General features: G+C 58.6%; 62 protein-coding genes, 1 tRNA gene and 2 pseudogenes (2 of these 65 cut by a window edge). 29 read left to right on the top strand and 36 right to left on the bottom strand.

What is annotated here, in order from left to right:
* The 4 genes in view from PSH69_RS06665 to PSH69_RS06650 are tightly spaced (at most 58 nt apart) and all read left to right on the top strand, a layout consistent with a single transcriptional unit that may run on beyond the window.
* A protein-coding gene (locus PSH69_RS06665; RefSeq protein ID WP_018926791.1) for a tripartite tricarboxylate transporter substrate binding protein crosses the window boundary here: on the top strand, positions 1 to 567 show its 3' portion. It extends 411 nt beyond the left edge of the window; the window shows 567 of its 978 coding nt (coding positions 412-978); its start codon lies off the left edge, out of view; its stop codon occupies positions 565 to 567.
* Positions 568 to 625: 58 nt separating this feature from the next.
* Complete coding sequence (locus tag PSH69_RS06660; RefSeq protein ID WP_305411450.1) at positions 626 to 1084, top strand: tripartite tricarboxylate transporter TctB family protein; 459 nt, start codon at positions 626 to 628, stop codon at positions 1082 to 1084.
* 1 nt (position 1085) lies between these two features.
* On the top strand, positions 1086 to 2600 hold the full coding sequence (locus PSH69_RS06655; protein WP_019580849.1) for a tripartite tricarboxylate transporter permease: 1515 nt from the start codon (positions 1086 to 1088) through the stop codon (positions 2598 to 2600).
* Positions 2593 to 3633, top strand: a complete 1041-nt coding sequence (locus tag PSH69_RS06650; RefSeq protein WP_305411449.1) for an AbrB family transcriptional regulator — start codon at positions 2593 to 2595, stop codon at positions 3631 to 3633. Before PSH69_RS06655 ends, PSH69_RS06650 begins: the two co-directional genes overlap by 8 nt.
* A gap of 72 nt (positions 3634 to 3705) precedes the next feature.
* Here PSH69_RS06650 and PSH69_RS06645 read toward each other — a convergent pair whose 3' ends face one another.
* On the bottom strand, positions 3706 to 4143 hold the full coding sequence (locus PSH69_RS06645) for a hypothetical protein (protein ID WP_305411448.1): 438 nt from the start codon (positions 4141 to 4143) through the stop codon (positions 3706 to 3708).
* 136 nt (positions 4144 to 4279) lie between these two features.
* Between PSH69_RS06645 and PSH69_RS06640 the strand changes: the two are divergent.
* Positions 4280 to 4574: pseudogene (locus tag PSH69_RS06640) on the top strand (AbrB family transcriptional regulator); the annotation flags it as partial.
* 145 nt (positions 4575 to 4719) lie between these two features.
* Here PSH69_RS06640 and ung read toward each other — a convergent pair.
* Positions 4720 to 5412 carry a uracil-DNA glycosylase gene (gene ung, locus PSH69_RS06635; protein ID WP_007941426.1) on the bottom strand — a complete coding sequence of 231 codons (693 nt, stop codon included), beginning with the start codon at positions 5410 to 5412 and terminating at the stop codon, positions 4720 to 4722.
* Between the two features lie 132 nt (positions 5413 to 5544).
* Between ung and PSH69_RS06630 the strand changes: the two genes are divergently transcribed.
* Positions 5545 to 6657 (top strand): enoyl-CoA hydratase/isomerase family protein, encoded by a 1113-nt coding sequence (locus PSH69_RS06630; protein ID WP_086944827.1) that lies wholly within the window; start codon positions 5545 to 5547, stop codon positions 6655 to 6657.
* 50 nt (positions 6658 to 6707) lie between these two features.
* Here PSH69_RS06630 and PSH69_RS06625 read toward each other — a convergent pair whose 3' ends face one another.
* Both PSH69_RS06625 and PSH69_RS06620 read right to left on the bottom strand, forming a co-directional pair.
* Positions 6708 to 7151 (bottom strand): hypothetical protein, encoded by a 444-nt coding sequence (locus PSH69_RS06625; protein ID WP_305411447.1) that lies wholly within the window; start codon positions 7149 to 7151, stop codon positions 6708 to 6710.
* A 212-nt stretch (positions 7152 to 7363) separates the two neighbouring features.
* Positions 7364 to 7600, bottom strand: coding sequence for a hypothetical protein (locus PSH69_RS06620; protein ID WP_305411446.1), 237 nt, complete (start codon positions 7598 to 7600; stop codon positions 7364 to 7366).
* 191 nt (positions 7601 to 7791) lie between these two features.
* On the opposite strand from PSH69_RS06620, the gene PSH69_RS06615 reads away from it, so the two are divergent.
* The 5 genes from PSH69_RS06615 to PSH69_RS06595 all read left to right on the top strand — a co-directional run bounded on the left by PSH69_RS06615 (position 7792) and on the right by PSH69_RS06595 (position 11012).
* Complete coding sequence (locus PSH69_RS06615; RefSeq protein WP_019580865.1) at positions 7792 to 8010, top strand: cysteine-rich CWC family protein; 219 nt, start codon at positions 7792 to 7794, stop codon at positions 8008 to 8010.
* A gap of 33 nt (positions 8011 to 8043) precedes the next feature.
* Positions 8044 to 8736, top strand: a complete 693-nt coding sequence (locus PSH69_RS06610; protein ID WP_305411445.1) for a pseudouridine synthase — start codon at positions 8044 to 8046, stop codon at positions 8734 to 8736.
* A 316-nt stretch (positions 8737 to 9052) separates the two neighbouring features.
* The gene (locus tag PSH69_RS06605) at positions 9053 to 9937 is read left to right on the top strand and encodes an alpha/beta fold hydrolase (RefSeq protein WP_305411444.1); all 885 of its coding nucleotides are present in this window, start codon (positions 9053 to 9055) and stop codon (positions 9935 to 9937) included.
* Positions 9938 to 10119: 182 nt separating this feature from the next.
* Positions 10120 to 10193: transfer RNA gene (locus PSH69_RS06600), tRNA-Gly, on the top strand.
* A 264-nt stretch (positions 10194 to 10457) separates the two neighbouring features.
* Positions 10458 to 11012, top strand: a complete 555-nt coding sequence (locus PSH69_RS06595; protein WP_018926809.1) for a hypothetical protein — start codon at positions 10458 to 10460, stop codon at positions 11010 to 11012.
* A 51-nt stretch (positions 11013 to 11063) separates the two neighbouring features.
* On the opposite strand, the gene PSH69_RS06590 is transcribed toward PSH69_RS06595, so the two are convergent.
* From PSH69_RS06590 to PSH69_RS06570, 5 genes are read right to left on the bottom strand one after another with little or no spacing between them, the layout of a single operon-like run.
* Positions 11064 to 11381: a cytochrome C oxidase subunit IV family protein gene (locus PSH69_RS06590; protein ID WP_007935708.1), complete on the bottom strand. Its 318-nt coding sequence runs from the start codon at positions 11379 to 11381 to the stop codon at positions 11064 to 11066.
* 13 nt (positions 11382 to 11394) lie between these two features.
* On the bottom strand, positions 11395 to 12108 hold the full coding sequence (locus PSH69_RS06585) for a heme-copper oxidase subunit III family protein (protein ID WP_305411443.1): 714 nt from the start codon (positions 12106 to 12108) through the stop codon (positions 11395 to 11397).
* Positions 12109 to 12114: 6 nt separating this feature from the next.
* A complete protein-coding gene (locus PSH69_RS06580) occupies positions 12115 to 12801 on the bottom strand; it encodes a cytochrome c oxidase subunit 3 (protein ID WP_305411442.1) in 687 nt (228 codons plus the stop codon).
* The gene (ctaD, locus tag PSH69_RS06575) at positions 12798 to 14573 is read right to left on the bottom strand and encodes a cytochrome c oxidase subunit I (RefSeq protein WP_305412797.1); all 1776 of its coding nucleotides are present in this window, start codon (positions 14571 to 14573) and stop codon (positions 12798 to 12800) included. The genes PSH69_RS06580 and ctaD overlap by 4 nt, the downstream gene beginning before the upstream one ends.
* A gap of 48 nt (positions 14574 to 14621) precedes the next feature.
* Positions 14622 to 16094 (bottom strand): cytochrome c oxidase subunit II, encoded by a 1473-nt coding sequence (locus PSH69_RS06570; protein WP_305412795.1) that lies wholly within the window; start codon positions 16092 to 16094, stop codon positions 14622 to 14624.
* 321 nt (positions 16095 to 16415) lie between these two features.
* On the opposite strand from PSH69_RS06570, the gene PSH69_RS06565 reads away from it, so the two are divergent.
* The 3 genes from PSH69_RS06565 to PSH69_RS06555 all read left to right on the top strand — a co-directional run bounded on the left by PSH69_RS06565 (position 16416) and on the right by PSH69_RS06555 (position 17653).
* Positions 16416 to 16763 carry a hypothetical protein gene (locus PSH69_RS06565; RefSeq protein WP_111454828.1) on the top strand — a complete coding sequence of 116 codons (348 nt, stop codon included), beginning with the start codon at positions 16416 to 16418 and terminating at the stop codon, positions 16761 to 16763.
* A gap of 266 nt (positions 16764 to 17029) precedes the next feature.
* Complete coding sequence (locus tag PSH69_RS06560) at positions 17030 to 17209, top strand: type II toxin-antitoxin system HicA family toxin (RefSeq protein WP_007984690.1); 180 nt, start codon at positions 17030 to 17032, stop codon at positions 17207 to 17209.
* Between the two features lie 36 nt (positions 17210 to 17245).
* Positions 17246 to 17653 (top strand): type II toxin-antitoxin system HicB family antitoxin, encoded by a 408-nt coding sequence (locus PSH69_RS06555; protein WP_008036180.1) that lies wholly within the window; start codon positions 17246 to 17248, stop codon positions 17651 to 17653.
* A gap of 51 nt (positions 17654 to 17704) precedes the next feature.
* Here the strand turns inward: PSH69_RS06555 and tam are convergent, their stop codons facing one another.
* Together tam and PSH69_RS06545 are read right to left on the bottom strand one after the other, a co-directional pair.
* Complete coding sequence (tam, locus tag PSH69_RS06550) at positions 17705 to 18475, bottom strand: trans-aconitate 2-methyltransferase (RefSeq protein ID WP_305411440.1); 771 nt, start codon at positions 18473 to 18475, stop codon at positions 17705 to 17707.
* Positions 18476 to 18546: 71 nt separating this feature from the next.
* The gene (locus PSH69_RS06545) at positions 18547 to 18876 is read right to left on the bottom strand and encodes a YXWGXW repeat-containing protein (protein WP_305411439.1); all 330 of its coding nucleotides are present in this window, start codon (positions 18874 to 18876) and stop codon (positions 18547 to 18549) included.
* 440 nt (positions 18877 to 19316) lie between these two features.
* On the opposite strand from PSH69_RS06545, the gene PSH69_RS06540 reads away from it, so the two are divergent.
* Together PSH69_RS06540 and PSH69_RS06535 are read left to right on the top strand one after the other, a co-directional pair.
* Positions 19317 to 19820 carry an inclusion body family protein gene (locus tag PSH69_RS06540; protein ID WP_138866201.1) on the top strand — a complete coding sequence of 168 codons (504 nt, stop codon included), beginning with the start codon at positions 19317 to 19319 and terminating at the stop codon, positions 19818 to 19820.
* A gap of 125 nt (positions 19821 to 19945) precedes the next feature.
* Positions 19946 to 20485, top strand: coding sequence for an AidA/PixA family protein (locus tag PSH69_RS06535; RefSeq protein WP_305411438.1), 540 nt, complete (start codon positions 19946 to 19948; stop codon positions 20483 to 20485).
* Between the two features lie 84 nt (positions 20486 to 20569).
* On the opposite strand, the gene PSH69_RS06530 is transcribed toward PSH69_RS06535, so the two are convergent.
* Positions 20570 to 21028: an Lrp/AsnC family transcriptional regulator gene (locus PSH69_RS06530; protein WP_111454825.1), complete on the bottom strand. Its 459-nt coding sequence runs from the start codon at positions 21026 to 21028 to the stop codon at positions 20570 to 20572.
* 268 nt (positions 21029 to 21296) lie between these two features.
* Here PSH69_RS06530 and PSH69_RS06525 point away from each other — a divergent pair, with 268 nt between their 5' ends.
* Positions 21297 to 22685: an amino acid permease gene (locus PSH69_RS06525; RefSeq protein WP_086944819.1), complete on the top strand. Its 1389-nt coding sequence runs from the start codon at positions 21297 to 21299 to the stop codon at positions 22683 to 22685.
* A gap of 202 nt (positions 22686 to 22887) precedes the next feature.
* Here the strand turns inward: PSH69_RS06525 and PSH69_RS06520 are convergent, their stop codons facing one another.
* A complete protein-coding gene (locus tag PSH69_RS06520) occupies positions 22888 to 23442 on the bottom strand; it encodes a TetR/AcrR family transcriptional regulator (RefSeq protein ID WP_305411437.1) in 555 nt (184 codons plus the stop codon).
* Between the two features lie 126 nt (positions 23443 to 23568).
* Here PSH69_RS06520 and PSH69_RS06515 point away from each other — a divergent pair, with 126 nt between their 5' ends.
* The 3 genes from PSH69_RS06515 (at position 23569) to PSH69_RS06505 (ending at position 25407) form a co-directional block, all read left to right on the top strand.
* Positions 23569 to 24237: a DJ-1/PfpI family protein gene (locus PSH69_RS06515; protein ID WP_305411436.1), complete on the top strand. Its 669-nt coding sequence runs from the start codon at positions 23569 to 23571 to the stop codon at positions 24235 to 24237.
* 23 nt (positions 24238 to 24260) lie between these two features.
* Positions 24261 to 24791 (top strand): DUF2867 domain-containing protein, encoded by a 531-nt coding sequence (locus PSH69_RS06510; protein WP_370695230.1) that lies wholly within the window; start codon positions 24261 to 24263, stop codon positions 24789 to 24791.
* Between the two features lie 208 nt (positions 24792 to 24999).
* Positions 25000 to 25407 carry a low affinity iron permease family protein gene (locus PSH69_RS06505; RefSeq protein ID WP_086944816.1) on the top strand — a complete coding sequence of 136 codons (408 nt, stop codon included), beginning with the start codon at positions 25000 to 25002 and terminating at the stop codon, positions 25405 to 25407.
* 42 nt (positions 25408 to 25449) lie between these two features.
* Here PSH69_RS06505 and PSH69_RS06500 read toward each other — a convergent pair whose 3' ends face one another.
* The 5 genes and pseudogenes from PSH69_RS06500 to fos all read right to left on the bottom strand — a co-directional run bounded on the left by PSH69_RS06500 (position 25450) and on the right by fos (position 28444).
* Positions 25450 to 25953, bottom strand: coding sequence for a DUF4142 domain-containing protein (locus PSH69_RS06500; protein WP_305411435.1), 504 nt, complete (start codon positions 25951 to 25953; stop codon positions 25450 to 25452).
* Between the two features lie 74 nt (positions 25954 to 26027).
* Positions 26028 to 26183 (bottom strand): stress protein, encoded by a 156-nt coding sequence (locus PSH69_RS06495; RefSeq protein ID WP_086944868.1) that lies wholly within the window; start codon positions 26181 to 26183, stop codon positions 26028 to 26030.
* Between the two features lie 116 nt (positions 26184 to 26299).
* Positions 26300 to 27649: a diguanylate cyclase domain-containing protein gene (locus PSH69_RS06490; protein ID WP_305411434.1), complete on the bottom strand. Its 1350-nt coding sequence runs from the start codon at positions 27647 to 27649 to the stop codon at positions 26300 to 26302.
* 103 nt (positions 27650 to 27752) lie between these two features.
* Positions 27753 to 27991, bottom strand: a pseudogene (locus PSH69_RS06485) (LysE family translocator); the annotation flags it as partial.
* Positions 27992 to 28027: 36 nt separating this feature from the next.
* Positions 28028 to 28444: a fosfomycin resistance glutathione transferase gene (gene fos, locus PSH69_RS06480; RefSeq protein ID WP_305411433.1), complete on the bottom strand. Its 417-nt coding sequence runs from the start codon at positions 28442 to 28444 to the stop codon at positions 28028 to 28030.
* Between the two features lie 164 nt (positions 28445 to 28608).
* Between fos and PSH69_RS06475 the strand changes: the two genes are divergently transcribed.
* Complete coding sequence (locus PSH69_RS06475; RefSeq protein WP_019647939.1) at positions 28609 to 28848, top strand: CopG family ribbon-helix-helix protein; 240 nt, start codon at positions 28609 to 28611, stop codon at positions 28846 to 28848.
* Positions 28838 to 29122: a type II toxin-antitoxin system RelE/ParE family toxin gene (locus tag PSH69_RS06470; protein WP_305411432.1), complete on the top strand. Its 285-nt coding sequence runs from the start codon at positions 28838 to 28840 to the stop codon at positions 29120 to 29122. Before PSH69_RS06475 ends, PSH69_RS06470 begins: the two co-directional genes overlap by 11 nt.
* A gap of 97 nt (positions 29123 to 29219) precedes the next feature.
* Here PSH69_RS06470 and PSH69_RS06465 read toward each other — a convergent pair whose 3' ends face one another.
* From PSH69_RS06465 to PSH69_RS06450, 4 genes are all read right to left on the bottom strand, one after another.
* Positions 29220 to 30551: an MFS transporter gene (locus tag PSH69_RS06465; RefSeq protein ID WP_064619812.1), complete on the bottom strand. Its 1332-nt coding sequence runs from the start codon at positions 30549 to 30551 to the stop codon at positions 29220 to 29222.
* Positions 30552 to 30642: 91 nt separating this feature from the next.
* Positions 30643 to 31569 carry a hydroxymethylglutaryl-CoA lyase gene (locus tag PSH69_RS06460; protein WP_305411431.1) on the bottom strand — a complete coding sequence of 309 codons (927 nt, stop codon included), beginning with the start codon at positions 31567 to 31569 and terminating at the stop codon, positions 30643 to 30645.
* Positions 31566 to 32759 (bottom strand): CaiB/BaiF CoA-transferase family protein, encoded by a 1194-nt coding sequence (locus tag PSH69_RS06455; protein ID WP_305411430.1) that lies wholly within the window; start codon positions 32757 to 32759, stop codon positions 31566 to 31568. The genes PSH69_RS06460 and PSH69_RS06455 overlap by 4 nt, the downstream gene beginning before the upstream one ends.
* 165 nt (positions 32760 to 32924) lie before the next feature.
* The gene (locus PSH69_RS06450; RefSeq protein WP_305411429.1) at positions 32925 to 33833 is read right to left on the bottom strand and encodes a LysR substrate-binding domain-containing protein; all 909 of its coding nucleotides are present in this window, start codon (positions 33831 to 33833) and stop codon (positions 32925 to 32927) included.
* A gap of 240 nt (positions 33834 to 34073) precedes the next feature.
* On the opposite strand from PSH69_RS06450, the gene PSH69_RS06445 reads away from it, so the two are divergent.
* Positions 34074 to 35309 (top strand): aminotransferase class I/II-fold pyridoxal phosphate-dependent enzyme, encoded by a 1236-nt coding sequence (locus PSH69_RS06445; protein ID WP_305411428.1) that lies wholly within the window; start codon positions 34074 to 34076, stop codon positions 35307 to 35309.
* 99 nt (positions 35310 to 35408) lie between these two features.
* Here the strand turns inward: PSH69_RS06445 and yiaY are convergent, their stop codons facing one another.
* Positions 35409 to 36557, bottom strand: coding sequence for an L-threonine dehydrogenase (gene yiaY / locus PSH69_RS06440; protein WP_305411427.1), 1149 nt, complete (start codon positions 36555 to 36557; stop codon positions 35409 to 35411).
* A 156-nt stretch (positions 36558 to 36713) separates the two neighbouring features.
* Between yiaY and PSH69_RS06435 the strand changes: the two genes are divergently transcribed.
* A complete protein-coding gene (locus PSH69_RS06435) occupies positions 36714 to 37733 on the top strand; it encodes a DUF4917 family protein (protein ID WP_305411426.1) in 1020 nt (339 codons plus the stop codon).
* 45 nt (positions 37734 to 37778) lie between these two features.
* Here the strand turns inward: PSH69_RS06435 and PSH69_RS06430 are convergent, their stop codons facing one another.
* Complete coding sequence (locus PSH69_RS06430) at positions 37779 to 38321, bottom strand: helix-turn-helix domain-containing protein (protein ID WP_305411425.1); 543 nt, start codon at positions 38319 to 38321, stop codon at positions 37779 to 37781.
* A 108-nt stretch (positions 38322 to 38429) separates the two neighbouring features.
* On the opposite strand from PSH69_RS06430, the gene PSH69_RS06425 reads away from it, so the two are divergent.
* Together PSH69_RS06425 and PSH69_RS06420 are read left to right on the top strand one after the other, a co-directional pair.
* A complete protein-coding gene (locus PSH69_RS06425; RefSeq protein ID WP_305411424.1) occupies positions 38430 to 39212 on the top strand; it encodes an aldolase in 783 nt (260 codons plus the stop codon).
* Between the two features lie 29 nt (positions 39213 to 39241).
* The gene (locus PSH69_RS06420; RefSeq protein ID WP_305411423.1) at positions 39242 to 40129 is read left to right on the top strand and encodes a dihydrodipicolinate synthase family protein; all 888 of its coding nucleotides are present in this window, start codon (positions 39242 to 39244) and stop codon (positions 40127 to 40129) included.
* 72 nt (positions 40130 to 40201) lie between these two features.
* On the opposite strand, the gene PSH69_RS06415 is transcribed toward PSH69_RS06420, so the two are convergent.
* The 3 genes from PSH69_RS06415 to PSH69_RS06405 all read right to left on the bottom strand — a co-directional run bounded on the left by PSH69_RS06415 (position 40202) and on the right by PSH69_RS06405 (position 41540).
* Entirely contained in the window at positions 40202 to 40546 is a 345-nt protein-coding gene (locus PSH69_RS06415; protein WP_064619834.1) for a YegP family protein, read from the bottom strand.
* Between the two features lie 92 nt (positions 40547 to 40638).
* A complete protein-coding gene (locus PSH69_RS06410; protein ID WP_018926841.1) occupies positions 40639 to 40944 on the bottom strand; it encodes a ribbon-helix-helix domain-containing protein in 306 nt (101 codons plus the stop codon).
* A gap of 14 nt (positions 40945 to 40958) precedes the next feature.
* Positions 40959 to 41540: a DJ-1/PfpI family protein gene (locus PSH69_RS06405; protein ID WP_105348322.1), complete on the bottom strand. Its 582-nt coding sequence runs from the start codon at positions 41538 to 41540 to the stop codon at positions 40959 to 40961.
* 224 nt (positions 41541 to 41764) lie between these two features.
* On the opposite strand from PSH69_RS06405, the gene PSH69_RS06400 reads away from it, so the two are divergent.
* Positions 41765 to 42679 (top strand): DMT family transporter, encoded by a 915-nt coding sequence (locus tag PSH69_RS06400; protein ID WP_086944807.1) that lies wholly within the window; start codon positions 41765 to 41767, stop codon positions 42677 to 42679.
* Here the strand turns inward: PSH69_RS06400 and PSH69_RS06395 are convergent.
* The 4 genes from PSH69_RS06395 to PSH69_RS06380 all read right to left on the bottom strand — a co-directional run bounded on the left by PSH69_RS06395 (position 42669) and on the right by PSH69_RS06380 (position 46217).
* On the bottom strand, positions 42669 to 43895 hold the full coding sequence (locus PSH69_RS06395) for an SAM-dependent methyltransferase (RefSeq protein ID WP_305411422.1): 1227 nt from the start codon (positions 43893 to 43895) through the stop codon (positions 42669 to 42671). The two genes, PSH69_RS06400 and PSH69_RS06395, sit on opposite strands and share 11 nt — an antisense overlap.
* Positions 43896 to 44155: 260 nt before the next feature.
* On the bottom strand, positions 44156 to 44773 hold the full coding sequence (locus PSH69_RS06390) for a TPM domain-containing protein (RefSeq protein ID WP_018926845.1): 618 nt from the start codon (positions 44771 to 44773) through the stop codon (positions 44156 to 44158).
* A 48-nt stretch (positions 44774 to 44821) separates the two neighbouring features.
* Positions 44822 to 45562, bottom strand: coding sequence for a YgcG family protein (locus tag PSH69_RS06385; protein WP_305411421.1), 741 nt, complete (start codon positions 45560 to 45562; stop codon positions 44822 to 44824).
* Positions 45563 to 45605: 43 nt separating this feature from the next.
* Positions 45606 to 46217: a LemA family protein gene (locus PSH69_RS06380; protein WP_026286479.1), complete on the bottom strand. Its 612-nt coding sequence runs from the start codon at positions 46215 to 46217 to the stop codon at positions 45606 to 45608.
* Positions 46218 to 46464: 247 nt separating this feature from the next.
* Between PSH69_RS06380 and bglX the strand changes: the two genes are divergently transcribed.
* Complete coding sequence (gene bglX, locus PSH69_RS06375; protein ID WP_305411420.1) at positions 46465 to 48756, top strand: beta-glucosidase BglX; 2292 nt, start codon at positions 46465 to 46467, stop codon at positions 48754 to 48756.
* A gap of 54 nt (positions 48757 to 48810) precedes the next feature.
* On the opposite strand, the gene PSH69_RS06370 is transcribed toward bglX, so the two are convergent.
* The 5 genes from PSH69_RS06370 to PSH69_RS06350 all read right to left on the bottom strand — a co-directional run bounded on the left by PSH69_RS06370 (position 48811) and on the right by PSH69_RS06350 (position 53011).
* On the bottom strand, positions 48811 to 49968 hold the full coding sequence (locus PSH69_RS06370; protein WP_305411419.1) for a phosphatidylserine/phosphatidylglycerophosphate/cardiolipin synthase family protein: 1158 nt from the start codon (positions 49966 to 49968) through the stop codon (positions 48811 to 48813).
* 1 nt (position 49969) lies between these two features.
* Positions 49970 to 50560 (bottom strand): YceI family protein, encoded by a 591-nt coding sequence (locus PSH69_RS06365; protein ID WP_305411418.1) that lies wholly within the window; start codon positions 50558 to 50560, stop codon positions 49970 to 49972.
* A 77-nt stretch (positions 50561 to 50637) separates the two neighbouring features.
* Entirely contained in the window at positions 50638 to 50967 is a 330-nt protein-coding gene (locus tag PSH69_RS06360; RefSeq protein WP_305411417.1) for an amidase, read from the bottom strand.
* Positions 50964 to 52058, bottom strand: coding sequence for a serine hydrolase (locus PSH69_RS06355; protein WP_305411416.1), 1095 nt, complete (start codon positions 52056 to 52058; stop codon positions 50964 to 50966). Before PSH69_RS06355 ends, PSH69_RS06360 begins: the two co-directional genes overlap by 4 nt.
* Before the next feature lie 65 nt (positions 52059 to 52123).
* Positions 52124 to 53011 (bottom strand): acyl-CoA dehydrogenase family protein, encoded by an 888-nt coding sequence (locus PSH69_RS06350; RefSeq protein ID WP_305411415.1) that lies wholly within the window; start codon positions 53009 to 53011, stop codon positions 52124 to 52126.
* 154 nt (positions 53012 to 53165) lie between these two features.
* Here PSH69_RS06350 and olsB point away from each other — a divergent pair, with 154 nt between their 5' ends.
* Positions 53166 to 53209 carry the beginning of an L-ornithine N(alpha)-acyltransferase gene (gene olsB / locus PSH69_RS06345; RefSeq protein ID WP_305411414.1) on the top strand. 712 nt of this gene lie beyond the right edge of the window, so the window shows 44 of its 756 coding nt (coding positions 1-44); its start codon is at positions 53166 to 53168; the stop codon falls past the right edge of the window.

Here is a 53209-nt window from a genome sequence, read left to right as displayed (position 1 = left end):
GACGATCTGGTCAAAGCCCTGAAGAAAGATCCAAGTTCGGTGGTGATCGGTTCCGGCGGTACCGTCGGCAGCCAGGACTGGATGCAAACCGCCCTGATCGCCAAGGCGGCCGGGATCAACCCGCGCGACCTGCGTTACGTCGCCCTCGAAGGCGGCGGTGAAATCGCCACCGCCCTGCTCGGCGGCCACATCCAGGTTGGCAGCACCGACATCTCCGACTCCATGCCACACATCTTGAGCGGTGACATGCGTCTGCTGGCGGTGTTCTCCGAGAAACGCCTGGACGAGCCGGAAATGAAAGACATTCCGACGGCTAAAGAGCAAGGCTACAACATCGTCTGGCCGGTGGTTCGCGGTTTCTACCTCGGGCCAAAAGTCAGCGACGAAGACTACGCCTGGTGGAAAAACGCCTTCGACAAGCTGCTGGCCTCCGAGGATTTCGCCAAGCTGCGCGATCAGCGTGAACTGTTCCCGTTCGCCATGACCGGCCCGGAGCTGGACACCTACGTGAAGAAGCAAGTTGCGGATTACAAAGTGCTGGCCAAAGAGTTCGGCCTGATCCAGTGATCGCCTCTGTCTAGCGGCTGCGCCCCCGGTTCTCGGGGTCGTGGCCCAGGAGTTCCCCATGCTTATACAACGCATTTTCGCTTCGGTGCTGTTGCTGGCCTGTGTCGGCCTGGCACTGATGGCGTGGCCGTATCAAGCGGCTTTTTCCTACGAACCGGTCGGGCCTCGCGCCTTCCCCCTGCTGATGCTCGGCCTGATGGGCCTGGCTTTGCTGTACATGGTGTTTCGGCCGACACCGATCGTGCACAGCGATGACGACCCGAAACTGGACCGCGAAACCCTGATCAAGATCGGCATCTGCGTGGCGCTGTTGCTGGTGTTCGCCGGGGCCTTCGAACCCCTTGGTTTCATCATCGCCAGCATTCTGATCGGGGTCCCGATGGCACGCCTGTATGGCGGTCGCTGGCTGCCCAGCGCGGTGATCATCAGCCTGATGGCCATCGGTCTTTATCTGCTGTTCGACAAGTTGATGGACGTGCCACTGCCGTTGGGCGTGCTCGACGTTCTGGAGAACTGATATGGATACTCTTGGCTATTTGGGTCAGGGCTTCGGCGTTGCGCTGAGCCCGTACAACCTGGTGACCGCACTGTGCGGCACCTTGATCGGCACCGTCGTCGGCCTGCTGCCGGGGCTGGGTCCGATCAACGGCGTGGCGTTGCTGATTCCCATCGCATTCGCTCTCGGCCTGCCACCGGAGTCGGCGTTGATCCTGCTGGCGGCGGTGTACCTGGGTTGCGAATACGGCGGCCGGATCAGCTCCATCCTGCTGAACATTCCGGGCGAAGCCTCCACCGTCATGACCACCCTCGACGGTTACCCGATGGCTCGCAAGGGCCTGGCCGGTGTAGCGCTGTCGCTGTCGGCGTGGAGTTCGTTCATCGGTGCCTTTATCGCGACTTGCGGCATGGTGCTGTTCGCCCCGCTGCTGGCGAAATGGGCGATTGCCTTCGGGCCGGCGGAGTATTTCGTGCTGATGGTGTTTGCGATTGTCTGTCTCGGCGGCATGGCCGGTGATCGACCGCTCAAGACCTTCATTGCAGCGCTGATCGGTCTGTTTCTGTCGAGCGTCGGCATCGATGCCAACAGCGGTGTATACCGTTTCACCGGGGATAACATTCATCTGACAGACGGCATTCAGTTCGTCGTGCTGGTATTGGGCCTGTTCTCCATCAGCGAAATCCTCTTGCTGCTGGAAAAAACCCACCGTGGCCAGGAAGCGGTGAAAGCCACCGGGCGCATGATGTTCAACTTCAAGGAAGCTTCGGCGGTGTTCGTGGTGAACGTCCGTTGCGGTTTGCTGGGCTTCATCATGGGCGTGTTGCCGGGTGCCGGCGCGACGCTGGCCAGCGCTGTGGCCTATATGACCGAGAAACGTATCGCCGGCGCCAAGGGCACGTTCGGCCAAGGCGATATGCGTGGCCTCGCGGCTCCGGAAACCGCCATCGGCGGCGCAGCCTGTGGTGCTTTGGTGCCGATGCTGACCCTCGGTGTTCCGGGCTCGGGTACCACGGCGGTGATGATCGGCGCACTGTCGCTGTACAACATCACCCCGGGCCCACTGTTGTTCCAGCAGCAACCGGACATTGTCTGGGGCCTGATCGCCTCGTTGTTCGTCGCCAACGTGATGCTGGTGATCCTCAACATCCCGATGATCCGCATCTTTACCCGCATCCTCGCCGTGCCGAACTGGGCACTGGTGCCGGTGATCGCGATCATCACCGGGATCGGCGTCTACGCCGTACACGCCACCACCTTCGACCTGTTCCTGATGATCGGCATCGGTATCTTCGGCTACATCCTGCGCAAGCTGGACTTCCCGTTGTCGCCAGTGCTGCTGGGCTTCATTCTCGGTGGTTTGATGGAACAGAACCTGCGTCGCGCCCTGTCGATTTCCAACGGTGCACTAGAAATCCTCTGGTCGAGCCCGATCACGTTCGGTTGCTGGGTGCTGACGGCAATCATGTTGCTGATGCCGCTGCTGCGCATCTGGCGCAAACGTTCGGTCGCCCGGCGCGCTATCGCCGATGTCTGATCGTCCCCCCTTCAAAAGCTGGTGGGGAACACCGCTGGTCGGTCTGCTGGGCGGTTACCTCGCCAGCCAGATCGGCTGGCCTCTGCCATGGATGGTCGGCTCGTTACTGGCGATCATCCTCGTGCGTTGCCTGACTCCCTGGCAATTGGCGGAAATCCCTGGCGGGCGCAAGTGCGGCCAGTGGGTTGTCGGCATCGGCATCGGCCTGCACTTCACCCCGGTGGTGATGGAGCAGGTGCTGAGCCACTTTGGTCTGATCTTCTTCGGTGCGTTAGTCACCAGCCTGTCCGCGGTGGTCGGGGTCTGGTTGATGCGGCGTACCGGCGAAGATCGTGCCACGGCGTTCTTTTCCAGCATGTCCGGTGGCTCCGGGGAGATGGTCAACCTCGGCGCCCGCAACGGCGCGGTGCTCAGCCGTGTCGCGGCGGGGCAAAGTTTGCGGGTGCTGGTGGTGGTGCTGTGTGTGCCGGCGGCGTTCAAATATCTGTTGGGCGACGGTGCGCCGGTCTTGCATGCAGCGACCGTCAGTTGGTGGTGGCTGGCCCTTCTGTTCCCGGCCGGTGCCCTGGCCGCCTGGGTGTGGCAGCGTTTGCGTCAACCCAACCCGTGGCTGTTCGGGCCGTTGCTGGTGAGTGCGGCGGTGAGCATTGGTTGGGACCTGCACATCGGCCTGCCCAACGGTGGCAGTCAGATCGGCCAGTGGCTGATCGGCAGCGGGTTGGGCTGCCACTTCAATCGACAGTTCTTCCGGCGGGCGCCGTCCTTCATGGGCCGGACCTTGATCGGCACGGTGTTGACCATGTTGATCGCCACATTGGCGGCGCTGGGCTTGAGTGCCCTGACCCATCTGGATCTGCGTTCGCTGACGCTGGGCATGATGCCCGGCGGGATTGCCGAGATGAGTTTGACGGCTGAGACCCTGCAATTGTCGGTGCCGCTGGTGACGGCGATGCAGGTGATGCGGCTGTTGTTCGTGTTGTTTTTGGCGGAGCCATTGTTCAGGTATTGGAACCAAGGGCCCAAACGGCCGTGAGAATGTTGTTTCTAGTTAGGAAAGAAGTGCCCCACTCTTCGAAAATTATTGCCTTGGAGCACTTCTTGAATCTCACCGCGAAATTTTGAAGCTCCCCATGTAGACTTCAGCAGTTGTACCGGCACTTCCTACACGGGCTGCAAATCTAAATACCTTGGCCTCGAAATAGCCGTCAGAAACGGAAAGGTCAATTTCTCCACTTATAGCCCTGTAGTATTCCTCATCCTCACCTACGGCAACATAGTATCGAGCATCAATCCCGCCAGCTCCGATTTTATACACTCCACTTTGAATATTCTTCGGAAGTTCAATGATCACTGAAGTGAAATAGTCGTCCTGCTCAACCCGGCCGCCCACATCATAAAAGTCTGAACCGGTGTCGCCAACAAACACATCGGATGTGGCGATAGTACTTCGAGGATCGGTAGCAGGCCAACGCGTTGTTTTCGCAGATAAACTTCCTGTGGCCTTTGGTAAGGCGTTTATTTTTTTGCGTTCCAACTTACTCATAACGAACTCCTGTTCAATTAACAAACCCGATAGAGCTTTAAAAGTGCAAGCCCGTCGGAGATCAATTGAACAGAGAGTGTCCTGCCCCGTCTACTGTCAGAACTAACAGGTACACAGGGATATCTGACGAAAGGTCAATCGGCCGTTCTTCCGGCGGACACCGTCCTTCATGACCCCTGATCGGCACGGTGTTGACCATGCTGATCGCCAAGCTGGCAGCGCTGGGGTTGAGTGCATTGACCCATCTGGATCTGCGTTCGCTGACACTGGGCATGATGCCCGGCGGGATTGCCGAGATGAGTTTGACGGCTGAGACCCTGCAATTGTCGGTGCCGCTGGTGACGGCGATGCAGGTGATGCGGCTGTTGTTTGTGTTGTTTTTGGCGGAGCCGTTGTTCAGGTATTGGAACCGGGAGCCGGATTCTCCCTGACATGAGTCCTGTGGCGAGGGGGCTTGTCGGAACGCCGCATCGCCCCGTTCGGCTGCGAAGCAGTCGTAAAATCTGAGGACTTCGGTGTGGTTGGTTTTGGGGCCGCTGCGCGACCCAACGGGGGCAAGCCCCCTCGCCACAATCTTCACACCGGCGGCAACCGCCACTCGATCGGCGTCTCGCCATTTTGTTCCAGAAACTTGTTCGCCCGACTGAAATGCCCGCAGCCAAGAAAACCGCGATAAGCCGACAGCGGTGACGGGTGAACCGACGTCAATACCAAATGCTTGGTGGCATCGATGAGTTTCTGCTTGCTCTGGGCATGCGCCCCCCACAGCAGGAACACCAGATGTGGCTGGTGCTCGCTGACCACTTCGATAATCCGGTCGGTAAAATACTGCCAGCCCTTGCCTGCATGGGCGTTGGCATTCGCCCGCTCCACGGTCATGGTGGTGTTGAGCATCAACACGCCCTGCTCCGCCCAACTCTGCAGGTAGCCATGGTTGGGGATGTCAATGTTCAGGTCACGTTTCAATTCTTTATAGATGTTCACCAGCGACGGCGGCGCCGGTACGCCCGGTTGCACCGAGAAGCACAACCCATGGGCCTGGCCGGGGCCGTGGTATGGGTCCTGCCCGAGGATGACCACCTTGACCTTGTCCAGCGGCGTGGAATTGAGCGCGTTGAAAATCAACGGTCCCGGCGGATAGATCTCCTTGCCCGCCGCGCGCTCCTGTTGCAGGAATGTGCGCAACTCTGCCATGTAAGGCTGGTCGAATTCGGCACGCAGGGCCTCCTTCCAGCTCGGTTCGAGTTTGATACGGTCGTCAGCAGTCATGGTTACATCCGGCAAAAACAATGGGGCGAACCCTAGGAAAGCCCATCACGCTTGTCAATTGATCTGACGCAGATCCGGCATTTTCCTATAGAGCGATCATACTGAACGCTCAAATTCCCGATCGAGGTCATGATGAATCTGCACTTCGAAGAACTCACCGGCACCGACGGCGCACGCATCGGCATCGCCAGCCTGGATGCCGAAAAGTCCCTCAACGCCCTCTCCTTGCCGATGATCAACGCCTTGCGCGATCAACTGGACGCCTGGGCCAAGGAACCACAGATCGTTTGTGTACTGCTGCGCGGCAATGGCGACAAGGCCTTTTGCGCCGGCGGTGAAGTGCGCAGTCTGGTGGAAGCGTGTCGCGCCCATCCCGGGGAAGTACCGCCCTTGGCTGCGCACTTCTTCGCGGCAGAATATCGCCTCGACTTCAAGTTGCACACCTACCCGAAACCGTTGATCTGCTGGGGTCATGGTTACGTGTTGGGTGGCGGCATGGGGCTGCTGCAAGGGGCGGGCATTCGGGTTGTCACGCCGAGCAGCCGATTGGCGATGCCGGAGATCAGTATCGGTTTGTACCCGGACGTCGGCGCCAGCTGGTTTCTGTCGCGGCTGCCCGGCAAGCTCGGGTTGTTTCTCGGCCTGACCGGCGCCCGGATGAACGGTCGCGATGCTATCGATCTGGACCTCGCGGACCGCTTTTTGCTCGATCAACAACAGCCGGAGCTGATCGAAGGTTTGCTGCAATTGAACTGGCAGGAACAGACCGCCATGCAGCTCAACAGTCTGCTCAAGGCCTTGCAACAAGAAGCGCTCGTAAAAATGCCCGAAGCGCAGTGGCTGCCGCGACGCCAGCAGATCGACGAGTTGCTGGATGTCAGCGACGTTCGTTGTGCCTGGAAGGCCATCAGTGCGCTACGCGTTCATAAAGACCCGCTGCTCAGTCGTGCGGCCTGCACCATGATTGAAGGCTCGCCCCTGACCGCTCATCTGGTGTGGGAACAGATCGCCCGCGCCCGGCACCTGTCGCTGGCTCAAGTCTTTCAGATGGAATACACCATGAGCCTCAATTGCTGCCGTCATCCGGAGTTCAGCGAGGGCGTTCGCGCGCGGTTGATCGACAAGGACCAGAAACCTCACTGGCACTGGCCGGATATCAACACGGTGCCGGAGGCGGCGGTGGAAGCGCATTTTCACAAGGTCTGGGAAGGTCGGCATCCGTTGGCGGATCTGTCGGAATACTGAAATCCGGGCACAAAAAAGCGGCGCTTCATGCGCCGCTTTCTATTGAGGAATTAGCGACGGCCGCCTCGGCCATCGTTGTCGCCATGGTCGCCTCTTCCGCCATGGTGATCCCGTCCACTGTGGCCCCGGGAATCGTCGTTCCAGTTGCCGCGACTACGACCATCCCAACCGTCGCGACGACCATCCCAACCACCGCGGTCATGACGGTCCCATCCGCGATTCTGGTTGCCGCGGTAGTCGTAATAGCGCGGTGCCGGTTGATAAACCCGCGGCTGGTAGTAATAACGTGGCGATGGCTGGTAATACCGTACAGGCGGCGAGTAGTACCTGCGCGGCGCTGTGTAGTAACCACCATCGGAGTAATACGGCGCTGGGGACGTGTAGACATCCGAGCGGTAGTAGCTGTCGCCATCGGAATAGGGCACGCACGCACCAAGAAACAATCCCGATAGAACGATCAGCAGAATATGGCGGAGCTGTTTTCGACAGAGCATGGCGGCCTCCTGGACCGCGAGTGAGCCACACCAGCGACGCTGGCAGGCGACAGTCAATTGTTCAGCGACTGTCGAAAGATCAGACAGTGAAATCGGGATCTGGTGCGTTTCTGTAACACGCCGAAACAGGTAGCCGATGAAAGGTTTTTCATCCTGACCAAAAGAAAACGGCGCCTCCGCAAGCCGGACGCGCCGTTGTACTCATGAGCCGTTTAGCGATGCCCGCGATCGTGATCACCATGGTAATAGCGAGGCCCACCGAAATAGTAGTAGCGATAACCCCCGTAAAAGCGTGGGCCGCCGTAGTAGTAAGGTGAGTAGTAATAGCCGGGGTAGTAATAAGGTGCCGGATAAACATCGGCGCCCCCTACATAGTAGTAACAGCCGGACAGACCCAAACCAAAAAACACACTGAGCAGTATTTGGCGGAGCTTTTTCTGACAGAACATGGAGGCCTCCTGAAAGACCTGCAACGGCAGTCGAGTCACACCTGTTTTGACTTTAAAACCGGCACCGAGTGCCAAACGACGTCGATCTTCAGATCAGCGGCCAGCATTACACCTGGCTTGCACATGACGGCTTGCCGACCGATCATGCGCAGCTCGGGCCAAGCAAACCGGCCATTACCGAATGACCCTTCATGAATAAACCTGATCTCTGCCCCGCCTGCGGCGCTTCCAACGACTGCAGCCTGGCCGACCCACGAACCGTCGATCGTGCCTGCTGGTGCTACGGCGTCAGCATCGACCCGGCGGTGTTCGAAACGCTGCCGGCCGAGCTGCGCGACAAGTCCTGCCTGTGCCCGGCCTGCGCCCGGGTCGAGGCGCAGTTGCAAGCAGCCGCCTGGCCGATCACGTAACATACGCAGCCCTTTTCCCACCGATCCCTGGCCATGCGCGTTGACCGTTTCCTCAGCAACCTGCCCCGCTTCAACCGCAAGCAGGTACGCCTGTTGCTGGTGGAAAAGCGCGTCAGAGTCGACGGAACTATCGTCAGCGACCCTCACGCCGAGGTTCTCGAGTTCAGCCGCGTGGAAGTCGACGACGAAGTGCTGCAGGTCGGTAAACCGGCCCGCTACTTCATGCTGCACAAACCGCCCGGCTGCGTCAGTGCGACCCGCGACCCGCAACACCCGACGGTGCTCGACCTGATCCATGAAGCGGACAAGGATGACCTGCACATCGCCGGTCGCCTGGACTTCAACACCACCGGCCTGATGCTGATCACCAACGACGGCACCTGGTCGCGACGGCTGACCCAGCCACAGACCAAACTGCCCAAGGTGTACTACGTCGAAACGGAGCAGCAGATCACTGCCGAGTACGCGATCACGTTCGCCAAAGGCCTGTACTTCGCCTTCGAAGACCTCACAACCCAACCTGCCGAACTGGTCTTGCTCGGGGCAAAATCGGCGCGCCTGAGCATCGTCGAGGGCCGTTATCATCAGGTAAAACGGATGTTCGGCCACTTCGATAACAAGGTATTGCGCCTGCACCGCGAACGCATGGGGCCGCTGCTGCTCGACGACGCGCTGAAGCCCGGCGAATACCGGCCGTTGAGCGTCGAAGAGATCCGATTGATCTAAGCCGACGACCGCTCAGCAGAAGTTGTCGAACATTTTTCGAAAGATACTTGCGCGATGACGTGACCCCTGCTTGAATCAGGACGTCGGCGCGAAATGTGACCGACGAGTCACCAAAACTACTCTAAGAAACTTTTTGCCGGCAGAGAACCCTCAGGTTCCGCCTTCCCCCGGCAAACTGCCCGCTTATAACAATACCCGTCGACCGGCGTGCAATGGATCGACATGGGCCTTCAAAAATTCCAGGCGTATGCCTACCTGTCACAAAGCTCGTGCAATCTGATTTGCGCGCATACCCGCTTGCCAGGAGTCTTATGTCATGAGGCCAGAAATCGCTGTGCTGGATATACAGGGTCAGTATCGGGTTTACACGGAGTTCTATCGCGCAGACGCCGCAGAAAAGACCATCATTCTGGTCAACGGCTCGATGTCCACGACTGCGTCGTTTGCCCAAACCGTGAAAAACCTTTATCCGCAGTTCAATGTGGTGTGCTACGACCAGCCCTACGCGGGCAAGTCCAAGGCTCACAACCTGCATGAGAAAATGCTGACCAAGGAAATCGAAGGGCAGATCCTCCTGGAGCTGATCGACCACTTCGCCGCCGAACACGTGCTGTCGTTCTCCTTTGGTGGCGCCGCCACGCTCGTCGCCCTCGCCCAACGGCCACGGCGCATCGAAAAGGCTGTGATCAGCTCGTTCTCGCCGGTGGTCAACGAGCACATGCTCGACTACCTTCAGCGCGGTGTCGATTACCTCGGCAACCGGGACGGTGACCGCGTCGGCCATCTGGTGAACAGCACCATCGGCAAACACCTGCCTTCGCTGTTCAAGCGCTTCAACCACCGTCACGTCAGTTCGTTGGCCGAACACGAATACGGGCAGATGCACTTCCACATCAGCGACGTGCTCAACAGCGACCGCAACTGCTACCTGAACGCGGCAAAGAAAATCAATGTGCCAGTGCTGTTCATGAACGGCGAATGGGACGAGTACACCGCCCCCGCCGATGCCAGGCTGTTCGCCGGCCATGTGCAACACAGCACCTTCAGCACCCTTCAGGCCACCGGCCACTTTCTCGACATGGAACACAAAACCGCTTGCCAAGACAGCCGTAACGCACTGCTGGGCTTCCTGAAACCGACGCAACTCGAAAGCCGACCGCGTTACCAGTACGTCCAGGACCACCATGCATTTGCAATCTGAAACAGAGTCATCGCGAGCAAGTCCCGCCCTACTGTGTTGAACGCACTCCCGTAGGTGCGAGGCTTGCCCGCGAATGACCGCCACGCGGTCGCTGATTGTGTTTCACCCGGCGCTAAAGCCATCGCGCATAAAGAAAAACTTCAAATCCGCGCTCACATCTGGTACAAAGTCAGCCGCTCTTAGCGGGTGTCGTATAATGGCATTACTCCAGCTTCCCAAGCTGATAACGAGGGTTCGATTCCCTTCACCCGCTCCAATCAGATTTCAGTCTCACGTCGTTTTTGACGGGGGATGCAAGTAAAGAAAAAACCGGCCTTAATGGCCGGTTTTTTTGTGCCTGGGATTTGGGGGCCCTCCAGTCCTTGACACCTCCGGCCCCGCATACTAGCGAATGCTATACTTCCTACGGATTGCATGAAGTGTGCAACGTTCCCCACGGGCGCAGATACCGACTGCAAATCTCAGTTTACGGCTGCGGGACAGAGGAGGCCTACGGCCAACACGAGATGGGAGGTGTGGCATGAACCGACACTATTACATCAGTGACAATCTCGACGATCTCGAAGCCCTTGAAACCGAACTGGAAGCCAACGGCATCAACACCGAACAAATTCATGTGCTCAGCGAACAAGTGGCTGATGTTGAAGAACATCATCTCCACGAGGTCAACTCGTTGATGAAACAGGATGTTGTTCACTCTGGCGAGATTGGTGCAGTGGTTGGTGTGCCACTCGCAGCGCTGATCCTTGGCGGTGCCTATTGGCTGGGCTGGACCGAAACCGCCGCAGGCTGGGTACCTTTTATCTTCCTTGCCATTGTTATATTTGGCTTCTGCATCTGGGAAGGCGGCTTTTTTGGTATTCAGGTACCTAACGCGCACTTCCGCAACTTTAAACAGATGGTGGAAGACGGCAAACATATCTTCTTCGTGGATGTTGATCCGAATCAGGAGCCGGTATTGGATCGGGTCATTGAACATCATCCAAAACTGAAGATCGCCGGCACGGGTACGGCATCCCCTCACTGGACAGTCGCCTGGCTGCACAAATGGCATCAGTTCAAGCGAACGATATAACGCCATTTACTGCGGGTTGACCCCGGAGGCTCAGAGCCCTCCGTAAGCTGCTTATTGACCGAAGAAAATGACCCGGCTGAGGAAAACATAATCCGCCTCGGTGGCCATCAGCCCGACGAGCACCAGCAAACATAACGGTGGCACCAATATGGCGTAGACCATGGCCAACCGTTCCCAGGCCATGTGCATGAAGATGGAGACAATTAAACCTGCCTTCAACAACATGAAAGTGATAATCAGGGCCCACCGAAGGTAGCCATGGAAGTGAAAGTAATCGACCAGATACGACATCGTACTGAGGACGAATAACAGCCCCCAGATTTTGAGGTACAAACTTATTGGATGTTGTTGACCCTGAGCATGCGCCATCACCCGTGCTCCTCTACCATAAATAGAAGAAAGCAAAAATAAACACCCACACCAAATCCACGAAGTGCCAGTAAAGCCCGGCTATTTCGACGTTCTGATAGTTTCCGGAGCGCTCATAATCGCCTCGCATGACTTTCATCGCCACAATGCTGAGGTAGATGGCGCCGATTGACACATGCAGCCCGTGGAAACCGGTAATCATGAAGAAGCTGGCCCCAAATTGTGCCGCGCCCATGGGGTTCCCCCAGGGACGCACGCCTTCCGCGATGAGCTTGCTCCATTCAAATGCCTGCATGCTGACAAAGGTCACGCCCAAGGCCGCGGTCGCCAGCATCAGGGCCGTGGTTTTCGCACGATCACGGCGATAGGCGAAGTTAACGGCCATGGCCATGGTGCCGCTGCTGCTGATCAGCACAAAGGTCATGATGGCGATCAGGATAAGCGGGATTTCTCTGCCGCCGATCGTCAATGCGAACACCTCACTGGGGTTCGGCCAAGGGGCGGTGATAGTCATGCGGACCGACATGTAGCCGGTTAAAAAACAGGTGAATATAAACGTATCGCTGAGCAGGAATATCCACATCATCGCCTTGCCCCAGGGGACCTGCCTGAAAGCCTCCCTATCCGAGGCCCAGTCGCTGGCGATGCCCTGCCATCCCGGGACAGGCGGCGGGCTTGGTGGATTGGATGAACTTGACTCGGCCGGTGCTAATGGGTGCGATGCCATGGTTTTTCACCTCAGGCCGCAGAATCTGGCGATGGCTTCATAGGTTTGCGGCGTGCTGGTCAGCAGCGCGAATAGCACGAACCAAAGACCCAATAAGTAGTGCCAATAGATGGTACAGAGCTCTACGCTGGTGCTGAGTTGCCGCAACGGCACGTGACGCAGGAATTTGGCGACGGTTATGCCCCAGGCAATCAACCCGCCCAACAGGTGAAGGCCATGCACACCGGTCAACAGGTAGAAGAAACTGTTGGCCGGATTGCTGGCGACAAAGTAGCCCCAGGCGACAAACTGCTGCCAGACCCAGACTTGTCCCGTCAGAAAGGCAATTGCAAATACCCCCCCCACTACAAAACCCATGACCGTTGCGTCCAGTCGAGCCTGTCGGGCGGCCATGCGCGACCACTGCAGTGCGATGCAACTCAGTACCAGAAAAGCCGAATTCACCCACAACGGCCATGGGTTGGCTAAAGGCGCCAAGGGGTCTGTCAGGGGTAGCCAGTCGGCCATTTGTGAGCGGGCAATGAAGGCGAGCAGGAAGAGAAAGAATAACGAACTCACCACAGCCAGAAACAAGCGCAGGCCTACCTTTGCGGTTTGGCTTCTATCGGCGTCGGCCTGAACACCTTCAGGATCGCGATTCCAACTGCCGCCGGGGTCAGCGTCGTCGGCGTTTCTCAACAGCAGCCTGTTCATGTTTTAACGTCCGCTATCTTGGTTCCGGCACTGAGTTGCCGCATTTGCTCCAGCTCCTCGGCAGAGACCGTTTGCGGCACGAAATCCTGCTCTATCCCCGGCACGCTGTAGTCATAGGCCCAGCGATGCACCACCGGCAGTTTCGCTCCCCAGTTACCGTGTACCGGTGGGGTGTTCGGCGTTTGCCATTCCAGACTGGCCGCCCCCCAAGGGTTACTGCCCGCGGGTTTGCCTTTGAATACACTCCAGGCCAGGTTGAACACGAACAGCAACTGGGAAACGCCGACGGTCAATGCGACCACCGTAATGAAGGCATTCAACTCTTGCGCCGACTGCGGAATGAACGCGTAGTTTTCATAGGCGTAGTAACGGCGCGGCATGCCCTGGAATCCCAGGTAGTGCATGGGGAAGAAGATGGCGTAGGTGCCCAGAAAGGTAATCCAGAAATGCAGCTTGCCCAGGGTGTCGTTAAACATGCGCCCGGTGACTTTCGGGAACCAATGGTAGATGCCGCCGAACACCACCAGTACCGGTGCGACTCCCATGACCATATGGAAATGGGCGACGACGAAATAGGTGTCCGAGAGCGGAATGTCCACGATCACATTGCCGAGAAACAACCCTGTCAGACCGCCCACCAGGAAGGTAACGATAAAGGCCAGGGCAAACAGCATCGGCACGGTCAGATGAATGTCGCCCCGCCACAGGGTCAACACCCAGTTATAGACTTTCAGTGCAGTCGGCACCGCGATGATCAAGGTGGTGACGGCGAAGAAAAAACCGAAGTACGGGTTCATCCCGCTGACATACATATGGTGCGCCCAGACCACAAAGCTGAGCACGCCAATCGCAATAATCGCCCACACCATCATTCGGTAGCCGAAGATATTTTTACGCGCATGGGTGCTGATCAAGTCGGAGACCAGGCCAAATGCAGGAAGAGCCACGATGTAGACTTCCGGGTGGCCGAAGAACCAGAACAGGTGCTGGAATAATATTGGGCTGCCGCCCTGATGATTGAGCTGCTGCCCCAGCGAGATGATCGCCGGCATAAAGAAGCTGGTGCCCAACAGCTTGTCGAACAGCATCATGACCGCGCTGACAAACAACGCCGGGAAGGCCAGCAAGGCCATGATCGAGGCCATGAAGATTCCCCATACGGAGAGTGGCATGCGAAACAATGTCATGCCGTGCGTGCGTGCCTGCAATACCGTGGTGACGTAGTTCAGCCCGCCCATGGTGGCGGCGACAATAAAAATCGCCAGAGAGACGAGCATCAGGACAATGCCCCATTCGACCCCGGGTGTCCCCTTGGTGATGGACTGCGGCGGATAGAGCGTCCAGCCCGAACCGGTGGGACCGCCCGGCACAAAGAAACCGGCGAGCAATACCAGTACCGCCACCAGGTAGAACCAGTAGCTCAGCATGTTGACGTAGGGGAAGACCATGTCGCGGGCGCCCACCATCAGTGGGATCAGATAGTTACCGAAGCCACCCAGAAACAGGGCCGTCAGCAAATAAATGACCATGATCATGCCGTGCATGGTCATCGCCTGATAGTAAGTATTGGCGTCCATGAACGCCAAACTGCCGGGGAAGCCTATCTGTAAGCGCATCAAGTCGGACAACACCACGGCGATAAGCCCCACGAACAGAGCCGTCAAGGAGTATTGAATGGCTATGACCTTGTGGTCCTGACTCCAGATGTATTTGGTCAGGAAACTTTTAGGCTCGTGCAGTGCTTCTGTTTCGGCTTGCTCCGCATAGGCCATCACGTCATCCTCCTGTCGAAGTTTCGGTGTACTGCTGGCTGCTTACGGCTATTTCCCTGGCTGCGCCTTGCTCGTATCAGCGTCGGCATTCGCTTTGGATTTGATAAAGGCGATCAGTGCATTCAACTCCTTATCGCTGGGAGCAAAGACCGGCATGACGGGTGCATACCCCTTGACGATTTTGGCAGCGGGATTAAGAACCGAGTCTTTTATATAGCCCTCATCGACCTTGATGCTCGTACCGTCGGCAAGGGTTTCGGTCTTGCCGTACAGACCCTGCCAGCTGGGACCGATGCCCTTGCTGCCATCAACACTGTGGCAGGCCAGGCAGCCGAGCGATTCGGCCAACCGCTGTCCCTGCGCCGCCAGGTCCTCACCTGGGCCCGGCGCTTGGCCGGCAGCAGATTCGTCGCCTTGTCGCGCAGCACCCAGTGATTTGATCAGGGCGATGAGTGCACCCAGTTCATCGTCATTGAGAGTATAGGTCACCATGACCGGCGGGTAGCCTTGTACCAGGCGGGCCTTCGGATCGAGGATCGACTCTTTCAGGTAAGCCTCATCGACCTGCACGCTGCTGCCATCGGCAAGCTGTTCAGTGCGGCCATACAAGCCCTTCCATCCCGGGCCGAGACTGGCACTGCCATCCTGGCTATGGCAGGCCCCGCAACCGTATTTTTCGACCAACTGGCGGCCTTTTTCCAGCACGCTGTCCTGACTGGGCTTGGCAGCCGTGGCTAATGTCTGTGCAAACGTCGGTTGGCTGTTCAGCCATTGATCGAAGGCGCCCTGCTCTTCCACGATCATCTGGCCGCGCATGTTGTAATGACCGACACCACAATATTCAGCGCAAAGAATTTCATACTTTCCGGTTTTGGTCGGAGTAAACCAAAAGTACGACACCATCCCCGGCACCATGTCCATCTTGCTGCGGATTTGCGGAACATAGAAATCGTGCAGCACATCTTTGGATCGCAGTAAAACTTTCACCGGCTTATCGAGCGGAAGACGAACTTCATTGCTTTTTATCAGTACATCGTCCTGCCCGGCAGGATCATTGGGATCAAGGCCGAGGGGGTTGGTGGAATCAACAAATTTGATATCTGACTTACCCAACTTCCCGTCTTGGCCAGGGAAGCGAAAGGCCCACTGCCACTGCTGGGCGATCACTTCAAGCTCATAGGCATTTTTCGGTACCCGGATAAAATCATCGTAAACAACCAGGCCTGGCGCCAACATGGCGACAATACCTACCGAAGTAACGATAATTAACCATAGTTCCAGTTTTTTACTTTCTGGTTGGTAGTGCGCCCTGGATCCCTCCTTGTGACGATAACGCATCACCGCCACCGCCATAAAAACCGTGATGGCGATGAAAAATATTCCGCTAATGATCAGGGTGATAAACAGGGTGGTGTCTATGGATCCCCAGTTGGAAGCTGCCGGTGTTGCATGCCAGGGCGCGAGTATATTGAAGAGTACTGATGCAATAACGATTAGTATCAAGACAATTGCTATTGCCATGTTCTCTTCATCCTGTTCCTGTTGCTCATTGGTTATGCCAAAGCATCGCCGCTGACGTCCAAGCAGGGCAGACAACTGCCACCCATCCCGGTGGCAAAGTCAGTAAGAAGTATAGAGCCATCGGGCTGGACCGTGAGGTGGGCAAGCGAGGTCCGGTTGCCAGCTATACTCAATTTCAGATTACGGACGGCAGAGATTGGCCAGCAGCGGCCCAAAAAAACGAACCCTGCCTATGCGTAGCAGTCAGACAAGTGATGGCATTGAGAAGGGACAATAGCCACCGAGTCCAGTAGCCCAGCAGTCCACGATGGAGGTTTTGTCATGAGTGCCCTGACGCTCGAAGGCTGGTGCAAGCCCAGTCCCGACCAGAAGTCCATCCCGGTCGGTGAGATCCATTTTTACGTCGACGGCCCCCTCCATCTGCGTCTGGAGGAAGCTGAAGAACGCCTGCAGAAGACCCATGAGCGTGAAGCCATGGTCGACGTCGACATGAGCACAATGGATTTGGTCTTGCCAGAGGGATGCGGCCCCTTGTCCGATTGCCAAATGCGCGTCTATATACATAAAGAGCACGATTACGAGCGAGGTCAGTTCCATTTGGTCGGGCATCGAGCGAGCGATGGCAGCGTGATCTATACCAACGCGGTTATGATTGATCAGTTGCTTTAGAAACGCCGCATGATGCGCGGGAACGCAAAAACCGGTCCGCAGCGGCCGGTTTTTTATGCCTGAAATTTGAGTATTCCTGGCGCTTCAGCGCTGCGGCAAAACCCTGCAATACAGAAAACGGGTTCTACCCAAACCATCGCGACATACCCTCCTAGACTCGTTTCAGGCCGCTCTTCCATCCGTATCCAGGGTGTATTGGTGGTTATAGTGTTGATTAGTGATTTTCAGTAGGTATAGTAACCACAAGCACACCACAGGGAGGTGATGTGAATAGCCGGTTTTTGATAAGCCAAATCGTCGCGGACGGCTGGTATCTGGTACGAATCAGGGGGAGTCATCACCACTTCAAGCATCCGACCAAGCCTGGACTGGTGACGGTTCCTCACCCGAAAAAGGACCTGCTCAAGAAAACGGCCATTAGTATTTTGCAACAGGCGCTGCTCTGACGAACCGATGGACTGCGCCCTCGGAGGATAACGAACATGCTTTACCCCATCGCGATTTCCATGGGTGATGACGAACACGCCTGGGGCGTAGAAGTTCCGGATATTCCGGGTTGCTTCTCCGCCGGTGAAGATCTGGATGACGCCATGGCCATGGCTCGCGAAGCCATCGAAGGTCATTTCGAGATTCTGGCCGAAGACGGATCACCGATTCCGCCCGCCAACAAAGTGACCCTGCATGCGGCCAATCCACAGTACGCAGGGTGCACGTGGGCCGTGGTGGATATCGATGTCACCAAATACCTGGGCAAGGCGCAGAAACTCAACATCACCCTGCCCGGCTATCTGCTCAACCGCATCGATGAGTACGTATTGCACCATCCGGAAGAGAAAAGTCGCTCCGGGTTTCTGGCCTCGGCGGCGCTCAAGGTCTTGCAGCAAAGTTGATAGCCTGAAAATCGGGTCAATCAAGGGGACAAATGTGTCCCCTTTGATTCGTCAGCGCGTTGCCACCATGAACAACCGCGGAAACGGCAGCAGCACCGAACCATCGCTCAGCGCCGGATAGGCCCGCTCGATTGCCGCCTGATACTGCTTGAGATAGTGCGCCCGTTCCACGTCATCCAATGGTTCGAGAAAAGGCCGCAAACCGGAGCCCTTGAACCACTCGACCACGCCCGATGCGCCGTCCGCGAGCGGATGATAGTAAGTGGTGCGCCATACATCGACGCGAGTGCAGTGGCCACGCAGCATTGAGTAGTAGCCGCTTGCACCCTCCATTTCCGTTCGCAGGCCGGCAGCCCTTGCCAGCTTGTCAGCCCAAGGGCCGTTCGCTGCGACCTCGCGCATCAACCGGTGCGACGGTTCGTTGAGGTTATCGGGCATCTGGATCGCCAGGCTGCCGCCGGGCGTGAGCCTGTTCACCAGTGATGGCAGCAACCTGGCGTGATCCGGCACCCACTGCAGCACCGCATTGGCGAAGATCACGTCAAACGGGCCGGTGTCGCTCCAGGTATCAATGTCAGCAACGTCGAAACGTACCTGAGGCAAACGCTTGCGGGCGGCCTCGATCATATCGGTCGAACTGTCCAGCCCACGCACCGCGGCATCGGGAAAACGCTGCACCAGCAACTCGGTCGAATTACCGGGGCCACAACCGATATCGATGGCCGAACGGACGTCCACCGCAGGGATGGCGGCCAGCAAGTCACGCGCCGGGCGCGTGCGCTCATCTTCGAAAGCTACGTATTGTTTGGCGGACCAACTCATATCGCTCTCCTGTCGGGTGCATTGTTGTCGCCAGAGGCAGACAACCGGTTGGCTACGATACATCGTCCGCGTCAGTTAACCCACGCCCCCACCCGCCAATGCCAGCCATCGTTACGTTGCTCCCAGTGCGGATGCACATAACGATACCCCGGTCGCTCCGGGACCCAATGGCCATGAACCGCGACATAACGCCCGCCTTCCCAACGCCAGTACCCCCTGGACCAGAGGTAACCCGGTCGCCCCGCAGGCTCTACCTCGATAACGCGTTCCGGCGGCGCCTGCGGTGCGATGACCTCAACATATTCACGCTGCACAGGACGCCGGTCATGAACGACCCGTTCCTGCACACAACCCGCCGCGGTAACCACCACTGCCAGCAACACCATGTAACGTAACAACATGCCGCCTCCTCTGGCTTGAAAGCCAAGTTGAGTGAACCAGCAAAAAACGCCCCCTTTTCAACCATGCTCCTGCCTGGCTCACTGCTTTTTTAACAGGTCTTGTCTGTCTATTGCCTGAACCCGGATCACTTGACGATCGGAAAACACAGAGGATCTGGATGAGCCTTTTTTATCGCCAAATCGTAGGAAGCCATAACCGAAATGACCGTTCGTCGACCGACCGGCAAAGCAGTTTTGACAGCATGAAAATGGCATCTATAGTCCTATCGCGGCCTGTTGGAAGGAACCCAACCCGTCATTTCAAGGCAAGGAGCAAGGCCAGCTCGTACCCGTGATCGAGTGGGTTCCCCAGTAGTGTGTTCGCAACGGCCACAAGGCAAGCAAGCGTTGTCGTGCCTGGTAAGTAGCCAGACAATCACTATGTTAAAAGGAGCTTCACTATGTCTCGAGTCACGGATGTACTTGTTTCCATCGACACTGAAACCATTCTGAAAAACTACCCGAACATCAGCAAAAACCCTGCTTCGCCGACGATGATCGACGTCAATCATGTGTACATGGTGACCAATCAGAACAACGTGGTGAGTGGCCAGGCCGGTGGCGAGCTCAACTTGAAAGCCCAGGTAGGCGACTTGATTCGCTGGCGTGAAACCAGCCTGTCGCAGAGCTTCGAGACTGCAGTGGTTTTCTACAAGTTCATCGGTAACGCCGGCAACGAGTTGATCTCCACGCCCACGCCACGCAAGGCTACCGCCTGCGTCGCCGTTCCGAATACCAGCAACCCGTCGGTGCCCAGTTGCCAGAAAGTCGATAACTATTACTGGTCTTCGGAGACCCTTGCGTGCGGCAGCGTGACCTATCACTTCAACTTCCTGATCGTGGATCGCAACTGCCAGATTGTCGGCTGCTGCTCGTGGGATCCGTTCATTACCATCCGTAATTGACGATGGCCTGGCCCCTCGGCAACGAGGGGTCACCCCAGTTCGTTGCCGCCTCGGCTGGAACAGGATGTCTTGCTTGAAACCGAAGCGGTTACCGTTTTGCGTCAACATCATGAAAGGAATCCATGATGACTTCCGAACCGATTACCCCCCCTTCGGCGAGTACCGTGACCGCCAATAGCGTGCTGCTGGTCGTCGATGCCGAATCGCTGCTTTCGCGCTATCCGCAACCCAGCCTTGACCCGCAAAAGCCGACCGTGATTGAAGATGGCTTCATCTTCGGCATCAGCGCTACATCAGCAGCAGAAAATGTTAAAAATGACAGTAAAATTGCACTAACCACCAACAACGGAAAAGTCTTTCATATTCGCGGCAGGACCGTCAGTTTGCTGGCCGAACACAGCGTGGTATTCCACAACATCACGGTGGACGATACCGGGATCCTTTCTCCGCCCAAACTGATCGTCCATGGCGACCAGACCGTCCCCGCGCCCGACCCCGCCAACCCGAACCAGCCGGGCAGCCACAAGGCCGATGATCATTATTGGGAGTGCTCGCAACTGAGCACGGGCGTGGCAACCTGCGAACTGAGCTTCATGCTGATCAACCAGCGCTGCGAAGCGCTCGGGTATTTCAGCTGGAAGACTGAGGTGACGCTGTCGGCGTGAATAAAGATTATCGAGTAGGAGGCGGCTTCACAGCCGTCGTCCTCTCACACCACCGTACGTACGGAAACGAGCAAGTCCAGGCACTTACAGTGGCAAGGTATTGCAGTGCTTGATCTCCTTGAGCGAAAAACCGGTGTACATTTCCTTGATATTGCCGAGCGTACGTATGCGATGCATGGCGAGTTCATGGAATGCCTCCATGTCTTTGACGACTACCTGCAGGAGGTAGTCGTATTTCCCCGACACTTTGTGACAGGCAATAATGTTGGGCAGCGCCAGGACGCCCGCTTCGAAATGTTCCATGGCTTGCTCGGAGTGACTATCGAGGGTGACGCTGATGAAAGCGAAAAGTCCCAGCCCTATGGTCTTCGGGTTCAAGTGCGCGTGATACCCGACAATCACCTCCTCTTCCAGGCGCTTCAGGCGCTTCCAGCAGGCTGGCGCTGACAGGCAAACACGAGCGGCGATCTCGGCGTTCGTCAGGCGACCATTCATTTGCAGAATTTCCAGAATTGAACGATCAACCTTATCCATTTCCGCCATGTGTTCTCTCCCTTTAACAATGCGTACGCGGTAGGGCGATTGGCCCCATCTCGCAGGTCCTTGATCAAGCATCCATTTCTAGAAACTACAAATACTAGAAAGAAAATTACATAAAGAACACATTTTGGATAATTAACGACTGAAAAATAACTAAATACAGACCCGTTTCGAAAACTAATTTTCGAGGCACTGAAATACAATTTCTTGTCATTTCCGACACCCAAGCCACTGGCTCTGACAATAAAAATAAGTAACAACGGAGGCAATATTGAGCATTTTCAGAACAAAAGACCTGGACGCAATGATTGCTGCTGCCCGAGCGCCTGCAGGGTTGAAAAAAGTGCTGGGGCCGATGGATTTGGTCCTGATTGGTATCGGTGCAATCGTGGGGACGGGCATCTTTGTATTGACCGGAACCGGCGCATTGACTGCGGGACCGGCCCTTATGGTTTCATTCCTGATAGCAGCGTTGGCCTGTGCATTTGCAGCGCTCTGTTATGCCGAGTTCGCCTCATCTGTACCGGTAGCAGGCTCTATTTACACCTACAGCTACGCGACACTGGGAGAGTTGGTGGCCTGGATGATCGGCTGGGATCTGATGCTCGAATACGGACTGGCCAGTTCGGCTGTGTCTGTTGGGTGGTCGGGTTACTTCCAGTCCCTGCTGAGCGGATTTGGGCTGAATCTTCCGGTTGTGCTTACGGCGGCGCCAGGCTCTTTGCCCGGTGTGGAAACCTGGTTCAACCTACCCGCGCTGGTGATTATGCTGGCAATTACCTGGATGCTTTCCATGGGCATCAAGGAATCCGCGCGCGTAAACAACGTGATGGTGATCATCAAAATCGCCGTGGTGCTGCTCTTCATCGCCGTTGGTGTGCGACATGTTCAGCCGGCTAACTGGCAACCTTTCGCGCCCTTCGGTGGCCATGGCATTTTGAGTGCTTCGGCCTTGGTTTTTTTTGCTTTTATTGGCTTCGATGCGGTTTCCTCTGCCGCCGAAGAAGTGAAAAAGCCGGCACGTGACCTTCCCATCGGTATTATCGGTTCCTTGGCCGTTTGTGCGGTGTTATACGTTGCCGTTTCAATGATCATGACCGGCATCGTGCCCTATGCCCAATTCCTTGGCGTTGATCATCCGGTTTCATTGGCGTTGCAACATGCCGGTGAAAGCTGGGTTGCCGGGTTCGTTGATTTAGGCGCAATCGTTGGCATGACGACTGTCATTCTGGTGATGGCTTACGGTCAAACCAGGATCATCTACGCGATGTCGCGCGACGGACTGCTTCCCCAGCGCCTTTCCAGGGTTCATACACGATTCGGCACCCCATTTTTCGCCACCTGGATGGTCGGAATAGTCTTCGGGCTGATCTCGGCACTGATTCCGCTGAACGTCCTCGCAGAGCTGATCAACATCGGTACGTTGGCCGCATTCAGTCTGATCTCGGTGGCAGTGATCGTCTTGCGCAAGACCCGACCCGATCTTCCTCGCGCATTCAGATGCCCGGGCGTGCCCATTGTTCCATTGCTCGCCATCGCGTTCTGCGTAACCTTGATGACCTTCCTCAAGCAGACGACCTGGCTGGCATTTGGGGCGTGGTTGGCCATTGGCCTGGTGATCTACTTCGCCTATGCGAGGCGCCGCTCGTTATTGCATTAATCCAGCATTTCGTCAGGTCTCTTTGGAGTGTCAATCAACCTCCAATAGTTTTCAGGTGCGAAACTGCATTCCAGTTGCGCACCTGATTGCATTCGCCAGTCAACCCTCACCTCATTTGTCCTGTTTTTAGCCCCAGGAGAGCAGTGGCGCGCATTTGCAGTGGCGAACTCTATTTATTCAGTTACCCCATTTAGCTCATGACTTAGGCCCGCCACGGTGGAAGAGCCCCTTCGAAAAGTGAAAAGGCTCGATGCAGGAAACTGTTGAAGCGAGCGGCATCACGCCGCAGCCCTGCCTGTTGACCACCAATCAGGCACAGATGGGCCACCTGACCAATCACTTCTGCTTGGCCTGGCATATGGACCAAGCGGCGGCACGTGCGTATCGCGAAGTCCAGTCGTCTTGTATCAACACGCTGCTGAAACTCGCCTACCAACGGATCATGCAGCGACCAGGCTCGGATGGAAATTTCCCGCCCAGGTTGTTTCTCAGCGGCAATACTCAAGTAGCGTTTCAAGGTTTCGCCCGCGCTACGACCCTGCGCCGCATAAGCGAGCATGCGCTCCGTGTAGTCTTCTTCCCAAGCGGCCAGCAAGGTGCGGACAAAGTCTTCGCGATTGCGGAAATGGTGATAGAACGATCCGCGGGTCACACTCAATCGGCGCGATAGACTCTCGGCCGAAACGCCGATATGCCCTATTTGGTCGAGGGCCTCAAAACCAGCCGCGATCCAATGGTTACGAGTTAGTTTTCTCACCCGTTATTTCGCTCCATGTTTAGCGCCATACAGACTGTGTATGGTGCGCAACCGATTGATACGCTGCGAACACCAGCAAAGATGGCCGTTGCGTTTTGCACGCTAGCACTTTTCATGGAGCTCGCCTTGAAGAAAATCGTTCTGGTTGCTTTCGACCAATTCACTGATATCGACCTATTCCTGATGTGGGACATCTTAGGCCGCAACACCGAGGACTGGCACGTCCGAATATTGGCTTCCAGCTCTATCGTGCGATCGGCGCACGGCCTGCCTGTTTCGGTGCACGGTCCGCTTTCCGAGGCCAATAGCGCCGACGCGGTATTGTTCGTCAGCGGCAAGGAAGGGATACCCGCTGCACTTGCCGCCCCAGATTTCCTGCTGTCGTTTGAACTTGACTCCAGACGCCAGCGAATCGGCTCCATATGCGCCGGAGCTTTCATTCTCGAACGGCTTGGGCTGCTCAGCGGCCAAGCAACTACACACCCGGATGCACGATCGAGCTTGCAAGCTCTGGGACTTGAATCCATGGACCAGCCTCTTGTATGCCAGGGGAACGTTGCAACCGCTGGCGGATGCCTTTCGGCGCTCTATCTGGTGGGATGGTTGGTTGAATCCTGGTTCGATGTCGACAAGCGCCGTGCGACGTTGCTCCCTGTTCTGCCAGCTGGGCAGCAAGAGCTCTATGATGCCTTGATCGGGTTCAGCATCCGACAAGCACTTACAGGGCGACAAGGAGCGTTATACGACAAACCATCGCAACAAGAAACGCGACATGGCATGTCGTCTAATTGGTAGTTAGAACTCAGGAGAGATCCCCGATGCCCCGAGAATTTGAGCTCATTATGTCCGTGCCAGTCCCCTCGAGGTCCGGCATCACCCACCTTTACAAGTCAATGAACCTAGCGGACGCTTTTGCGATTCGGCTCCCTGCGGGCACATCCAGCAATCCAGATTTGCTAGCTCGATTCATCCTTTCCCACCAGCCATCCTGGATCGGATGGCTCATGAAAGTCCGAGACACTATCGTTGCCTGTTTTGGTCTCAAGACCGCCAAACATCTGGCATCACTTGCTAATCGGATTGGAATCTTCAAGGTCTACAGCACGAACCAGACTGAAATCGTGTTGGGAGAGGACGACAAGCACCTCGACTTCCGGATATCGATCCTATGTTCTGGAGAGGCAGAGCCAGAAGGCAGTCGCCAACTCGTTTTTTCAACCGTGGTCCAGTGCCACAACCGTCTAGGCCGGGCCTACATCTTCGTTATTGCCCCATTTCACCGCTTGGTTGTTAAGGCCAGCCTCCGCAGTGCCGCGCGCATCGGTTGGCCTCTGGCTACCTGCCCCTAAGGCCTAACCCGCCCATCGTAAGGTTGTTCTGGCAAGCCTGGCCAAGGCTCTCATGTCAAACGTCAGGCCTCTATACCTCTAAAGATTCCAAACGCAGCAAGTGCCCTTCAAAGCCCCGGCTTTTCATCAACCACGGGGCTTTCAAACAGAATTTTCATGACACCCGTGCGGTCTGAAAATCAGGCGCATCCCTATAAGGAGCACGGCAATGAAATTCGCGAAAATCGCACAGAAACTCTCCCTATGGGCGGGCCAACCCCGGACATTTATGGGCGCGATCATTCTGATTGTCCTTTGGGGCCTGAGTGGGCCGATTTTTCATTTCAACGATACCTGGCAACTGATCATCAACACCTCGACCACGATCATCACCTTCCTGATGGTGTTCCTGATCCAGAACACCCAGAACCGTGACACGGACATTTTGCACTTGAAGATCGATGAGTTATTGCGGGTGACCAAGGACGCGCAGAACGCGATGCTGGGGCTCGAGTCCCTGGACCTCAAACAGCTGGAAGCGTTGAGAAAGAAATATCGCACCCTCGGCGAGGGGGAAACGATTTCCCTGGACGGCACGGTCGTCGAGGAAACCAAGAAGGATTCGAATCAGGATTGATCCCGGCAGCGGGTGACCGACGTCACCCGCGCAACAGACTGACTAACGACTGGCTTGCAGCGCCCTGGCCATTTGCAGATGGTTTTGCAGTTTGGGCAGGGTTTCTTCGGCGAAGGCTTTGATTTGCGGCACGTCCGTTGTCTGCGCTTGTTGTTGAAGTTGCTCGATGGCTTCCTGGGTGGTTTTTACCTGACTGTCGACGTACGCCTGATCGAAAGAGGTATCGTCCTTAATCTCCGGTATCAAGGCTTTGGCCTTGTCGACCACCTCTTCGCGTGACGCGACCGGTAAATCGAGTTGCTTGGCAATTTTCGCCAGATGCTGGTTGGCGGTGGTGCGATCGTTGATCACCACGATGGTGTAATCCTTGACCTCTTTGGATGCGGTTTTCTGGTGCGCCAGGCGGCTGGCTTCGATGTCGGCCATGCCTTGGGCCGACGCCTCATTGACGAATTCGGCGGGAGACTGGGCAAAGGCACTGCTGGCGCACAGGCCCAGTAACGTGGCAAAACCGGCATTGCGTAAACGGGTGGCCATCCGGCTCATGGTCGCGCCCTCCTTCCTGAAAATTCAAACGGGAGCTTGCGCCCCCGTCCATTAAACAAAACTACCTTCACCTATTACGGAGTTTTCTGACCGCCTTTGCGGCCCATGCCGCCTTTGGCAGGGTCTTTATCAACAGTCGTCGTGGTAGTTTTCCCACCTTTGCGAGCGGCTTCAGACGCCTTCGTTCGATCGATGGCGCTACCCGGGCTCGGATTTTTTGAAGTAGGCATGGTTCTCATCCTCTTGGTGATGATCACAGCGAGCAGACGCCCGCATAGGATATGAATTTCCATGCCTGAAAAGGTTTAGAAAACCTGGCAACGTCACGACGAACGGTGACGGATTTTCAGACCTCGAGACGTGAATGGTGCTGGCGTTTGGCGGCGTACATTGCCTCATCGGCATGCCTGAACAGCTGCTTTTCTTCGGTGCCATGTTCGGGGTATCGCGCGACGCCGATGCTCGGCTGGATCGTCAGATTGTGCCCGTCCAGACGCAGGGGCTGAACCAGCACCTGGCGGATTTTCCCCGCCACATTCTCGGCATCTTCGGCGGCGTGAATACTGTGCAACAACACGACAAATTCATCACCACCAATGCGCGCCACCGTGTCGGTTTCGCGCACGCAGCCCTTGAGCCGATTGGCGACCGCTTGCAGCAGCATGTCACCGACCGCATGACCGAAGGTGTCATTGACTTGCTTGAAGCGGTCGAGGTCGACATAGAGCAACGCCATTCGACCGGAGTCTGCCCGGGCCAGCGCCAGCGAAGCTTTGAGGCGTTCGCGCAGCAATTCGCGATTGGGCAGCTGAGTCAGTTGATCGTACTGGGCCATGCGCTGGAGCCGGGCGTGCAACTGCTTGCGTTCAATCGCGGTCGCGACCTGGGCGCAAACATACTGCAGCAACTCCTTGTCTTGCTCGGTGTAGCGCTCGCCGCCCGGCACGCTTTTGACGATCAGGGCGCCGATGGTGCCGTTTTGCGAACTCAACGGCACGCCCAGCCAGCAGGGTGAGTCCTGGCCCTTGACCAATGCCGCAAACCCTTCCGGCAGATTGTCCTGATCCGGGGTCAGCAGAATCGGCAAGCCACTGCGAATCACTTCTGCGCACAAACGCCCGGTAACAGTCCCGGGATCCTCGGGTTGCAGCTCATGGTCGTCGACGTGATAGGGAAAATTCAGCTGCGCGCAGTGCTCGTCATACAGTGCCACGGAGAAATTCAACGCCGGCAGCCATTCGCCGATGATCGAATGGATGCGTTTGAACAGCGCCAGCAAATCTTCCGCCGCGTGGGCCGCTTCGGAGATTGCATACAGCGCCGCTTGTCGGGACTCGGCCTGTTTGCGCTCGGTGATGTCGCGCGCCACGGCGATACGCAACTGATCGACCTCCGACCAGCGTGCCGACCAGAGAATGTGCACCACCCGGCCGTCCTTGCGCAGATAACGATTTTCAAAGTTGAGCTTGGGTTCGCCCCCCATGATCTCCCGCGCGGCGTCGAGGGTACGCTGTCGGTCGGCAGGGTGAACCAGGTCGATCATCGACTGGCCGATCAGCTCGTCGGGGGTGTAACCGAAAATGCGCTCGCAGGCCGCGCTGACAAATACGAAGCGACCTTGTTTGTCCACCGCACAGACGGCGTCCAGCAAGAGATCGATGTAACTCGCCAATGGCGCGGAATTTCTGGTTTCCATGATGCCGAGAGCATGTCCGGACAATGCAACATTGAACAACCCTCCCTGACCGGTCATACGCCCAAGCGATGACTGTGCAGCCGACGCTTCCCTGCGTTCAGCCTCAAGACTTGTTCGTCACCAGCCCAGGCAGCGCATGCACCAGGGCATTGATGGCGAAACCGATGAACATGACCCCGCACAAGCGGGTGATCGCCAGTTCATGACGCTGATACAACTTGCGCACCTGACGCGCACCGACGATGCCAATGAGAATAGCGTAGGCCAAAAGGCCACCAATGAGCTCAAGATGATCAACCAGGGCAACATGGACCAATGCAGTAACTCTGCACGGCAGGGCAAGGGACGCAATTCTATCTCAGGACGCCGAACATCGACTCACTGATCGTCGAAGAACTTCATCCCCGCATAGGGTCGCTGCCGACAAGCCGCCAGCCGCGACGCCAGAGACCCGACATGTGCCTCGAGCTTGTGCCCGTCCGGGTCGAGAAAATAGAACGACGCACCTTCGCTGCGGTTATCCCGCCATTCCCGCACGTTGGCGGATCGCAGGCGTTTGACGAACGACAGGAAGTCCACAGCTTCGAGGCTGAAGGCGTAATGGGTATAGTCGGCGGCCGGCGCGCAGGTGCGCAGTGGATCGAGAGAAAGGCACAGCCACAGCCCGGGTAGCGAGAGATAGGCGCCGGTGTCCCAAGTGGCTGAAAGCTGAAGTTGCAGCAGATCGCGATAGAACCCCACGCTGCGGTCCAGGTCAGTGACGGCGAGGGTCAGGTGGTTGAGGCCGGTTAGCATGGGTTTGATACTCGATAAGTGCTTCTGCAACGATGCCTGCTCAGAGTGAGCCTGACGCGGCTTTTGACCGCTCAATCAATTGTTACGACAGACGAACGGGCTGGTCTCTACCCCCTTATTACGTTGTAGTATGTTGTATTACAAACCACTACATCGAGATTGTCATGTCCATCATGTCGCTGCGTTTGCCAGACGAAATCGCCGATACCCTAGCCCATCTTGCCAAAGCGACAGGCCGCAGTAAGTCATTTCTGGCCGTGGATGCGTTGCGTGAATATCTGGCACGGGAAGCCTGGCAAATCGAAGAGATTCAGAAAGCTCTGAAAGAAGCCGACGCGGGTGACTTCGCAACGCCAGAGGAAGTGAAAGCAATCGCCGACAAGTGGACAACCAATGCGCGTTGAGTGGTTGCGTACCGCATTAAAGAATCTGGATGACGAAGCCGCCTACATAGCAATGGAAAATCCAAAAGCCGCAGCAGACTTCGTCAAGGCCATTCTCACCACCGTCGATCACCTTGCTCGCCTCCCGGCTACAGGCCGCGAAGGCCGACTACCTGGCACTCGGGAATGGGTCTTGCCAGACCGGCCCTATCTGATTCCCTATCGAGTTCGCCAAGGGCGTTTACAGGTACTACGAGTCTTCCATACACGACGTCTTCCACCCACTACGTTGTAGCACTGGGTGGAACATCAACCGAGCCCTATCCCCTACTCAAGCCGTTCACACCTGATTCCCACCAGTTCGTTTGCTCGTGAAAGCCCACACAATCGACTTAGTATTTGTCGAGCGTGCGCAGCTTCTGCGGCAACCCCCACAGCAACAACGCAGCGGCGATCAGCGCGGCGACACCGATGACGTACAACGCGGGGGTGGTGCTGCCGGTCAGGTCTTTGATCCGCCCGACCATGACCGGGCTGACGATCCCACCGAACTGGCCAAGGGTATTGATCACCGCGATCCCGCCAGCGGCGCCTGCCCCGGCACCGGCCAGCAGTTTCGGTGGCAGGGTCCAGAAGCTCGGGATGGACGCGATGATCCCGGCACCGAGCAAGCCCAGGGCAACAATCAGGAAAGTCGTGTGGTTGGCGAAAATTCCTGCGCAGAAGAAACCCACCGCGCCTGCCGCCACCAGACCCGCGACAAACTTGCGCCGCTCACCGGTGGCGTCTGATAACCGCCCGATCACCACCATGCTGATGGCGCCGCAGATGTAGGGAATGGCGGTCAGCAAGCCGATCATCACCGGGCTCTCGGTGCCGGCACTGCGGATCAGTTGCGGCGCCCAGAAATTCAAGCCGTAGGATGCCACCTGAATCAGAAAGTAGATCAGCCCCAGCATCAGGAAACCCGGAATCCGGAGTGCGGCCAGCAAGGAGCCGCCGCTCTTGTGGGGTTCGTGGTGCGCGATACGGCTGGCGAGCAGTGTCTTCTCCGACGGGCTCAACCAATGGGCATCTTCGATGCGGTCCTTGAGCACGGTCAGCACCAACAAACCAAGGCCGATGCAAGGCACGCCACCGAGCAGAAACAGCCAGTGCCAGCCACGCATATCGAGGAAGCCATCAAGGTGTTGCAGCACCAATCCGGAAAACGGTGCGCCAACCAGCCCGGCAAACGCCGACGCGAGAAACAGCATCGAGGTGATGCGCCCGCGATAGTGCTGCGGGAACCACAGCGTCAGGTAATACAACACGCCCGGAGCAAAACCCGCCTCCATCGCGCCGATCACGAAACGCAGGGCGTAGAACTGCCATTCGCTGTTGACGAAGACCATGGCCGCCGTCGCGAGCCCCCACGACATCATGATCCGGGCGATCCAGCGCCGGGCACCCACCTTGTAAAGCATCATGTTGCTCGGCACTTCAAAGATCACATAACCGACTACAAACAGCCCGGCGCCGAGGCCGTAAGCGGTATCGCTCAGGCTCAGGTCGGCCTGCAACTGGAACTTGGCGAAGCTGATGTTGATGCGGTCGAAAAATGCGAACAGGTAGCAGACCATGATCAGCGGCATCAGTCGCCAGGCGACTTTGCGGACCAGGGCTTTTTCGGCGTCGTGACTAACGGACGGGCTCACGCCCGCCTCCAGAACATTGAGGCTCATCGTGGTTTCTCCAGGCAGACGTCCCGTGGGCGTCCGATTGTTTTTGTTGTCTGGTTCGTTATGGCTTTTTGTAGGAGTTTGTTCGCTGGGTTCAGGACGGTGTCGGGTGCAAGTCGCAGTTACGTCCGGCCTTGGCGAGCTGCCCGGGCACTTCATGGCCCAGCAACGCGGGTAAGCCTCGCGACAATCGCAGCAACAACGGCAAGTCGATGCCGGTGTGAATGCCGACTTCATCGCACAGGTTGACCAAATCTTCGGTGCAGATATTGCCCGAGGCACCCGGTGCAAACGGGCAACCGCCAAGACCACCGAGGGCTGCGTCAAAGCGCCGGGCTCCGGCCTCATAAGCTGCCAGTACGTTGCACAGACCGAGGCCGCGCGTGTTGTGGAAATGCAGGGTCAGATCAGCCGGTGAAACCCTTTGCAACACCCGTCGCACCAAGCGGTCGACCTGGCGTGGATTGGCCATGCCGGTGGTGTCGGCCAGGGTAATGCCCGTAATGCCGAGCTCCTGATAAGCCTCGACAATCTGCAGCACGCGATCCTCATCGATCGTGCCTTCAAACGGGCATCCGAAGGTCGTGGCGATGCTGCCGTTGAGCCGCACCGGCGTGCCGCGAACGAACTCGACGATCTCGCCAAACGCGGCCAATGACGCCTCGCAACGCATCCGCATGTTTGCCAGGTTATGGGTCTGGCTGGCGGACATCACCAGGTTCAGCTCGTCAGCCCCCGAGTCCAGTGCCCGTTGTGCGCCTTTGAGGTTAGGGATCAACGCGACATAGATCACGCCTGGCTGTCGGGCGATGCCCTTGAACACTTGCTCGCCATCGCGCAGCGCCGGAATCGCCTTGGGCGACACGAACGAACCGGCTTCGATGCGGCTGAACCCCGCCAGCGACAACTGATCGATCAACACAATTTTGTCGGCGGTTTCGACCCAGGTCGGCTCGATCTGCAAGCCGTCACGCGGGGAAACTTCCTGAACGATCAGGGTCTGGGAATAATCAGTGATCATTGCACCACCCCTTCGGCTTTCAACCGTTCGATGTCCTGGTCAGTCAGGCCCAGCCCCGCGAGGATGCCGTCGGTGTGCTGACCCAGACTTGGTCCCGACCAGTTCACGCCACCGGGGGTCTCTGACAGTTTCGGAACGATGCCCGGCATCTTCACCGAGGCACCGCCCGGCAGTTCGGCGTTGAGCAGCATGCCCCGCGCCTGATAGTGAGGATCGGCAACGATGTCGGCCACCGAATAGATGCGCCCGGCCGGGACTTCGGCAGATTCCAGAGCCGCCAACACCTCATCGATGGGCAGGCTGCTGGTCCAGTGAGTAATGGCTGCGTCGAGCACATTACTTTTGGCGGCGCGGCCATCGTTATGCGCAAACTCCGGCGCTTCGGCCAGGTCGGCCCGGCCAATCACCGCCATCAGACGCTTGTAGATCGGGTCGCTGTTGCCGGCGATCACTACGTAGGCACCGTCGGCAGTCAGGTAGGTGTTGGACGGCGCAATACCCGGTAACGCCCCGCCGCTGCGCTCACGCACATGACCGAGCATGTCGTATTCCGGCACCAGGCTTTCCATGACGTTGAACACGCTTTCGGCCAACGACACATCGACCACTTGCCCGCCGCCCTGCCCGGTCTTGACCCGCAGCAGCGACATCAAGGCACCGATGACCGCGTGCAGCGAAGCCAGGGAATCACCGAGGCTGACCCCCACTCGGGCCGGCGGCGAACCGGGAGTACCGGTGGTGTAGCGAATCCCGCCCATGGCCTCGCCGATCGCCCCGAAACCCGGACGATCACGGTACGGGCCGGTCTGGCCGTAACCGGAAATGCGCACCAGCGTCAGGTTGGGATTGAGGGCGTGCAGCACGTCCCAGCCCAGGCCGAGTTTCTCCAGGGCGCTAGGGCGCAGGTTTTCGATCAGCACATCGGCGTCGCTCGCCAGTTGCTTGACCAGTTCGATGCCTTCAGGGGATTTCAGATTCAGCGCCAGGGACTTCTTGTTTCGCGATTGCAGGTACCACCACAACGAAGTGCCTTCGTGCAGCTTGCGCCATTTACGCAGGGGATCGCCCTGACCCATGGCTTCGATCTTGATCACTTCGGCGCCGAACTCGGCCAGCATGCGCGCGGCAAACGGCGCGGCGATCAGCGTGCCGATCTCGATCACTTTGATTGCACTCAAGGGGGCAGTCATCGCGGGGGTACCTCTTGTTCTTGGAATATGCGCCAAGGCTAGAGGACCGAGTGGCATGGAATCCAACCTTCTGTTGGCAACGACCGTTCGCGAAACGCGAATGCCTGGCTGGAGATTGCCGCGACCTCAAGTCAGAAGAGGCCCGTCCATGCAATCGATAACCTGTCAGGCCTGGCCGCGCAAATGCTCAAACAACATCCGGCTCACCGGCGACAGCGCCGCTTCATCGCGCACCACCAGAATCAACGCACGATCCGACCAGTCATCCGTCAGCGGCACCGCGTGCAACCCCAGCGCCCGGCCAAACAGTTCGTAGGCCTTTAGCGGCAGGATGCCGATGCCCATGTTGGCCTGGACCATCCGGCACATGGCGTCGAACCCCGGCACATGAATCCGCAACCTCAGCACCTTGCCGGCCTTGCGCGCGGCCGCATGGGTGCGCATGTTGATGGAACTGGCCGAATGCAGACCGACGTAATCGCTGTCCAGCGTGTCGGCAAAAGCCAAGGCCGAACGACTCGCCAGCGGATGATCGGCCGGCATCAGCACGACCAGTTTGTCCTGGCGATAAACAACACTGTTCAGCCCCTTGACGTCGCTGTCGCTGGAGCAGATCCCGAGGTCCGCCACGCCATCGAGCACGCCTTGAATCACCCCGCTGCTGGGGCGCTCTTCGAGATCGGTCTTGACCTGAGGATGGCGCGCGGAAAAGTCCCGCAGGTCTTCGGGCAGGAATTGAATGATCGCCGACAGGTTGGCGAGCATCCGCACATAACCGCGGACACCGTGGCTGTGTTCGCCCAGTTCGAGGCCCATTTTCTCGACGTTGAACAGCATCTGCCGGGCATGGTGCAGCAGGGTTTCACCGGCCGGTGTCAGCGTCATGCCCTTGGCCTGGCGCACGAACAAGCTGATGCCCAGCGCCTCCTCCAGCTCCATCAACCGCTTGCTGGCCGCCGACACCGCGATCGCTTCGCGGGCGGCGGCACGGGTCAAGGTGCCCTCTTCGTGGACGGCCACAAACAGCTGGAGAGTGATCAGGTCGAGGCGGCGGATGAGGCTTTTTTGCAGCATGGCAGGGCTCGATGATTTCGATTCGACTGAGTCGGCAGGATAGCCCGGATTCGATTCGTGCCCGCCATCCAATTACCCACAGCCCCCAAGGGCATCGCCCTACAACTAATTCTCTTACAACTCTCAGTACTACCGGAAACAGCCGATTCAAAGCCCATCGGGACTCTCTGTAAAGTCTGGCAACACACACAAACTGCAACAAACCCACGGATAGATTCACTCAAGGAATGTCACTCACACATGAGCCAGATACCGTACACGGCGCACACCTTCACCAACTACCGCAAACTCGTTTCATTGGCTGACCATGATTGGGAGGCCGCCGAAACCGGAAAAATCGCGGGGCTCAACGTTGAGATAAAAAGTGCCAACCGCATGCTCGATCAGTACGGGAGAGCGTTTCATCATTTCTGTACGACGTCATACCTGGGGCTGGATCACCACCCCGATATTCTCGACGGCGCCATGACCACGCTGTGGGAAACCGGCACACTTCGCATCGCCAATTCCAAGAACCGCTGCAAGCTGGCGATTCTGGACCAATACGAAACTGAACTGTCCGAGTTGTTCGGCGCCAGTTGCCTGAGCACTCTGTCGTGCAGCGCGGCGAGTGCCGGGATCCTGCCGCTGCTGGCCAGCGGCGTATTCACGGAAAATAGCCCTCCGGTGATGGCTTTCGACCGGTTGGCGCATTACTCGATGAGTCACCTCAAAGCCGCCTGTGCCGATGAAACGAAGGTCGTGACGTGCCCGCATAACGACATGGACTTCCTCGAGACGCTGTGTCAACAGCACACCAGGGTCGCGTATATCGCCGACGGCGCCTACAGCATGGGCGGGGTTGCGGACATGGACAGCCTTTTGTATCTGAAGGACCGCTATGGGCTGTTTCTCTATCTGGACGATTCCCACGCGCTTTCCTCTGTAGGAACATTCGGCGCCGGTCTTGTGCGTCCCAGGCTGCATACCCTGGATGATGACTGCCTCATCGTCGCCTCGCTGGCCAAGTCGTTCGGCGCCAGCGGCGGCCTGGTGATGCTGGGCAGTGAGCGGCAGAAGAAGCTCATTGCGCGTTACGGCGGCCCCAGCAACTGGTCGCAAAGCCTGAACAGTGCAGCCATTGGCGCGGGCCGGGCATCCATCCAGCTACACCACACCCTGGAATTCGCCGCGCTGCAGGAAAAGCTTCAGGTTAATATCCGCCTCTTTGACAGCCTCATCCGAACCGCACAACACAACAGCAACATGGCGATTCGACTGGTCAATTGTGGTGAGGCATCGCTGGCCAACCGCATCGCCATTGAACTGGCCAATCACGGCTTCTTCACCTCGGCAGTCTTTTTCCCGGTGGTTGCACAAGGCAAGGCAGCCATCAGAATCACCCTGCGCGCCGACATGGGGACGACGCTGATCCGCCATTTCTGTGGACTCATCACCGAGCTTTTACGTGCTCACGGCCGGGACATCGGCGGCTGAAATCCAGGGAAGATCAAACCAGCCGTTATCGCGGTTATGCACCTTGCTGGCCTTGGGCGCGCTACTTTGCGTAGTGCTCGCGCCCGGCCGTCGAAACGCTTAGAACGCGCTGCGGAAAATTTCCTCGATCTGCCGCTGATCCGCTGCCCGTGGGTTGGTCAGTCCGCAGGCGTCTTTCAGGGCATTGCTGGCAAGGAGCGGGATGTCATTGAGCCTGGCACCAAGCTCACGCAAACCGGCGGGAATGTCCACATCCCTGGCCAGGCTGCGGATTGCCTCGATCGCCGCCTGCGCGCCCTCTTCCGGACTGAACCCGCGGATGTCGGCCCCCATCGCGTGGGCAATATCGGTCAGCCGAGGGGCGCACACCAGCGCGTTGAAGCTTTGCACATGAGGCAGCAGCACAGCATTGCACACGCCATGGGGCAGGTCGTAGAACCCGCCTAACTGATGGGCCATCGCATGAACATAACCAAGGGACGCATTGTTGAACGCCATGCCCGCCATAAATTGCGCGTAGGCCATGTTTTCCCGCGCGATCATGTCACTGCCGTCCTGCACGGCCTGGCGCAGGTTGTCGCTGATCAACGTGATGGCTTTCAGCGCACAGGCATCGGTGATCGGATTGGCTGCCGTGGAGACGTAGGCTTCGACGGCATGGGTCAATGCGTCCATGCCGGTGGCGGCGGTCAGGCCCTTGGGCATGGCGACCATCAGCTCCGGGTCGTTGACTGACAGCAGCGGCGTAACGTTGCGGTCGACGATGGCCATTTTTACGTGGCGCGACTCGTCCGTGATGATGCAAAAACGGGTCATCTCGCTGGCAGTGCCGGCAGTGGTGTTGATCGCGATCAACGGTAGCTGGGGTTTGGCCGACCGATCGACACCTTCGTAGTCACGGATCGTCCCACCGTTGGTGGCGCACAAGGCGATGCCCTTGGCGCAGTCGTGAGGCGAACCGCCGCCCAGAGACACCACGAAATCACAGCGACTTTCCTTGAGCAGGCCCAGGCCGCGCTCGACGTTGGCGATGCTCGGATTCGGCTTGGCGCCGTCGAAGATCACCGAGTCGATGTCCTGGATCGCCAGTTTCTCGGCAATTATCGTCGCCACGCCAGCCTTGGCCAGCCCGGCGTCGGTGACGATCAGTGCCTTGCGAAAACCATACTTGCCGATGGCGTCCATGGCTTCGTCGAGGCAACCGCTACCCATGATGTTCACGGCGGGGATGAAAAACGTACTGCTCATGCGCGAGTCTCCTGGCTGAAACCGAATCGGCAATGCCGATTCGGCGGGTGCGCACAGGGTCGACTGATCAGTCACGCGGTATGTTGATCTGGCTCAACGCCCGGGCGTGATAAAGTCGCCGTCCATCAGACCTTTTGCTTCGAGACGACAAACGCAATGACCGATTTCCAGGATGTCGATGCCCAACTTGAAGACTGGAACGCCTTGCGCACCACCGCCTCGTTCGGCGGCTTGCTGGTGGGTAACGGCGCCAGCCGCGCCGTGTGGGACGACTTCGGCTACGACTCGCTGTTCGAAAATGCCCGCACCGTCGAAGAAAAACCGCTGAGCCAGTCCGAGCTGAGCGTGTTCGACGCGATGCAGACGCGCAGTTTTGAACAAGTGCTTGGGGCGTTGAAAACCACCAGCCGGGTCAACAAGGCCCTGGCCGTCAGCTCTGCGGCACCACGCAATCGCTACTACGCAATCAAGGAAGCGCTGATCAACACCGTGCACGCGGTACACATCCCGTGGCGGCTGGTGAAGCCTTCGACACTGGCGACGATCAATCAGGAACTGGGCAGCTATCGGACGGTGTTCACCACCAACTACGACTTGCTCAGCTATTGGGCGATCCAGCATCGGCCGGACGTCGTGACCGACCTGTTCCAGGGTGCCGAACCCGGCTTCGATCTGAGCGCCAGCGCCACCGACAAACCGCGTTTGCTGTACCTGCACGGCGGCCTGCATCTGGTGCGCAATCAGGACGGCACGGCGCGCAAACTGATGTCGACCGAAGGGACGTTGCTCGGCAATTTCGCGATCAACAATACGATCAAGACCCTCGACGACGTGCCGCTGTTCGTCAACGAAGGCCCGGCGCAAGACAAACTCAAGACCATTCGCAGTTCGGATTACCTGTCGTTCTGCTACGACCAGTTACTCGGCCATGGTGACGGGTTGTGCATCTTCGGGCATGCCCTTGGCGAGCAGGACAGTCACATCGTTCATGCGTTGCGCCAGGCGAAGCCGAAAGTCGTAGCGATCTCGATTTACCCGCGCAGCAAGGCGTTCATTCAGCATCAGAAGCGGCATTACGCGAAGGTGTTCGAGGGGACGGATGTGGCGTTGCGTTTTTTTGATTCGAAGACGCATGCGCTCGGTCACCCTAAGCTGACCGTGCCGGTCGAGGTCTGACCTGTGGCGAGGGGCAAGCCCCCTCGCCACAAAGGCCCGATAACCTCATTCCTCGTTGCTATGCACCACCACCAACAACTGCGCCTGCACCTCGCCCACTGACCTGATGCGATGGGGTTTCTGCGCATTGAAGTGCAGCGCATCCCCACGATTGAGCAACACCCGCTCGTTCATGAAGTCCACTTCCACCTGCCCTTCATGGACGAACAGAAACTCTTCCCCCAGGTGTTCCTTGAAGGTTTTGTCGGTGAACTCGCTCGGCGGGTAAATGATGAACGGCAACAGGCTGCGCTCACTGACCTGATGGGCCAACACCGCATAACCCGGGCTCTGGTCGTTGGCGGCCAGGGACTGGCGTTCGTCGCTGCGCACCAGGCTGTAGCTGTCGAGGCTGACGTTGTCTTCGGAAAACAATTCCTCGACCTTCACGTTCAGCGCCCTGGCCAGTTTCAGCGCGGCGGCGATCGACGGGGTATTCAACCCGCGCTCGACTTTCGACAGATAGCTCTTGGTCATGCCGGATTTTTCGGCCAGGGCCTCCAGCGTCACGCCAAGTTTTTTTCTCAATAATTTCAAACGGATAGACATGCGGAGCGATTAATCCATCAAGGAGGCAACGATTTGTCCTTGCCAATGACACAATGTGTCATATAGCATTTTTTGTGTCATTTGCATGATCCACCGAAGGACACCGATATGGCCAAGACATTAGCACTGCCCAAAGAGCAACTGGTCAAGCAAGCGCTGAACCAGATGCAAAACACCCTGGCGGATAATACGTGGACCGACCGGCAAAAGCTGGCCCTGACCTGCCGCATTCTGTTCGAAAACGGTCACGACTCCGGCCTTGCCGGGCAAATCACCGCCCGCGGCCCGCAACCGGGCACCTATTACACCCAGCAACTGGGCCTGGGTTTCGACGAGATCACGGCAGGCAATCTGCTGTTGGTCAACGAAGACCTGGAAGTGCTTGAGGGCCATGGCATGCCCAACCCGGCCAACCGCTTCCATAGCTGGGTGTACCGCGCCCGGCCGGACGTGAACTGCATCATTCACACGCACCCGACTCACGTCGCGGCGCTGTCGATGCTGGAAGTACCGCTGCAGATTTCCCACATGGACTTCTGCCCGCTCTACGACGATTGCGCATTTCTCGAAGCCTGGCCGGGAGTACCGGTAGGCAATGAAGAAGGCGAACTGATTGCCGGGGCCCTGGGCGACAAGCGGGCGATCCTGCTTTCCCACCATGGCCAGTTGTCCACCGGCGCGACCATCGAAGAGGCCTGTGTCATTGCGCAACTGATCGAACGCGCAGCGAAGTTGCAGTTGCTGGCCATGGCCGCCGGTGTAATCAAACCGATTCTTCCCGAGCTGGGCCGTGAAGCCCACGACTGGATATCCAAGCCCAAGCGCCACGCCGCCGCGTTCAACTATTACGCCCGGCAGAACCTGCGCCAACACGCCGATTGCCTGCACTGACCCCACTCATTCTTGAAAGGAGAGACGCCATGTCGACCGTAAACATTCACGGCATCATCGGCTACACCATCACCCCGTTCACCGCCCAGGGCGAAGGCGTTGATCTCGACGCGCTCGGGCGTTCCATCGACCGCCTGATCGACAGCGGTGTCCACGCCATCGCCCCATTGGGCAGCACCGGCGAAGGCGCTTACCTGAGCGACGTGGAATGGGATCAAGTCAGCGAATTCAGCCTCCGCCACGTCGCCAAACGCGTCCCGACCATCGTCAGCGTGTCCGACCTGACCACCGCCAAAGCCGTGCGCCGTGCGCGTTTTGCCGAGGCCCACGGCGCCGACGTGGTGATGGTGCTGCCGGCGTCGTACTGGAAACTCAGCGAGGCGGAAATCCTCGCCCACTACCGCGCCATCGGCGAGAACATCGGCGTGCCGATCATGCTCTACAACAACCCGGCCACCAGCGGCACCGACATGTCGGTGGAGTTGATCCTGCGGATTTTCAACGCGGTCGACAACGTCACCATGGTCAAGGAAAGCACCGGCGACATTCAGCGCATGCACAAACTGCAACTGCTGGGCGAAGGCCGGGTGCCGTTCTATAACGGCTGCAATCCATTGGCACTGGAAGCGTTCGCGGCCGGCGCCAAAGGCTGGTGCACAGCGGCGCCGAACCTGATCCCGCAGCTCAATCTTGACTTGTACGAAGCGGTATTGGCCAATGATCTGAGCAAGGCTCGCGAACTGTTCTATCGCCAGTTGCCGTTGTTGGACTTCATCCTCAAGGGCGGCCTGCCGGCGACCATCAAGGCCGGTTTGCGCCTGGTCGGGCTGGAAGCGGGCGACCCGCGGTTGCCGGTGTTTGCACTCGGCGAGACTGGCCGCAGTCAGTTGCAGGGTTTGTTGAACGCGTTGCGCTGATCGTCGGGAACACACAAAACCACTGCGGGAGCGAGCCTGCAGGCTCGCTCCCGCAGTGGGTATGCGGTGTATTTAGAACACCGGCAAGGTCTTGTCCTTGATCACCGTGGTCGGACCGTTGGCCTTGACGCTGGCGATGCCTTTTTCCCTCGCGGCATCGGATGAATAAGACTCGCTGCTGCCAATGATCTCGTGGTTACCGGCCTTCAGATTGAAGTAAGGATGGCCGTCCTTGGTGTTTTTTTTCTCGTAGCGTTCGTCCAGCGGGCTATTGGCCTGAACCGAGGCGATTCCGCTATCGACCGCACCGCGCGTGGTGTACAGCTCACTGACCAGAATGGTTTCGGCGTTGGCCGCTTTCAACACAAACTTGAACTGACCATTGCTGGTTTTGCTCACTTCGTACCATCCAGACATGCTTGTTCTCCTTGGCGATTGGGGGGGGTCGCGCTTCAGAGTAAAGACCAAGCCCGGCTTTCTGTCGCCGGTAAGGTCCAAACAAAACAGCCCTACTTCACCCCCGTCCGCACCACCGACAACTCAGGTGCCTGCACCCGGCGCTGGCTCAAATAGCGCATGCAACTAACCCGCAAGAACGAGGCGAAATTCACCACCTCGCCGCGGTAGTCCATCACCTCTTCATACAATTTGGCGATCAACTGATTGGTGGTCATGCCGTCGACCTCGGCGATTTCACTGAGGATGTCCCAGAACTGATTCTCCAGCCGCAGGGTGGTCACCACCCCGCAGATGCGCAGCGAGCGGGAGCGCGATTCGTAGAGAATCGGATCGGCCTTGACGTAGAGCTCGCACATGGACAGGTCCCTCGTTACAGCGTGATTTTGGTGCCCAGCAACCCGAGGAAACCGGCCAGCCAGCTCGGGTGCGCCGGCCAGGCCGGGGCTGTGGCCAGATTGCCTTGAACGTGGCCTTCCGTCACCGGGATATCGATGTACGTGCCGCCAGCCAGGCGCACTTCCGGGGCACAGGCCGGGTAGGCGCTGCACTCGCGACCTTCAAGAATACCGGCGGCGGCCAGCAATTGCGCGCCGTGACATACGGCGGCGATCGGTTTGCCAGCCTTGTCGAACGCTTGCACCAGCGCCAGGACTTTTTCGTTCAGGCGCAGGTACTCCGGCGCACGACCGCCCGGGATCAGCAGCGCGTCGTAGTCCGCCGCATCGACCTTGGCAAAATCAAAGTTCAGGGCAAACAGGTGACCGGGTTTTTCGCTGTAGGTCTGGTCGCCTTCGAAGTCATGGATCGCCGTGCGCACGGTCTGGCCGGCGGATTTGTCCGGGCAAACGGCATGCACCGTGTGACCGACCATCAGCAGCGCCTGGAAGGGCACCATCACTTCGTAGTCTTCGACGTAATCGCCAACCAGCATCAGGATTTTTTTAGCAGCCATGGGGAGGACTCCTCTGGAAAATGCGTGGGCCTGCAGGAGTATTCAAGGTAGTCCTTATCCGGCGGGTCGGGTAATAACCAGTTACTACGGACGCAATGGTTTTTGTGGCGAGGGGGCTCCCCCCAACTGTACGGATAACTCTGCACCCAGCTGTAACAGCGGAAAGCCTCGGGTTTATGGCTAGATGAAGGCTCTTCCCGCCACCCTCGATTCTGGTTGCCATCATGTCCTCGCGCGAAAACACCGGCATGGCCCTCGGCCTGCTCGGCGTCGTTATCTTCAGCCTGACCCTGCCCTTCACGCGGATCGTCGTGCAGGAACTCCATCCGCTGCTCAACGGCCTCGGCCGGGCACTGTTCGCGGCGATTCCGGCAGCGCTTTTATTGCTGTGGCGCCGGGAAAAATGGCCCACCTGGAAACAGGTCAAAGGCCTGACACTGGTGATCGCCGGGGTCATCCTCGGCTTCCCGGTGCTGTCGGCCTGGGCCATGCAGACGTTGCCCGCCTCCCACGGCGCACTGGTCAACGGCTTGCAACCGCTGTGCGTGGCGCTATATGCCGCGTGGCTGTCCCATGAGCGTCCGTCGAAAGCCTTCTGGGCCTGCGCCGCGCTGGGCAGTGCACTGGTGCTCGGTTATGCGCTGATCAGCGGCGCCGGCAGCATTCAGGCCGGTGACTTGCTGATGCTCGGGGCGATTGCCGTGGGTGGGCTGGGTTATGCCGAAGGCGGCCGGTTGGCCAGGGAGATGGGCGGCTGGCAGGTGATCTGCTGGGCGCTGGTGCTGTCGACGCCATTGCTGATTGGGCCGGTGTTGTACCTGGCGCTGCAACATCAGGGCGAGATTTCGGCCAGGACCTGGTGGGCCTTCGGTTATGTCTCGCTGTTTTCGCAGTTCATCGGCTTCTTTGCCTGGTACGCCGGGCTGGCCATGGGCGGCATTGCCCGGGTCAGTCAGATCCAGTTGCTGCAGATCTTCTTCACCATCGCGTTTTCGGCGTTGTTCTTCGGTGAGCACGTCGAGCCGATTACCTGGCTGTTTGCGGCCGGGGTGATCGTGACGGTGATGCTCGGGCGCAAGACCGCAGTGCGCCCGGCGCAACCGGGCACGTTACCGGCGGGGGTTCAGCTCAAGCCTTAGCGACCAGGAACCCGTCAGCCCGTAGCAGGGTTTCCAGGCAATGTTCGCTGATGTGGTAGAAATCCTTCAGTTCCTGAATCTTCACCAACAACTGAGCCGGGTCCACCGGCTCGGCGCGTTTGACCGCCAGAATCATCTTGTTCTTGTTGGTGTGGTCCAGTGAGATGAACTCGAACACCTTGGTCTCGTAGCCGCAGGCTTCCAGGAACAACGCACGCAAACTGTCGGTGACCATTTCCGCCTGCTGGCCCAGGTGCAGTCCGTATTGCAGCATCGGCTTGAGCAATGCCGGGCTCTGGATCTGCAAGCGGATCTGCTTGTGGCAGCACGGCGAGCACATGATGATCGCAGCGCCGGAACGAATGCCGGTGTGAATCGCATAGTCGGTGGCGATGTCGCAGGCATGCAACGCGATCATCACGTCCAGCTCGCTCGGCGCCACGCTGCGCACATCACCGCACTTGAACACCAGCCCCGGATGTTCCAGCTTCGCCGCCGCGCTGTTGCACAGCTTGACCATGTCTTCGCGCAGCTCGACGCCGGTCACCTCGCCCTCTGCTTTCAGGGTGTTGCGCAGGTAGTCATGGATCGCGAACGTCAGGTAACCCTTGCCCGAGCCGAAATCCGCCACTCGCACTGGTTTGTCCAGCGCCAGCGGCGAGGAGGTCAGTGCATGGCTGAAGACTTCGATGAACTTGTTGATCTGCTTCCACTTGCGCGACATCGCCGGGATCAGCTCATGCTGGGCGTTGGTCACGCCGAGGTCTTTGAGGAACGGCCGGCTCAGGTCGAGGAAGCGGTTCTTCTCGCGGTTGTGCTCGGCGGACGGCACTTCACGCAATTGCTGAGGTTTGCTCTTGAACAGCGAAGATTTGCCCTTTTTGCTGTATTCAAGCTGGGCTTCATCGGTCAATGACAATAAATGCGCATTTTTGAACGATGCCGGCAACAGCGCGGCAATGGTCGCCACACCTTCGGCAATCGGCAGGTTCTTGGTGATGTCGCGGGTCTTGTAGCGGTAGACGAAGGACAGGCACGGCTGATCCTTGACCGTCAGCTGCTTGATGATCAACCGCTGCAAGTCCGCTTCGCCACCAACGTACTTGGCCAGCACCAGTTTGATGAAGGCATTGGCATCCAGGCTGGTTTGCAGCAGGTCGATGAACTGGGCGTGGTGATCCGGCGCGAGGCTGGCGGGAGTGACGGTGACAGACATGGAAAAAACGGCCTCGGGCGATGCGAATCGGGGAATGGCGGGTATTTTAGGGGGGATGGCCGTTCGGGACACGCAGTTATTTACCAAACGGTGCGATCCGTAGCAGCTGGCGCAGCCTGCGTTCGGCTGCGCAGCAGTCGTAAAGTCAAAATACGCGGTGTATCAGATAGACCGTATCCAGGCGAATTAGCGACTGCTTCGCAGCCGAACGCAGGCTGCGCCAGCTGCTACAAGAACGCGTCATTGCCGGGATCTGGTTTTTAGCTCAACACCACCAACCGATTCGGCAATTCATTGCGCACTTGGGTCACCGGCACGTGCACCTTGAGCAACTCGCCGCACGCCTCGATGCACGTCACAAACCCCTGCAACGTCTGCCCCTGCTTCACCTGCTGGGTAAACGTCGCCACAATCGCGTCCCAATTCTTGTTGTCCAGCCGTTTGGAAATCCCTTCATCCACCAGGATCTCCACATAGCGCTCGGCCTCGGAGACAAAAATCAGCATGCCGGTGCCGCCCACGGTGTGGTGCAGGTTCTGCTCCAGGAACTGCCGACGCGCCAGGTTCGACGCACGCCAGTGACGCACCGAGCGCGGGATCAGGCGCGTGGTGACTTTCGGAATCCGGAACACCAGGCACAACACGATGAAGCTGACCCATTGCACCAGCAACAGACTGTGCATGGTCAGCCAACCGGTCAGGTAATGCACGATACCCGGCACCACCAGCGCCAACAGGCTGGCCCAGAGCAGCGGGATATACGCATAGTCGTCGGCGCGGGCCGCGAGCACTGTCACCAGTTCGGCGTCGGTGTCGCGCTCGACCCGGGCAATCGCCTCGGCGACTTTGCGTTGTTCGTGTTCAGTCAGTAATGCCATGTTTATGAATGCCTGCTCGCTATTGTTGTTGTGTTTCCTGCCGTGTCATCACCAGCCGCCCGACGAGCCACCGCCGCCGAAACTGCCCCCGCCGCCACTGAAGCCCCCGCCACCGCCGCCAAAACCTCCGCCACCGAAACCACCCCGGCCTCTACCCCCTCCACTTGGCACAATACCGAACATCTGGCCGACGAAGATCGTCAGGATAAACAGCAGCACCAGGAACACGAATACCCCCGGATGCCGCGCAACGAAATCGCTCTCCTGATTACCACGCGGTTCATACACCGTCGACGGCTCGTTCAGCGGATTGCCCCCCAGCACCACCAGCATCGCCGAAACCCCATCGCTGATGCCCTTGCTGAAATTGCCGGCCTTGAACGCCGGCGTGATCACCTGATTGATGATCACCGAACTCTGCGCATCGGTCAGGCGATCTTCCAGGCCATAACCGACTTCGATCCGCAATTTTCGCTCGGCACGCGCGACAATCAGCAGCGCGCCGTTGTTCTTGTCCTTCTGGCCAATGCCCCAGTAGCGTCCCAGCTGATAACCGAAATCCGCGATGTCGGCGCCCTGCAGGTCCGGCAACGTGACCACCACCAACTGCTCGCCGGTGGATTTTTCGTGGGCATTAAGCTGCTGAACCAGCTGCTCGCGCACCGCAGGCTCGATCATTTGGGCGTTGTCCACCACCCGTCCGGTCAGTTCCGGAAACTTCAACCCGGCCTGGGCCGTCAGGGCAAAGACCCAGAACAACAGCATCAGGCCCACTTTCATCACGCGCATTGGCAACCTCTTCCTTGGTGGCACTTCAAACCCGGTCCGGCGCCTACTGGAACTTCACTTCAGGCGCTTTTTCGGCACCGGGGCTGGTGGCCTCGAAAGTTTCGCGAATCGGCAAGTCGCTGTACAACACGGTGTGCCACAAGCGACCGGGGAAAGTACGAAGCTCGGTATTGTACTTCTGCACCGCGAGGATGAAGTCGCGACGCGCCACGGCGATGCGGTTCTCGGTGCCTTCAAGTTGCGATTGCAGCGCCAGGAAGTTCTGGTTGGCCTTGAGGTCCGGATAACGCTCGGACACCACCATCAACCGACTCAGCGCGCCGGTCAGCTGATCCTGCGCCTGCTGGAACTGTTTGAGTTTTTCCGGATTGTCCAGCGTGCTGGCATCCACCTGGATCGACGTCGCCTTGGCCCGGGCTTCGACCACCGCGGTCAGGGTTTCTTCCTCGTGTTTGGCATAGCCCTTGACGGTTTCCACCAGGTTGGGGATCAGGTCGGCGCGGCGCTGGTACTGGTTCTGCACCTGGCCCCACGCGGCCTTGGCCTGTTCGTCGAGGGTCGGGATCGTGTTGATGCCGCAACCGGCCAGCAGAGCGGTCAGCAACATCAAGGCTGCAACCTGCAGGCTCGACCGATAGGGGTGTCGTACATTCATCTGGTTGATGCTCCCTTGCACATTGCGTTGATGAAACAACCGGCGAACTTCGAACCCGGCTCTTGGGGCATAATCTGCGCCGCTACTGGATTGCATCGAGCCAATGGGCTAAAAGATGCCCAGCGAAAAAACAGTAAGAAGTGTGCTGCATTTTTCTGAGCAACACCCAAACAACAATAGTCGCTCCCAAAATTTTGGCTGACCGGCGCGTATTCACTGCCGCTTGGGCCTTTTGAGAAGAACATTCATGAAGAAGCTGTGTTTGCTGGGCCTGTTCGTCAGCCTGGCCAGTCATACCGTATTGGCCGCCACGACGCCCGCACCGATAGAGAACAAGGACGTCTTCATCAGCCACCTGATGAAACAAATGACCCTCGATGAAAAAATCGGTCAGTTACGCCTGATCAGCATCGGCCCGGAAATGCCTCGGGAGCTGATCCGCAAGGAAATCGCGGCCGGTAATATCGGTGGCACCTTCAACTCGATCACCCGCGCCGAAAACCGTCCGATGCAGGACGCGGCCATGCGCAGCCGGTTGAAGATCCCGATGTTCTTCGCCTATGACGTGATCCACGGCCACCGCACCATTTTCCCGATTCCCCTGGCCCTGGCCTCGAGCTGGGACATGGACGCCATTGGCCGGTCCGGGCGCATCGCCGCCCAGGAAGCCGCGGCGGACAGCCTCGACATCACCTTCGCGCCGATGGTCGACATCTCCCGCGACCCACGCTGGGGCCGCACCTCCGAAGGCTTCGGCGAAGACACCTACCTGGTTTCGCGGATCGCCGGCGTGATGGTCAAAGCCTTGCAGGGCAGTGGTGCGAACGCGGCCGACAGCATCATGGCCAGCGTCAAGCATTTTGCCTTATACGGCGCGGTCGAGGGCGGTCGCGACTACAACGTCGTCGACATGAGCCCGGTCAAGATGTACCAGGATTACCTGCCGCCCTACCGCGCCGCCATCGACGCCGGTGCCGGCGGGGTGATGGTTGCGCTGAACTCGATCAACGGCGTACCGGCCACCGCCAACACCTGGCTGATGAACGATCTGCTGCGCAAGGAATGGGGCTTCAAGGGCCTGGCTGTCAGCGACCACGGGGCGATTTTCGAGCTGATCAAACACGGCGTCGCCCGCGACGGTCGTGAAGCAGCGAAGCTGGCAATCAAGGCCGGCATCGACATGAGCATGAATGACACGCTCTACGGCAAAGAGCTGCCGGGGCTGCTCAAATCCGGCGAGATCGAACAGAAAGACATCGACAACGCCGTGCGCGAAGTGCTCGCCGCCAAGTACGACATGGGCCTGTTCAAAGACCCGTACCTGCGCATCGGCAAGGCCGAGGATGACCCGGCCGACACCTACGCCGAAAGCCGCCTGCACCGCGCCGAGGCCCGTGATGTCGCGCGCCGCAGCCTGGTGTTGCTGAAGAACCAGGGCGATACCCTGCCCCTGAAGAAAACCGCGAAAATCGCCCTGGTCGGCCCACTGGCCAAGGCACCGATCGACATGATGGGCAGTTGGGCCGCCGCTGGCCGTCCGGCGCAATCGGTCACCCTGTTCGACGGCATGACAAATGCCCTCGGCGCGCAGTCGACGCTGATCTACGCCCGTGGCGCGAACATCACCGACGACAAGAAAATCCTCGATTACCTGAACTTCCTCAACTTCGATGCCCCGGAAGTAGTGGACGATCCGCGCCCGGCCAACGTGTTGATCGACGAAGCGGTAAAAGCCGCCAAGGATGCTGATGTGGTAGTGGCTGCAGTGGGCGAATCCCGTGGCATGTCCCACGAATCGTCGAGCCGCACCGACCTGAACATCCCGGGCAACCAGCGCGAGCTGATCAGGGCGTTGAAAGCCACCGGCAAACCGCTGGTGCTGGTGTTGATGAACGGCCGTCCGCTGTCGATTCTCGAAGAGAAAGAGCAGGCTGACGCGATTCTGGAAACCTGGTTCAGTGGCACCGAAGGCGGTAACGCTATCGCTGACGTACTGTTCGGCGACTACAACCCGTCGGGCAAGCTGCCGATCACCGTTCCGCGCTCGGTGGGTCAGATTCCGACCTACTACAACCACCTGAGCATTGGCCGGCCGTTCACTCCCGGCAAACCGGGCAACTACACCTCGCAGTATTTCGAAGACACCACCGGGCCACTGTTCCCGTTCGGCTTCGGCCTGAGCTACACCCAGTTCAGCCTGACCGACATGGCGCTGTCGTCGACCACGCTGAACAAGACCGGCAAGCTCGACGCCAGCGTCGTGGTGAAGAACACTGGCAAGCGTGACGGCGAAACCGTGGTGCAGTTGTACATCCAGGACGTGACCGGCTCGATGATCCGCCCGGTCAAGGAACTGAAGAACTTCCAGAAAGTGCTGCTCAAGGCCGGCGAACAGAAAGTCGTGCACTTCACCATCACCGAGGATGACCTGAAGTTCTACAACGCCCAGCTCAAGTACGCCGCGGAACCGGGCAAGTTCAACGTGGAGATCGGCCTGGACTCCCAGGACGTGACGCAGCAGAGCTTTGAGTTGCTCTAACCCCGCTTAATTGATCGTTCCCACGCTCCGCGTGGGAACGCTCTGAAAAAGTGTTCAGCCCCGCCGATCCAGCAGATTCACCACCACCCGATCCACCCACCCCCAAACCCTTTGCTTGACCCGCCGCCACAACGGTCGGCGCTTCCACGCCTCGAGACTGACTTCCTGGCTCAAGGCAAAGTCATTCTCGAAACTCGCCGCCACCGCTCGGGTCAGCCCAGGGTCCAGGGCTTCGAGGTTGGCCTCCAGATTGAAGCGCAGATTCCAGTGATCGAAATTACATGAGCCGATGCTCACCCAATCGTCGATCAACACCATTTTCAGGTGCAGGAAACACGGCTGGTATTCGAAGATCTTCACCCCGGCCCTGAGCAGTCGCGGGTAGTAGCGATGCCCGGCGTAGCGCACCGACGGGTGATCGGTACGCGGCCCGGTTAGCAGCAGACGCACATCGACGCCACGATTCGCCGCCCGGCGCAGCGAGCGGCGGACTTTCCAGGTTGGCAGGAAATAGGGCGTGGCCAGCCAGATCCGCTGCTTGCCGCTGTTCAGCGCGCGAATCAGCGATTGCAGAATGTCCCGATGTTGGCGGGCGTCGGCATAAGCGACCCGGCCCATGCCCTCGCCCATCACCGGCACTCGCGGCAGGCGCGGTAAACCGAAGTGCGAAACGGGTTTCCAGGCGCGCCGATAGCGGTTGGCGATCCATTGGCGGTCGAACAGCAATTGCCAGTCGATGACCAGGGGACCGGTGATTTCCACCATCACTTCGTGCCATTCGCAGGTGTCTTCGTCCGGTGACCAGAACTCATCGGTGACCCCGGTGCCACCAACGACCGCCAGGGATTGATCCACCAGCAGCAACTTGCGGTGATCGCGATAGAAGTTGCCCACCCAGCGTCGCCAGCTCAGGCGATTGTAGAAGCGCAACTCGACACCGGCGGCCATCAGGCGCTGACGCAAAGTCAGGGTGAAGGCCAGGCTGCCATAGTCATCGAACAGACAGCGTACCCGCACGCCACGCTCGGCCGCCTGGACCAGCGCCTGAACCATCGCCTCGGCGCACGCTCCCGCCTCCACCAGGTACAGCTCCAGTTCGACTTGTTCTTCGGCACGGGCAATCGCCACCAGCATGCGCGGGAAAAACTGCGGGCCGTCGATCAGCAGTTCGAAGCGATTGCCTTCGCGCCACGGAAAAATTGCACCACGCATGTCAGCGCGCCGTGAAAATCAGCACCGCACCCACCGGTACCGACAGACTGATGGCCGACAAACCGGCGAGCTTGCGCAAGCTTTCCAGGCCTGGGGCCAGGTCGAAATCTTCGGCGCTGATCACCAAAGGCTCGAGGGTCACCACTTGAAAGCGCCGGTCATCGAGACGGGTCGCCAGCAGTTCGGCGTTGTATTGGTGTTGCTTGCCATGCAGGTTGACGGTCACCGGCAAGCGCAATTCCAGTTGTGCACCAGGCGCCAGATCGTTGATTGGCCGCAGGTCGATCTGCGTGGTGATCAGCGCTTCGGGAAACGTCTGGATCTGGAACAGTTCCTTGCGCATGCGTTCGTCACGCAGCGGAATACCACTATTAACCGACTCCAGCTCGACTTCCACCTCGGCCAGCCCCTTGGGATCGACCTTGCCATGCAGCACCAGAAAGCGCTGCACTTCGGAGATGTTGGCGTTTTTGGTGCTGATGAACGACAGTCGCGAGGACTCGCCGTCCAGATACCAATTGGCCTGGGCCGACACGGTGACACCGGCCAGTAGCAGGGAAGCGAGGGTTTTGTAGATGAACCGCTTGAACATAGAAACTCGGGGGCAGATAAACCTGAGCGAACCTTAACTGTCCGCGAGTCAGTTGCAAACCTGCTGCACAGGAAAGTTCAGGGTTGCAGGCGGCAGCCCTGGCGCTCGCCGATCCACTGTGCGCTGTTGCTGCGTCCCAATCCGCCGACCGTCACCCGCTTGCTCGCGGCATCATCGATGAAACCGCTGGTGGGTAAATACTGCTTCACATAACCCTGGCAATACGCCGTCGGATTGTTCATCACATACCGGCACGAGCAGTATTCCTTGGCGGTGTAAGCGCTGATGATGTCGGGAAAAGCCCACAGCGCCACGCGTTCCTGCCAGCCCCAGCCGAGCAAAGCGATCAGCAGCACCAGCAACAATGTGCTGAACGGCCGACGGCGAATAAAACTGCGACGGCTCATGGCTGCACCTTCATGGCAAACGCCTTGAGCGCGAGTTTGAGCAGTTCGTTGTGCCGGTAACTTCCATCGCGATCATCGCCGTAGCGCACGATCACCAGCTTTTCGCTGGGAATCACGTACATCGCCTGGCCCCAATGGCCCAGCGCGGCGAAGGTGTCGACGGGCGCATCGGGCCAGGGTTGTGCCGCGCCGTCCACCGCGCGATTGAGCCACCAATGGCCGCCGGGCACCGCTTCATCCTGGTTGGCTCGGTAGTGGGCGAACGGCTCGCGGCTGAAGTCGACCCACGCCTTGGGCAGCAGCTGCCGCTCGCGCCAGCGACCATCGCGCGCCATCAACAGGCCAACCCGTGCCAGGTCCCGGGCGGTGAGGTAGGCATAGGACGAGGCGACAAATGTCCCCGTGGCATCCACTTCCCAAACCGCGCCGCGAATGCCCAAGGGTTCTAACAATGCGGTCCACGGATAATCCGGATATCGGGCCGGGCCAACAATGGCTTTCAACGCGGCGGAAAGCAGATTGCTGTCGCCGCTGGAGTAGCGGAAGGCCTGACCGGGCCTGGCGTACGCGTCGTGGTCGGCGGTAAACGCAGCCATGTCGCGATGACCTCGGGTGTAGAGCATCGCCACCACCGAGGACTTCAACGGTGCGTACTCATAGTCTTCCTGCCAATCCAGGCCCGAGGCCCAGTGCAGCAAGTCGGCCATGGTCATGGCGGGGTGTTTTTCCAGCGCTGGATAGAACTGCACCACCGGGTCCTGCAATTTGAACAGACCTTCGCCATAGGCCACGCCGAGCACCGTGGCCAACAGGCTTTTGCTGATCGACCAGGTCAGGTGCGGGGTGTCGGCACGGGTCGGGTCGGCGTAGCGCTCGTAGACGAGTTGGCCGTCATGGATCACCACCAAGGCATCGGTGCGGATGCCCTCGCGGGTGGTGTCGTTGCGGGGTGGAAAAGCGTAGTTCTCCAAGGCTTGAAGGGCCGGGCCGGCGACTGTCGGGCCGGTTGGCCACTGCTCGCCCGGCCAGTTTTCGGCATTGGCCGTGAAGCTGAACAGCAGGATGGAAATCAGCGACAAGCCTTTGAACATGGAGGACGCTCGGAGGATGAACCTCCTGAGCCTAGTCGAGATTGATGACAGTTTTGGGAGGCCCATCACCCTAACGAAGATCCCGCCAACGCCTTGGCCAACCGCTTGCCCCGCGCCCCTGCCGCCAGATCCATCACAGCCTGATCGCGCTGCCACATCGCCGCCCATTGCGGTGGCCCATCGGTCATGGCCTGATTCACTTCAGCCTTGAGCCCGTCGAACTGTGCAAACAAACCGCCCAGCAACACATGCCCGGCCGGATTGTTCGGCGCCTGGCGGCTGACTTCCGCGCACCCGGCCAGCAGCGCCAGCAAACGCAGTTGCAAGGTGTGCGGCCAGTCGTTGTCCTGGCCGATGCCGAACAGCCACGCGGTCATCGCACTCAGCACATAAATGTCTTCCAGGGTACGGAACGGTTTGACGTAAGCGTCCCAGCCGTCCCCCGCCAGCAATTCGCACAGCGCGTTGTCGAGAAACAGCCGACCGTGGCTGATCTCGGGCATCAACGGCAACGGCTCGAGTTTCTCCAGACGCACGCCTGGTTCGCCGGGGTAAACCACTGCCAGACTCAGGCGCGGGTCGCTGCCTGGCTCTTCGCTGCGAGCGGCGACCAGCAGCCAGTCGGCGGCATCGCCGGCGGTGACGAAATCCTTGCGTCCGCTCAGACGCAGATCCCGCAGCCGGGTCTGCATGTCCGCCACCCGCAAGCTGCGCTGCTCGGTCGCGCACAACGCACCGAGGCTCAGCGGTGCGCTCGGCCAGAGCATCCGCAGCGCCGCTTGATACCCCACCAGAAACGCCAACCCCGGAGTCGCCATCAGCCGTCCGCCGTTCACCGCCAATTCGAACGGGGTGACCGTGCCCAAGCGGTGCAACAAGGTCGCGAAGCCTTCGCCAAGGTCGGGATCGGCGGGCAGGCGATCGCTGCGGTTCAACAGGGTTTGCCAGGGCATAAGAGGCTCCTTGTGGGCTGTCATATAAGCATCACCAAAGCTTCATGGCGATGACACCGGGGCTACATAGCCTGACTTTGCACAACACGGCTGCATAAAGAAAGTCGATCGGCTGCAACCCAAGACGGGTGGCCAGCCCGTACGGAGATTCGCAATGACTCAGATCGCCCGCATCAGCGACACCGGCAATGAACGCCG

Source organism: Pseudomonas sp. FP1740, assembly GCF_030687165.1.
GTDB lineage: Bacteria > Pseudomonadota > Gammaproteobacteria > Pseudomonadales > Pseudomonadaceae > Aquipseudomonas.
This window is presented reverse-complemented; position numbering and strand designations above follow the sequence as displayed.

Bases quoted from the DNA above. Each gene is read 5' to 3' on its own strand.
- PSH69_RS06660 (WP_305411450.1), top strand. From the start codon at position 626: ATGCTTATACAACGCATTTTCGCTTCGGTGCTGTTGCTGGCCTGTGTC.
- PSH69_RS06655 (WP_019580849.1), top strand. From the start codon at position 1,086: ATGGATACTCTTGGCTATTTGGGTCAGGGCTTCGGCGTTGCGCTGAGC.
- PSH69_RS06650 (WP_305411449.1), top strand. From the start codon at position 2,593: ATGTCTGATCGTCCCCCCTTCAAAAGCTGGTGGGGAACACCGCTGGTC.
- PSH69_RS06645 (WP_305411448.1), bottom strand. From the start codon at position 4,143: ATGAGTAAGTTGGAACGCAAAAAAATAAACGCCTTACCAAAGGCCACA.
- ung (WP_007941426.1), bottom strand. From the start codon at position 5,412: ATGACTGCTGACGACCGTATCAAACTCGAACCGAGCTGGAAGGAGGCC.
- PSH69_RS06630 (WP_086944827.1), top strand. From the start codon at position 5,545: ATGAATCTGCACTTCGAAGAACTCACCGGCACCGACGGCGCACGCATC.
- PSH69_RS06625 (WP_305411447.1), bottom strand. From the start codon at position 7,151: ATGCTCTGTCGAAAACAGCTCCGCCATATTCTGCTGATCGTTCTATCG.
- PSH69_RS06620 (WP_305411446.1), bottom strand. From the start codon at position 7,600: ATGTTCTGTCAGAAAAAGCTCCGCCAAATACTGCTCAGTGTGTTTTTT.
- PSH69_RS06615 (WP_019580865.1), top strand. From the start codon at position 7,792: ATGAATAAACCTGATCTCTGCCCCGCCTGCGGCGCTTCCAACGACTGC.
- PSH69_RS06610 (WP_305411445.1), top strand. From the start codon at position 8,044: ATGCGCGTTGACCGTTTCCTCAGCAACCTGCCCCGCTTCAACCGCAAG.
- PSH69_RS06605 (WP_305411444.1), top strand. From the start codon at position 9,053: ATGAGGCCAGAAATCGCTGTGCTGGATATACAGGGTCAGTATCGGGTT.
- PSH69_RS06595 (WP_018926809.1), top strand. From the start codon at position 10,458: ATGAACCGACACTATTACATCAGTGACAATCTCGACGATCTCGAAGCC.
- PSH69_RS06590 (WP_007935708.1), bottom strand. From the start codon at position 11,381: ATGGCGCATGCTCAGGGTCAACAACATCCAATAAGTTTGTACCTCAAA.
- PSH69_RS06585 (WP_305411443.1), bottom strand. From the start codon at position 12,108: ATGGCATCGCACCCATTAGCACCGGCCGAGTCAAGTTCATCCAATCCA.
- PSH69_RS06580 (WP_305411442.1), bottom strand. From the start codon at position 12,801: ATGAACAGGCTGCTGTTGAGAAACGCCGACGACGCTGACCCCGGCGGC.
- ctaD (WP_305412797.1), bottom strand. From the start codon at position 14,573: ATGGCCTATGCGGAGCAAGCCGAAACAGAAGCACTGCACGAGCCTAAA.
- PSH69_RS06570 (WP_305412795.1), bottom strand. From the start codon at position 16,094: ATGGCAATAGCAATTGTCTTGATACTAATCGTTATTGCATCAGTACTC.
- PSH69_RS06565 (WP_111454828.1), top strand. From the start codon at position 16,416: ATGAGTGCCCTGACGCTCGAAGGCTGGTGCAAGCCCAGTCCCGACCAG.
- PSH69_RS06555 (WP_008036180.1), top strand. From the start codon at position 17,246: ATGCTTTACCCCATCGCGATTTCCATGGGTGATGACGAACACGCCTGG.
- tam (WP_305411440.1), bottom strand. From the start codon at position 18,475: ATGAGTTGGTCCGCCAAACAATACGTAGCTTTCGAAGATGAGCGCACG.
- PSH69_RS06545 (WP_305411439.1), bottom strand. From the start codon at position 18,876: ATGTTGTTACGTTACATGGTGTTGCTGGCAGTGGTGGTTACCGCGGCG.
- PSH69_RS06540 (WP_138866201.1), top strand. From the start codon at position 19,317: ATGTCTCGAGTCACGGATGTACTTGTTTCCATCGACACTGAAACCATT.
- PSH69_RS06535 (WP_305411438.1), top strand. From the start codon at position 19,946: ATGACTTCCGAACCGATTACCCCCCCTTCGGCGAGTACCGTGACCGCC.
- PSH69_RS06530 (WP_111454825.1), bottom strand. From the start codon at position 21,028: ATGGCGGAAATGGATAAGGTTGATCGTTCAATTCTGGAAATTCTGCAA.
- PSH69_RS06510 (WP_370695230.1), top strand. From the start codon at position 24,261: ATGCCCCGAGAATTTGAGCTCATTATGTCCGTGCCAGTCCCCTCGAGG.
- PSH69_RS06505 (WP_086944816.1), top strand. From the start codon at position 25,000: ATGAAATTCGCGAAAATCGCACAGAAACTCTCCCTATGGGCGGGCCAA.
- PSH69_RS06500 (WP_305411435.1), bottom strand. From the start codon at position 25,953: ATGAGCCGGATGGCCACCCGTTTACGCAATGCCGGTTTTGCCACGTTA.
- PSH69_RS06495 (WP_086944868.1), bottom strand. From the start codon at position 26,183: ATGCCTACTTCAAAAAATCCGAGCCCGGGTAGCGCCATCGATCGAACG.
- PSH69_RS06490 (WP_305411434.1), bottom strand. From the start codon at position 27,649: ATGGAAACCAGAAATTCCGCGCCATTGGCGAGTTACATCGATCTCTTG.
- fos (WP_305411433.1), bottom strand. From the start codon at position 28,444: ATGCTAACCGGCCTCAACCACCTGACCCTCGCCGTCACTGACCTGGAC.
- PSH69_RS06475 (WP_019647939.1), top strand. From the start codon at position 28,609: ATGTCCATCATGTCGCTGCGTTTGCCAGACGAAATCGCCGATACCCTA.
- PSH69_RS06470 (WP_305411432.1), top strand. From the start codon at position 28,838: ATGCGCGTTGAGTGGTTGCGTACCGCATTAAAGAATCTGGATGACGAA.
- PSH69_RS06465 (WP_064619812.1), bottom strand. From the start codon at position 30,551: ATGAGCCTCAATGTTCTGGAGGCGGGCGTGAGCCCGTCCGTTAGTCAC.
- PSH69_RS06460 (WP_305411431.1), bottom strand. From the start codon at position 31,569: ATGATCACTGATTATTCCCAGACCCTGATCGTTCAGGAAGTTTCCCCG.
- PSH69_RS06455 (WP_305411430.1), bottom strand. From the start codon at position 32,759: ATGACTGCCCCCTTGAGTGCAATCAAAGTGATCGAGATCGGCACGCTG.
- PSH69_RS06450 (WP_305411429.1), bottom strand. From the start codon at position 33,833: ATGCTGCAAAAAAGCCTCATCCGCCGCCTCGACCTGATCACTCTCCAG.
- PSH69_RS06445 (WP_305411428.1), top strand. From the start codon at position 34,074: ATGAGCCAGATACCGTACACGGCGCACACCTTCACCAACTACCGCAAA.
- yiaY (WP_305411427.1), bottom strand. From the start codon at position 36,557: ATGAGCAGTACGTTTTTCATCCCCGCCGTGAACATCATGGGTAGCGGT.
- PSH69_RS06435 (WP_305411426.1), top strand. From the start codon at position 36,714: ATGACCGATTTCCAGGATGTCGATGCCCAACTTGAAGACTGGAACGCC.
- PSH69_RS06430 (WP_305411425.1), bottom strand. From the start codon at position 38,321: ATGTCTATCCGTTTGAAATTATTGAGAAAAAAACTTGGCGTGACGCTG.
- PSH69_RS06425 (WP_305411424.1), top strand. From the start codon at position 38,430: ATGGCCAAGACATTAGCACTGCCCAAAGAGCAACTGGTCAAGCAAGCG.
- PSH69_RS06420 (WP_305411423.1), top strand. From the start codon at position 39,242: ATGTCGACCGTAAACATTCACGGCATCATCGGCTACACCATCACCCCG.
- PSH69_RS06415 (WP_064619834.1), bottom strand. From the start codon at position 40,546: ATGTCTGGATGGTACGAAGTGAGCAAAACCAGCAATGGTCAGTTCAAG.
- PSH69_RS06410 (WP_018926841.1), bottom strand. From the start codon at position 40,944: ATGTGCGAGCTCTACGTCAAGGCCGATCCGATTCTCTACGAATCGCGC.
- PSH69_RS06405 (WP_105348322.1), bottom strand. From the start codon at position 41,540: ATGGCTGCTAAAAAAATCCTGATGCTGGTTGGCGATTACGTCGAAGAC.
- PSH69_RS06400 (WP_086944807.1), top strand. From the start codon at position 41,765: ATGTCCTCGCGCGAAAACACCGGCATGGCCCTCGGCCTGCTCGGCGTC.
- PSH69_RS06395 (WP_305411422.1), bottom strand. From the start codon at position 43,895: ATGTCTGTCACCGTCACTCCCGCCAGCCTCGCGCCGGATCACCACGCC.
- PSH69_RS06390 (WP_018926845.1), bottom strand. From the start codon at position 44,773: ATGGCATTACTGACTGAACACGAACAACGCAAAGTCGCCGAGGCGATT.
- PSH69_RS06385 (WP_305411421.1), bottom strand. From the start codon at position 45,562: ATGCGCGTGATGAAAGTGGGCCTGATGCTGTTGTTCTGGGTCTTTGCC.
- PSH69_RS06380 (WP_026286479.1), bottom strand. From the start codon at position 46,217: ATGAATGTACGACACCCCTATCGGTCGAGCCTGCAGGTTGCAGCCTTG.
- bglX (WP_305411420.1), top strand. From the start codon at position 46,465: ATGAAGAAGCTGTGTTTGCTGGGCCTGTTCGTCAGCCTGGCCAGTCAT.
- PSH69_RS06370 (WP_305411419.1), bottom strand. From the start codon at position 49,968: ATGCGTGGTGCAATTTTTCCGTGGCGCGAAGGCAATCGCTTCGAACTG.
- PSH69_RS06365 (WP_305411418.1), bottom strand. From the start codon at position 50,560: ATGTTCAAGCGGTTCATCTACAAAACCCTCGCTTCCCTGCTACTGGCC.
- PSH69_RS06360 (WP_305411417.1), bottom strand. From the start codon at position 50,967: ATGAGCCGTCGCAGTTTTATTCGCCGTCGGCCGTTCAGCACATTGTTG.
- PSH69_RS06355 (WP_305411416.1), bottom strand. From the start codon at position 52,058: ATGTTCAAAGGCTTGTCGCTGATTTCCATCCTGCTGTTCAGCTTCACG.
- PSH69_RS06350 (WP_305411415.1), bottom strand. From the start codon at position 53,011: ATGCCCTGGCAAACCCTGTTGAACCGCAGCGATCGCCTGCCCGCCGAT.